Consider the following 55,499-nt stretch of genomic DNA (forward strand, 5'->3'; position numbering starts at 1 on the left):
AGCGTGTTCCTTCAAGACCTTGATGATCTGCTCTTCCGTGAACCTGCTTTTGCGCATCGTCCGTCTCCTCGGTGGAGAACAGAACCCTAACTCAAAACCGGGGGCGTTTCAGGGGAGCAGGTCAGCGGCTGTGGATGACGTCCCGGAAGGCTTGCTGCCAGGGTGGCTCCATCGACCTGTTATGCGAGTATCTAAGATTGCGAGCGTGACGTAGCGAGATGAACTATGCCAGACCTAGTGGATAAGCTAGCACACGAAGTTGCGTCTAGAATTCGGACGCTGGGTTTTAGTGAGCCTAATCAACAGGTGATCGGTAAGCTATTGGAGATGGCTTACTTGGCGACTTTGCGCCGCGAAGAGGGGCGATTTGTCAAAGGGAGCATCACCTTCGCAAATCCGAAGAAGCCTCACGCCGATCCCCCACCTCGGAGAAGAGCGGACTATCCAGTCTTCACAAAATTTGAAAAGCCTGTCGATCTGACAGTGCAATCCCTCGTCAAGCTCGCTTGTGCTATCGACCAATGGTCGGGGTCAATTGCGGTGTATCCCAGTCGGCGGAGCAAGATCGTCGCATGGGGTGTCGTCGATCAATTGGTTCAAGAAAACAAACGTATCAATCGAGAAGTCTCCGGCGGCTTCTCCAATCCGGGTCTCCTGACAGTCGTGATGGACGGCGTAGGCGACATCTCCGCTTATCACGGAAGTCTGTTCTTGGGGGGCCTAAAGGCGCAGAGCCTCGTAACTCGTGAAAGCGATGCGCTGGGTTCGATGTTAGTTGCGGAATACGTGGCCTATGCCTTCGAGCCGTTCGCGAAAGCGATCCATCGCGTCGTCGGCGGCAAGAGCGATGAGATGGAAATTTTGGATTTTCTAGTCAGGGCGTGCGAGGCTTCCATTGCCCGGCTTTGCATCGGTCTGAAGCAGCGTGGGACTGGGGGAGCATTTCTTTTAACGCCAACGCCCATGGACGCGCTTCTGGCAGTAAAGCACGCGTTCGAATATCCACGTCTCATGAACGCTACGATCCTTCGCGTACTAGATGAGGAGTCTTTGCGTAAGGTCTGGAGTGTTCAGAACGAGTTTATCGAGCGAGATCAGTCGGTCCCGGGAGACTTAGTTCGATTGCATTCCCGAGCAGAGACAGACGCGGACGATCGAGAGGACGAAGTGACGGGCGCAGTCAAACTAGTCGCCTCTCTGGCCGCCCTCGATGGCTTGGTTCTGCTTAGCCCAACGCTTGCAGTGAGAGGGTTCGGCGTGAAGATCGGCGCGGCGCCAAATGTATCTACGGTATACGACGGTGAAGGGTTTTCTCGCCGCGGTACAAAGGCGCGTAAGATCGATCTATCAAAATTCGGAACGAGACATGGATCGATGCTTCGCTACTGTGCACAAGATCGTAAGGCGCTTGGCGTTGTCGTGTCTCAGGATGGATATGTGCGCTTGATGATGACGGTCGGGAACAGCTTGTTGTTTTGGGATAACCTAAAGCTCTTGGGCCATGACGAATTTTCGCGAAAAGCAGCTATCGAGAGAAAAAAGCGGCGCGAGTCTCGCCGTACAGGCGCGAAACCGTTGTGGCTCGGCTACACTGAAATGCCAAAGACAGTCGAACGTCTACTGAAAGAAGGATCGTAAGGGAGGTTCGAAGTTGACATCTTCATCGCGAGACGCGTTGATTTGCGAGCTCGTAGGATGGGTTGAGCCCTTGCGAAACCCATCGCTTGTCTACCCGTTCACCGTAATTCCTCCGGGTCCCGAAGAATGCCGGGCAGCGCAAAGAGCGCGGGAGAAGTGTCGCTAATCTTTACCGTCGCGCTTAGAAATCGCATCACGCACAGATGGAGGCAGGTTGTTGAACATTTCTTCGATACGTTTCTGACTTGCTATGCGGCGTTCGACTACAAGATTCACGAGACTCAAGAGGGTCGTAGCTGTCGCTCTGTCGTCCTTGAGGTCCACCTGCCCCGGATGAACCGCGTTGTTGCCAATTACCCGAACAATGTCGAGCGCCTGCTGAATCTCCGTATCGAGCCCCTTTCGAACGAGAGCCTTGATATCATCATTTATGTTTTTTCCCTTCTCGCCGAGGTCAATCATTAGCTTTTGAATGGCGAGGCGCGCCAGTGCAGCGGCTCCTCGGGGCGAGTGGTCTACTATCGACGCAGCTTCGACAAAGTCTTCTTTCACGTCGGAAGGCATATCATCATGCGGCTGCACTCCCGCATTACTGGCAGGCCAAATGAGTGCATCCTTGATCCAGATAGAAAGACCTTCACATGAAAAGCATTTCGAAACATGGACATTTAGTAGAGCGTTGTCGGCTTCGAAGCCATGATCTTCAGCATCCAGCATCACGATAGAGTGCTTCTTCAGCTGCTTGATTGCTCTTAGCGCGCTAACGCTTGATGGAATCATATCGTTGGCGTTAGCGAGCGTGGGACGCTGGTCCTCGGTAACTTCGCTCAAGCCCACCTCGTGCCAGCTTTGTGCGGCGAACGCTCCGCATAACGGGCATGAGAAGGACGGCAGCCCCAACTGCGGCACTACTTCCTTAGCTGGCATTTCGTAACCTCCAGCAGTCCCGCACTGAACCGCAAGTACACTGCTTATCCTTCCGCCTCAACCTCTGCGACTTTGTCTAGGATCGTCTTAACAAAATAAAGATCATCCCGGTCACTGATGATCTTCTCTTTCGCCCTTGTGATGGTGCGAAAGTTCATCTCGAACACGGTCTCCCAATCGGCTACAAGATAGTTATGCAAACCCTGCTCCTTGTGCCGAAACAAGAGAGCATGCTGAGGAGATATGGGTAGCGTGATTTCACAGCCGGGAGACCCAAGCCCGGGAGGCATGACGCGAAAACGCTCCTCTACAGGAGGATGATACGTGACCGCGGGGCTATCACTCGTCAGAAACGGGTGCTCCGATTCGTTTACTATTAGGTCAATACCGAAGTTCTCAGCCAACACCTCGATGTTGACGGCTAGACGATCAATGAACCAAGTACCCATCGGATCGTCAGCATACCTTTGGGCCTCATCAAGACTAAGCGACGGCCCTTTCCTTAGCGATGGAATTGGCTTGACGTTAGGATCGATCTTTATCGTTCGCGCTTGTGCGACGATATCGCGCCACTGCCCCGCGAAGTGCTCGATGTGTTGAGGGGGCCGCGCCATCAGTGCCCCTGCGAACACGTACAGGTTTGCGATATCTTCCTCAGTAAGATCGGCGTCCACCTCGATCCTCTTGCGCACCTTCACGAAGGCATCCTCCCACTGACCAAACGTATGCTCGATCCTTAGGTCACGCGTGATCCCATCAAAGATGGTGTAGAGATCGGGCATATGTAGGTATTCGCAGGGCTCTTCTTCTTGTGCTCGTTTCCGGTGCGATCGAAGATATGCACATAAGGCTCGTAGTTATCCGGCGTCTCTGGATCAACCCAAGCCTCCAAGTATGATCTGGGCACCCAATGCTGATCTTTATGCTTGACCATCCATCCCACCCAAGGACGCGAGAGGCGCACGAATCGTCCCCCGCACGCTTACGGCGAAAATGAAATATTCCGTCATCGGCATCAACCGCTTAGCGATTTAGTTGACTACCTATACACGGGAAGGCGCATTTGGCCTGTGGGACCTGCCGACGCTCGCCAATTCAGCGACGAACATTGAAATCGACTTCAGGAAGCGGAGCTAACGCCGCCCTGGAACGACGGGGAGGGTAGGGCCGCCGTTTCCCCTTGAGCCCCCCGCCGATTCGTGCGACCTCCGCCCCCAGCAAAACCCCTCATTTCGAGCCTTCGATGCACATTCTCCTGCTTGGTTCCGGCGGCCGCGAACATGCCCTGGCGTGGAAAATCGCAGCCTCTCCCCTGGTGACCAAACTCTGGTGCGCGCCCGGCAATGCCGGCATCGCGCGCGAGGCGGAATGCGTGGCGCTGGATGTCGCCGACCATGCCGCCGTGATCGACTTCTGCAAGACCAATGCGGTCGAGCTGGTCGTGGTCGGCCCGGAGACGCCGCTGGCGGCCGGCATCGTCGATGACCTCACCGCCGCCGGCATCAAGGCGTTCGGGCCGAACAAGATCCCCGCCCAGCTCGAAAGCTCCAAGGGCTTTACCAAGGCGCTCTGCACCGAATTCGGCATTCCGACCGGCGCCTACAAGCGCTTCACCAACGCCAATGACGCGCGTGCCTATGTCCAGAGCCAGGGCGCGCCGATCGTGGTGAAGGCCGACGGGCTTGCCGCCGGCAAGGGCGTCGTCGTCGCCAAGACCGTGCGCGAGGCCGAGGACGCCATCGCCATGATGTTCGAGGGCGCGTTTGGCGAGGCCGGCGCCGAGGTGGTGATCGAGGAGTTTCTGCCGGGCCGCGAGATCAGCTTCTTCGCGCTGTGCGACGGCGAGACCGCCATTCCGCTGGCCTCCGCCCAGGACCACAAGCGCGTGTTCGACCACGACGTCGGGCCGAACACCGGCGGCATGGGCGCCTATTCGCCGACGCCTTTGGTGACATCAGCGATCCACGACGCGATCATGGCGAAAATCATTTTGCCGACGGTCGCCGGCATGAAGCAGCGCGGCACGCCGTTCCGCGGCATTCTCTATGCCGGCATCATGCTGACCACGCAGGGCCCAAAGCTGTTCGAGTTCAACGTCCGCTTCGGCGATCCCGAGTGCCAGGTGCTGATGCTGCGCATGATGTCCGACATCGTGCCGGCGTTCCTTGCGTCATGCGATGGCCAGCTGAAGCATTTCGATCTGCGCTGGTATCCGGAATCCGCGCTCACGGTGGTGATGGCGGCGAAAGGCTATCCCGGCGACTATCAGAAGGGCACGCGGATCGAGGGGCTCGATGATGCTGCAGGGGTCAACACCGTCGAGATCTTCCACGCCGGTACGGTCGAGAAGGACGGCGCCATCCTCGCCAATGGCGGCCGCGTGCTCAATGTCTGCGCGCTCGGGGCGACCGTGACCGAGGCGCAGGCGCTCGCCTATCAGGCCGTCGACCGCATCAACTGGCCGGACGGTTTTTGCCGCCGCGATATCGGCTGGCAGGCGGTGGAAGCGGAGAAGGCCAAGGGCTGACAAAGGGCTGACAGCGGTTTTCGCTGCTCGCGCGCAAGGTCCGGCCGCTGCCCGTCGGCACTCCAAAAATGTGCAGGCAGGTGTTGAACTTAGCTACTGTGCATGGGGTTGTTTTCGACGTTCTGGGAGGAACCGATGTCCGATCTCGCCGACCTCTATCCCGGCTTCGCCTCCGAATGGATCGACACCTCGTTCGGCCGCATCTTCGCCCGCGTCGGCGGCAAGGGGCCGCCGCTGCTGCTGCTGCACGGCTTCTCCGAGACGCATGTGATGTGGCATCGCGTCGCGCCGCAGCTGGCCGACCAGTTCACGCTGATCATCGCCGACCTGCCGGGCTATGGCTGGTCCGACATGCCCGAGAGCGACGCGCTGCACATGCCCTACAGCAAGCGCGCGATGGCCAAGGCCATGGTGGAGGCGATGGAGCGACTCGGCCATGTCCACTTCGCGCTCGCCGGCCATGATCGCGGCGGCCGCGTGTCGTATCGGCTGGCGCTCGATCATCCTGGCCGGCTGTCGAAACTCGCGGTGCTCGATATCCTGCCGACCTATAATTATTGGGAGCGGATGAACCGCGCCTACGCGCTGAAGATCTATCACTGGACCTTCCTCGCCCAGCCCGCGCCGCTGCCGGAGACGCTGATCTCGGGCCAGGGCGAGTTCTTCCTGCGCTTCAAGATGGCGAGCCAGACCAAGTCGAAGACGCTCGACGCGATCGACAAGCGCGCACTCGCGCACTACATCGCCCCGTTCCGCGATCCCGCCCGCGTGCACGCGATGTGCGAGGATTATCGCGCCGGCGCCTATATCGACTACGATCTCGACAAGGCCGATTTCGAAGCCGGCAAGAAGATCACGATCCCGATGCTGGCGCTGTGGGGCGGCGTCGGCATCGCCCAGGCCGCAGCGACCCCGCTCGACATCTGGAAGCAATGGGCGACCAATGTCGAAGGCCAGCCGGTGGACTCCGGCCACTTCCTCACCGAGGAGAATCCTGACGTCACCGCGAAGGCGCTGCGGGAGTTTTTCGCTAGTGGTTAACGCCGCTCCCGAAAGAACTCCTTGAGCAGCCGCGCCGCCTCGCTCTCGCCGACCCCGGAATAGACATCGGGAGCGTGGTGGCAGGTTGGCGACGCAAAGAACCGCACGCCGGACTCCACCGCGCCGCCCTTGGGGTCGGCCGCGCCGTAATAGAGCCGGCGGACCCTTGCAAAGGAGATCGCGCCCGCACACATGGTGCAGGGCTCCAGCGTCACGTAGAGGTCGCAGTCGACCAGGCGCTCGCTGCCGATCTTTTTGGCCGCCTCGCGCAGCGCAATGATCTCGGCGTGTCCCGTAGGGTCGTAATCGGTCAGTGTCCGGTTGGCGGCGGTGGCGATGACCTCGTAGTTGCGGACCACCACGCACCCGATCGGAACTTCGCCCGCCTTTCCGGCATTTTCGGCCGTTTTGAGCGCCAAATCCATGAAAGAGGGGGCTTTCAAGCCTCGTATCATCCGAAGAAACCTGCTAGTAGCTGCGCCTTCAGCAGAAGTGCTTACCGAATTTGCCTGAGCATGCGGCTCGAAACGAGCGCGCACAATGCTTTCTGGCCACCCCCTGAGTGAGATTATTCATGCCTCGCGACAGCGACAAAGACAACGATTCCCGCGGCCGGCGAGGCCCCCCCAAGGGACCATCCAAGGGACCATCGAAGGGCGGCCGCAGCGGCAAGCCGCGCGGTCCCGACAAGAAATTCGCCAAGCGCGGCTTCGAGCCCAAGGGCGACGGCGACACGCGTCCACCCCGCGGCGATCGCGATAGCCGTCCGCCGCGTGGCGACCGTGACAGCCGTCCGTCGTTCCGCCGCCGGGAAGAGGGCGATGCGCCGCGCCGCGATTTTTCCGACCGTCCCCGCTTCAAGCGCGACGAGCGCGGCGGTGAGGGCCGCGGCGAGCGCAGCTTCAAGCCACGCGGCGACCGTCCGTTTTCCGATCGTCCGTCACGCGATGGCGAGAAGCGGCCGTTCAAGCCGCGCGGTGATCGACCCTTCTCCGGGCGCGACGACCGTCCGCCGCGCAGCCGGGATCGCGACGATGCGCGTCCCGCCGGTCGCTTCGGCGACAAGAAGTTCGGCGACAAGCGGCCGTATGCGCCGCGTGGCGAGCGTCCGGAGCGCAAGTTCGACGGCGAGCGGAAGTTTTCGCGCGGTGCACCGGACCGCAGCGACCGCCCACGCGATCGCGGCGAGCGCAGCGATTCAAAACCTTGGCAGAAGCACGATGATCGTCCGCGTGGCGATCGTCCGCCGCGCAAGGACTTCAGCAAAGGCCCGCGCAAGGATTTCGGCGGGCGTGACCGCAGCGAAGACAAGCCCTGGCAGAAGCGCGAAGGCGGTGGTGAGGACCGTCCGCGCTTCTCGCGTTCGCGCGACGATCGCGCATCGGGTGATCGTCCGTTCCGCGATCGGCCCAAATTTGATCGCCCGAAGTTTGATCGGCCGCGCGAGGATCGTCCCAAATTCGATCGGCCCCGTCGTGACGGCGATGGTGACCGTGGTGGACGCGGCGGTGATCGCCCGAAATTCGATCGCCCGCGCGAGCGCTCTGAAGGGCGCTCCGACTGGCACGAGCATCCGCGCAGCGAAGGCCGCTTCGGCGATCGACCGCGCCGTGAAAACGAGGACGAGAGCCGGATCTTCGAGAAGCGTCCGGCCTTCGGCGGCCGTGGCGCCTATCGCGCGCGCGAGCGTGATTTCGAAGGACGCCCACGTCGCGAAGAGGCGCCGAAGCCGAAGAAGCCCGGCGAACGCATCGCCAAGGCGCTGGCGCGTGCGGGGCTTGCTTCGCGCCGCGATGCCGAGGAGATGGTCACGCAGGGCCGCGTCACCGTCAACGGCCGCGTGATCAACTCGCCGGCGCTCGACATCACGAAGAACGACGTTGTTTTGGTCGACGGCAAGCCGTTGCCGGAGCGCGAGCGCACGCGGTTGTTCCTCTATCACAAGCCGCGCGGGCTGATGACGACGCATGACGACCCGGAGGGGCGTCCGACCGTGTTCGACAATCTGCCCGAAGGCCTGCCGCGCCTGATCTCGATCGGCCGGCTCGACTTCAACACCGAAGGCCTGTTGCTGCTCACCAATGACGGCGGCCTCGCACGTACGCTGGAGCTGCCGGACACCGGCTGGCTGCGGCGCTACCGTGTTCGTGCTCATGGCGACGTCACGCAGGCTCAGCTTGATCAATTGAAGGAAGGCATCGAGGTCGAGGGCGTCAAATACGGTCCGATCGAGGCGACGCTGGAGCGCGACCAGGGTGCCAATGTCTGGCTGGTGTTCGCGATCCGCGAAGGCAAGAACCGCGAGGTGCGTAACGTCTGCGCCCATCTCGGGCTCGAGGTGAACCGGCTGATCCGCGTCTCCTACGGCCCGTTCCAGCTCGGCGAAGTCCCCGAGGGCCAGGTCGAGGAGGTCCGCGCGCGCGTGCTGCGCGATCAGCTCGGCGAGAAGATCATCGAGAAGTCGGGCGCGCAGTTCGACGTGCCGCAGAAGTCGTCGTCCGGCGATGACGACAGCGCACCGCGCGAGAAGAAGCCTGCCACCAAGCGCGATGTGATCAACGATCGCAAGGGCCGCCGCGTGCTGGTGCAGCGCACCGGCAGCGAGGAAGCGCGCGAGCGCAATGAGGCCGAAGCCAGCGGCTACGGCCCGCCGCGCCGTCCCAAGCGCGGCTATCACGGCAAGCGCGATCTGACGCCGAAGGAGGACTAGGGTTGCGCGTCGTCGGCGGTCGATTGAAGGGGCGCAATTTGGCCTCTCCGTCCTCGCGCGACATCCGTCCCACGGCGGATCGGCTGCGCGAGTCCGTGTTCAACATCCTCGTGCATGCCTATGACGATCCGATCCTGGACGCGCGCGTGCTTGATCTCTTTGCCGGCACGGGCGCGCTCGGCATCGAGGCGTCCTCGCGCGGTGCGAAGTTCACGCTGTTCGTGGACAACGGCGCGGAGGCGCGCGCGCTTCTGCGCAACAATGTCGAGACGCTAGGTCTCGGCGGCATCACGAAAGTCTATCGCCGCGATGCGACCGATCTCGGCCCTGCGCATCCCGTCGAGCCGTTCTCGCTGGTGTTCCTCGATCCGCCCTACAGCAAGGGCTTTGCGGAGAAGGCGCTGGCGTCCTTGCGCGATGGCGGCTGGCTGACGCCGGGCGCGTTGCTGGTGGTGGAAGAGGCCAAGGCCGCGCAGTTCGCGACGCCGGAGGGGTACGAGGAGCTGGAGCGGCGGGCGTATGACGACACGGAGTTCGTGTTTTTGCGTAGGGCGGATTAGCGCAGCGTAATCCGCCATCGCGCTTTCCGCGGATACAGAAGTGGCGGGTTACGCTACGCTAACCGGCCCTACGGCACCGTCACCGTCTTCCGAACAGCTTCTCCACATCGGCCAGCTTCAGCTCGACATAGGTCGGACGGCCGTGATTGCACTGGCCGGAGTTCGGCGTCTCCTCCATCTCGCGGAGCAGCGCGTTCATCTCCTCCGGTCGCAGCCTGCGGCCGGCGCGCACCGAGCCGTGGCAGGCCATGGTGGCGGCGACGTGCATCAGACGGCGCTCCAGCGGCAGCGCCTCGTCCCATTCGGCCATGTGCTCGGAGAGATCGCGGAGCAGTCCGCCCGCATTGGTCTTGCCCAGCAGCGACGGCATCTCGCGCACCGCGACCGCACCGGGGCCGAAGGATTCGATCGCAAGGCCAAACGAGCCGAGCTCTTCGCTGCGTTCGAGCAGTCGTTCCACCGTGGCCTCGTCCATCTCGACGATCTCGGGGATCAGGAGGATCTGCCGCTGCACGCCGTTTTCCGCGAGCGAGGCTTTCAACCGCTCGTAGACGATGCGCTCATGCGCGGCGTGCTGGTCGACGATGATGAGACCGTCGCGGGTCTGCGAGACGATATAGGTCTCGTGGAGCTGCGTGCGCGCAGCACCAAGCGGACGGTCGACAAGATCGGCAACGGGCTGCGTCTCGAACCGCACGTCGGCGCTCGGTGCGCCGACGTCGAACGCAGCCTGAGCACGCTCGGCGAAGGCGGGCGCGGCGGCGCCATCGAACGGCGGCATTGGTGCGACCGGCGCGGATGGCGAAGCTCGCCAGTCCCAGCTTGCGGGGCGCGGCGGCGTGAAGGCCGGGCGGAACGACGACAGCGCGCTCTCGCCGCTGTTGGCGGCGGTGCGGCGGCCCTCGCGTGCAAGACCTTCCTTCAGCCAGTGCACGATCAATGCACGTACAAGGCCGGCGTTGCGGAAGCGAACCTCGGTTTTGGCCGGATGCACGTTGGCGTCGACTTCGCGCGGATCGAGCGTGACGAACAGCGCCAGCACCGGATGCCGGTCGCGCGGCAGGTAGTCGGCATAAGCCCCGCGCACCGCCCCTAAGATCAGCTTGTCGCGCACCGGACGGCCGTTGACGAAGAGATATTGCCCGAGTGCGTTGGCCTTGGTCAGCGCGGGTGCGGCCGCATAGCCGGCGACGACGACGCCCTCGCGCTCGGCGTGGACCTCGAAGGCATGGCTGCGGAACTCCGCGCCCAGGATGTCGCCGAGGCGCGTCAGGCGCCCGGCCGCGCCGGGCAGGGCAGCCGCCCAGGTCACAGGCGCGCGCTCCTCGCCCGCGAGTGTGAAGGCGACATCGGGCCGCGCCATGGCGAGCCGCCTCACGATCTCGCGGATTGCCTCCGCCTCGGTGCGGTCGGTCTTCAGGAATTTCAGCCGCGCCGGCGTCGCGTAGAAGAGATCGTTGACCTCGACGCGCGTGCCGTGCGCGAGCGCCGCCGGCATGATCTCGGACTTCTCGCCGCCTTCGACAGTGAGCGCCCAGGCATGCGGCTCGCTGGCATGCCGCGTGGTGATGGAGAGCCGCGCGACCGAGCCGATCGAAGGCAGCGCCTCGCCGCGGAACCCGAGGGTGCGGATCTGGAGCAAATCCTCGTCGTCGAGCTTGGACGTGGCATGGCGCTCGACTGCGAGCGACAGGTCCCGCTGGGTCATGCCACTGCCGTCATCGGTGATGCCGATCCGCCGTCGCCCGCCGCCATCGGTGAAGATGTCGATCCGGCTCGCGCCGGCATCGATCGCGTTCTCGACGAGTTCCTTGACCACACTGGCCGGACGCTCGACTACCTCGCCGGCGGCGATTCGGTTGACGACCTGCTCTGGCAGCTGACGGACGGGCATGGACGTGATCTTGGGCTCGATCTGGGATTCGCTGGGTGCGCTATTCTATGCCGTGTTGCGTCAAAAGCATGCGCCAAGCAACAGGATCGTGGCCGTCTGGGGAGAAGTGTGGACTATCGTCTTGAAGCCATTGGACGTTCGAGCCAATCGCGCGTCGGCCGTGGTCCTCGCTCAGTCTTGATTGTGAGGTGCCGGGCCGCGGTGTAGCATCGTGAAAAAACGGCAACAGGACGGGAGGACGCCATGTGCCATCTCTTCGCGCACCAGCCCCAACGCGACTATGAATCCCAGACCCGTAGCTTGCGGATCGGCGGGCACTGCACCTCGATCCGGCTGGAAATGGCGTTCTGGGACACGCTGGAGGAGATCGCTGCCAAGGAGAGCATGAGCCTCGGCAAGTTCCTGACCACGCTCTACAACGAGGTGCTCGACCACCACGGCGAGGTCAACAATTTCGCATCGCTATTGCGGTGTTCATGCCTGATCTATCGCTCCAGGAGCGTGGCGCAGGTGCAGGAGTTCAAGGCCACGGTGGCGCCGATTCTCGACGCGGCCGAATAGCCCCGCCGTCATTGCGAGGAGCTCTTGCGACGAAGCAATCCAGATGCCTCTGCGGAAGGATTCTGGATTGCTTCGCTGCGCTCGCAATGACGGGGAGAGGGCGGTGTGCTCCGTGCCGAGCGGATGACGTCGGACCTCAGATCTCCTTCTTCTGCATCGCTCCCGCAATGTAATCCGCCTGCCGGATCGCGAGCGCGACGATGGTCAGCGTCGGGTTGCAGGCCGCGCCGCTGGTGAACTGGCTGCCGTCGGAGACGAACAAATTCTTCACGTCGTGGCTCTGGCCGAACTTGTTGACGACGCCGTCGCGCGGCTTCTCGCTCATCCGGTTGGAGCCGAGATTGTGCGTGCTTGGATAAGGCGGCGTCGGATAGGTTACGGTAGCGCCGACCGCGTCATACACTGCCGCTCCCTGCTTGTAGGCGTGAGCCCGCATCGCGAGGTCGTTGGGATGATCGTCATAATGCACGCTCGCCACCGGCTGGCCGAACTTGTCCTTCACGGTTGGATCGAGCGTGATGCGGTTGGTCTCCTGCGGCATGTCCTCGCCGACCAGCCACATGCCGGCCATCCGCGGATAGCCGTCGATCGCGGCGGTGAACGGCCGGCCCCATGAGCCGGGATTGAGGAACGCCGCCATGAAGGGCAGTCCGAGCGAGAGCGTTTCCATCTCATAGCCGCCGACGAAGCCGCGCTTCGGATTGTTGGGCGCCTCGTCGCGGATAATGCCGGCCATGGTGGTGCCGCGATACATGTGCACCGACTTCTCGAACACGGCGTAGACGCTGCCGGTCATGTGACGCATGTAGTTGCGGCCGACCTGGCCGCTTGAGTTGCCGAGGCCGTCGGGGAACATGCTGGAAGCGCTGTTGAGCAGCAGCCGCGGGCTCTCGATCGAATTGCCTGCGACCGCGACGATCCGCGCTTTCTGACTCTGCATTGCCCCGGTGTCGTCGGCATAGACCACGCCGGTGACTTTGCCGCTCGCATCGTGCTCGATCTTGACCACCATGCTGCCGGGGCGGACCTCCAGATTGCCGGTCGACTCGCCCTTGGGGATCTCGGTGTAGAGCGTCGACCATTTCGCGCCGGATTTGCAGCCCTGGAAGCAGAAGCCGATCTGCTGGCAGGATCCGCGTCCGTCGCGCGGCTGGCTGTTGATCGCCATGTTGCCGGTGTGCACGGTCTTGTAGCCGAGCTTTTTTGCGCCGGCCTCCAGCACCCGGAAATTATTGTTGCCGGGAAGTCCGGGAATGCCGTTGGTGCGGGTCACGCCCATTTTGTTCTCGGCCTTGGCGTACCACGGCTCCATTTCGGCGAGCGTCACCGGCCAGTCCAAAAGATTCGCACCGGGAATGTTGCCGTAGGTGCTCTTGATCCTGAACTCGTGCTCGTCGAAGCGCAACGAGGCGCCGGCCCAGTGGATGGTGGAGCCACCCACCGCCTTGACGATCCAGGCCGGCAGACCCGAGAAATCCTTGGCGACGCGCCATGTTCCCGACGTGGTGCGGGCATCGGTCCAGGCGAGCTGGGTGAAGCTGTCCCATTCGTCGTTGATGAAGTCCTGATTCTCGATGCGCGGACCGGCCTCGAGGATGACGACTTTGACGCCCTTCTGCGCGAGCTCGTTGCCCAGCGTGCCGCCGCCGGCGCCAGAGCCGACGATCACCACAACGCTGTTATCGTTCAGATCGAATTTTGCCATATGCGTTCTCCTGAACCGTTGGGTGGCCTTAAGCTTTCGGCAGCCAGTCGATGTCGGCGAAGCCGCGGTTGATGTAGCCGCCGTGCTCGGCGGAGGAACCCTCGTAGCCGAACCGCGGCCAGACCTCTTTCTGGTTGTAGAGGGAGACGACAAGGTCGCCGCGCACCTTCTGGAAGAAGTCGCTTTGCTCGATCTCCTTCAGCAGCACCACGCGATCGGCTTCCCAGGGCACCTCGGCATAGGGCGCCTTGTGGCGATCCCTCGCGTTCTGATCGAGCCTGGCAATGCCGTCGCTGATGAGCGCCTTGACGGAGGCGTCCTTCGCCGCCTTGTCGTCCCACGGCTTGATCGCGGTGATGTAGTAGCTGTCGCCGAGAACGTCGTGCGGATAGATGTCGCGCGCGACCTTCAGCAGCGTCTTCATCGTCGCGGGCGAAAGTGTGCCGGCCTCATCAGCCCAGGCGTCCTCGATACTGACACTGAGGCTGGTCGCGACAGCCACGACCGGCACGGCGGTTGCCGCGCCCTTGAGAAAGATACGACGGCTGTGCTTGCTTCGACGATCGACTTCTCTCATGGCATTCCTCCGTAGATTTTTGGATTTTATGTTTTGGTTAGTTGAAGCGTCCGCCTCGCTGGATCACCTCGATCTTGTAGCCATCGGGATCGCTGACGAAGAAGAAGCGCGCCAGCGTCTTGCCGTCGTGCTTGAAGTCGCGCAGCGGCCCCGGTGCGAGCTGCTCGCGCGCGAAGCGGGCATGTTCGGCATCGAGATCCTCGACCACCACGGCGAGATGGCCGTAGCCGTCGCCGAGCTGATACGGTTCCTTGCGATCGAAATTCACCGTCAGCTCGACCTCGAAAGGTGAGGAGGGGTGACGCAGATAGATCAGGGCAAAGTCTGGAAACTTCAGATGGTCGGCGACCTCTAAGCCGAAGGCGCGCCGGTAGAAGTCGAGCGAACGCGCTTCATCGAGCACGCGGATCATGGAATGGACAGGCTTGGCCATTCAGTTCAGCTCCTTGAGATAGCCGATGATGGCGGCGCGCGTCTCCGGCTTGCCCTGCCGATAGGCCATGATCACGCCGGGAATGACGGCTTGCGGATTCGTCAGCCAGGCGTCGAGCCTGGCCTCGTCCCAAATGAAATCCGCTTTGGCGAGGCCGTCAGAATAATGAAAGCCGTCGATCTTGCCGGCCGTCCGCCCCACGATCTTCACCAGCGGCGGACCCTGCCGCATCGGTTCCGACAAATTGGTGGTGTGACACACCGCGCATTGCTGCTTGAACAGCGTCGCACCATCCGGCGGCTTCGCGGCCGGCAATGGCATCTTCGCGTCAGCAACACGCGCCATCAGCACCATCGCGGTGCACAATCCCAGCATGACTGCGCGCATCGCCAAGATTCGCCCATCCACTTCACATTCGGCGTGCGCAAACTCTAGGCGGCGCCAAACATGCGGTGGTAGTAGCGGGCTGTTTCGCTGCAAGCGAAGCTGCTCGTGATGTGCGTTGTTCCGCGTTGCCGCATATGCGGAGCACAATTCCGCGAAACCGCCTCGAAATCCCTAAACGATGACCACACGAGGCGGATTGCATCGCGAACGCGCCGTTCGAACCTTCTACGCGATGAACTGGTCCGGCTCAGGCGGACGGCGCATCAAGCCGCCGAACCGATCATCGCGAAGATCCAGGAGAAATGGATGAAGTTGGTGAAGACCTCTGCAATCGCATGCGCCCTCTCGGCCCTCATTGTGACACCCGTTCTCGCGCAAGGTACGTCGTCTGGCGCCAGGCCTGGCGGCACCGTGCAAAGCAAACCCATGCAAGGCAGCACGATGGGCAGCGGCGACGAGGGGATGAGCGCCCAGCCGGGCGCGGCGGGCGAGACGACGGGCATGAAGTCGACGAAGGGCACCAGGGGTACGGTTGGCACCACAGGCAGTGCTGCGCACAAAGGGGCCGCCGACGATTCCGCGACGGGCGGCGCTGCCACGGGCAAGCGCTATTAGCCAATGGAGTGAAACGGCAGAACTCCGGTCGCCCTGCGGCCGGAGTTCTTTTGCTGTGCCTGCTAGTCGTCGAAACCGCGCCCGCGCTTGGACTTGACGTCGCTGCGGCGCTTCTTGCCGTCGAGCCGGCGTTGCTTGGAGGCAAAGGTCGGCCGCGTCGCGCGGCGCGGCGTTGGCCGGATCATCGCTTCGCTCAGGATCTCGACGAGTCGGTCGATGGCGTCCTGCCGGTTGCGTTCCTGGGTGCGGAAGCGCTGGGCGTGGATCACGATCACGCCGTCCTTGGTCATGCGCTGGCCGGCGATGCGGGCAAGCCGGATCGCCGCATCCTCCGGGATGGTCAGCTTGCGCGTGTCGAAGCGCAGCTGGGCCGAGGTCGACACCTTGTTGACGTTCTGCCCGCCCGGGCCGGAGGCGCGGACAAAGGCGATCTCGATGTCGTCCTCGTCGATGACGAGATCGCGGGATATCCGCAGCATGATGGCACCATTCGTGATGTCCGGACATATCGCGGACGCCCATTTTCGGCAATGGTGCATCTGGAAACGCAAATGGCCGGGCGAGCCCGGCCATTTCAGGAAACGTCAGGTGACGTCAGTTCGACTTGGTCGCCGGTGCGGCGGCCGGCTGCGCGGCGGCCTGCGGGGCGCGGCCGACGATGACAGTCAAAAGCCCCTGGCCCCACAGCCGCTTGGCGGCGGCCTTGGCGTCGTCCAGCGTCACCGCGTCGACAATGCCGTTGCGCTTCTCGATATAGTCGATCGGCAGCTTGTCCTGCTGATATTGCAGCAGCGCCTGCGCGAGCTTCGAGGAGGTGTCGAGCGCCAGCATCTGCGAGCCCTTGAGGTACGACTTGGCCTCGTCGAGCTCCTTCTGCGTCGGGCCCTCGTCGGCGATCCGGCGCACTTCCTTCTCGATGGCATCCATGGTGTCGCCGGCGCGATCGGCGCGGGTGCCGGTGTTGCCGATGAAGACCGCCGAATGCTCCATCCAGAGCAGCGATTCGAACACCGAATAAGCCAGCCCGCGCTTCTCGCGGACCTCGCGATAAAGCCGCGAGGACAATCCACCGCCGCCGAGGATATGGTTGACGACGTAGGCCGCCATGAAGTTCGGATCGCTGCGCTTCACGCCGGGACCGCCGAAGGTGATCACGGTCTGCGGCACGTCGAGCGGCACGAACGCGCGCTGCGGCGGCTTTGCGGCCTCGACGTCGGGGACCGGCGTCAGAGTGGCTTTGGCAGGCAGGCTGCCAAACGTGTGGTCGAGCAACTTGCCGAGGGTGGCCGGATCGACGTCGCCGACCACTGCGATCTTGAGTGTGTCCTTGGCAAGGTTGCGCCCGACGTAATCCTTCATGTCGGCAACCGTAATGGTCGGAACGCTCTCCAGCGTGCCGGTGGTCTGCTGCCCGTAAGGGTGATCGCCGAACGCCATCTCCAGGAATTTGCGGCTCGCGAGCGAGCTCGGGTTGGTGGTGTCGCGGCGCAGGCCCGAGATGACCTGCGAGCGGATGCGCTCGACGTCGGCGATGTCGAAATGCGGGGAGGTCAGCGATGAGCGCAACAGGTCGAAAGCCTCGTCCTTGTTGTCGCGGAGCATGCGCAGGCTGCCGCGGAAAGTATCGCGGGTCGCGCTGAAGGAAAGCTCGATGGCGCGGCGGTCGAGCCGCTCATGGAACGTCTTGGAATCGAGATCGCCGGAGCCCTCGTCGAGGAGGTCGCCGACCAGATTGGCGACGCCGGACTTGTCCTTGGGATCCTGCGCCGAGCCGCCGGCAAAGGAATATTCCATAGCGATCAGCGGCACGGTCGCGTCCTGGACGAACCAGGCCTCGATGCCGCCCGGCGAGACCAGGTGCTGGATCTTTGCCGCCGCCTGCGAGGGCGAGACTGAGGCAAGCGCGAGTGCCGCGCCGGTGGCGACGGACAGTGCGAACTGACGTGCACGAAGGAAGGGATGGGTCACGAACGCTTCTCCTCGCGCTTGGCAGCGGTGCTGGTGTCCTTAATCAGATAGCCGGTCACCGAGCGCTTCTTCTCGAGCCATTTTTGCGCGGCTTCACGGACCTGCTCGGCGGTGACGGCGCGGATGCGGTCCGGCCAGCTTCGGATGTCTTCGATCGACAGGCCTGTGGTCAGTGCGCCGCCATACCAGCGCGCCAGCACGGCCTGATTGTCCTGGGCGTAGATCGCCTCCGCGATGAGCTGGGTCTTGACCCGCTCGAGATCCTCGGCGCGGATCGGGTTCGCAATGACGTCCGCGATGACGCCGTCGATGACCTGCTCGATGTCTGCGAAGGTGACACCGGATTTCGGCGAAGCCGAGATCATGAATTGGGTCGGGTCAAGCGAGGTGCTCGAATAGCTGGCGCTGGCGGAGACCGCGAGCGGCTTGTCGACCACGAGCGCGCGGTAGAGATAGGAGTTGCTGCCGCTGCCCATCAACTGCGCCAGCACGTCGAGCGCGGCGCTCTCGCCGGCCGCGGCCGTCGTCGCCGAGGGCACCAGGTAAAAGCGGCGAAGGCTCGGCTGTTCGACGCGCGGGTCGGACAGCGTGACGGTGCGCGGTGCCGCCGGCTCCGGCTCCTGCGGGCGGATGCGCTGCGCGGGGATCGCGGGCTGGGCCGGGATCGGGCCGAAATTGCGTTCGACCAGCGGGCGCACGTCGGCGGCCTCGACGTCGCCGGCGATCACCAGGATCGCGTTGTTCGGCGCGTAGAAGCGGCGATAGAAGGCGAGTGCGTCCTCGCGATTGAGCTTCTCGATCTCCTGGTGCCAGCCGATCACCGGCCGGCCATAGGGATGGTTGAGGTAGAGCGCGGCCATGACCTGCTCGTTGAGGCGCGCGTCCGGGCTGTTGGCGACGCGCATGTTGTACTCTTCGAGCACGACGTCGCGCTCGGGCAACACATTCTCGTCCTTGAGGATCAGGCCGGTCATGCGGTCGGCCTCGAACTCCATCATGCTCGGCAATTGCTCGCGCGGCACGCGCTGGTAGTAGTTGGTGTAGTCGACCGAGGTCGAGGCGTTCTCGTTGCCGCCGACGCGGAGCACGGTCTGCGAGAACTCGCCGACCGGATGCTTCTCCGTACCCTTGAACATCAGATGCTCGAGGAAATGGGCGAGGCCGGATTTGCCCGGCGTCTCGTCGGCCGAACCGACCTTGTACCAGATCATCTCCGTGACCACGGGTGTGCGGTGGTCAGGGATCACCACGACCTGGAGGCCATTGCTGAGCGTGAAGCTGGCGGGCGGCGCAGACGTGACCGTCGTCTGGGCGAGTGCGCTGCCGACGGATAAAGCAGATGTCGAGAGCAGCGCGGCGAAGAGGCAGGCAACCGATCGGTGTGAGGACATCACGATCCTTGTGAAAGCCCGGACGTTGATGTCCGGGCGTGAAAGCACGGCATGCTACACCGCGCGGCTTTGAGCTTCGGGTCACGAAGCAGAGAACGCGGTCAAGTTGTACTTAAAAATAGGTCATCTGCCGCGTCCCGCCTACACCGGACGATTGCGGCGGGTCCACGCCTGCGTGCGATGGGCAAGGAGCCTATTGCTCCTTTTCCTTACCCGACCTGACGTCGAAATAGGTCCGCCGCGACTTATCCTCGCCGGTACCATAGGCATAGTTCGACGAAGGCGTCTGATATCCCGGCGGCGGCTCGGTCAGAGACTGACGCGGCGGCTCGGCCGTGAATTGCTTGGCTTCGTCCTTGTTGTTCGAAAACATCTTGAACAGGCCGCCGGTATAACCGAGCTCGGCCGGGCTCATCGTCGGGTGGTTGGTGTTGGAGCCAGGCTGGATCGGATCATTGATGGTCTTATCGGGGCCGGCCGTCCTGTGGGCGTCCAATTCGGCGGGCGACAGCGGGCGGGCGTTTTGCAAGTATTCCGCTTGCTTGTTGCCTGCCTTCTTCCGCGCAGCGATGGCCTCCTTGCGGCGCTTCTCGTCGGGATCCTTCGGCCAGTTCGGGGCATCCTTGGCCTCAGCGCCGGCGGGCGGCGGCAGGTCGAGCTTGGGCGGCACCACCAGCGGCGAGCGCTCGCGGTACTCGATGCCCTTCTTTTCCATGCTCTTGCCGCCGATGCCGGACATCAGATTGTCGATGAGCTTCTCTTCGAAGGTCATGTCGTCGTCATCGTCGCCATCGTCACCGGCGCGGACCGGGCCTGCCGACATGACGAGGCCGATGCCGAGGGCTGCGGCTGACAATTTCAGCGCCAACCAAAATCCCCGCCGGGCGTCTCGGCCGATCGAACCGCTGGTCTCGGAGCTGCGCATGCCTGTACCTGTTCCATAATGTGGCAGTCTTGATGATGCCGGTCTTGCCGCGGCTCGCGCGACCACCCCTCGCCAAGCAAGGTTCCGCCTCCGGTCCGTATCGGCCGGGATCAGGGCGCTTTTGCGGCGGGTACCCCCAGGAAGGAATCATACAATAGGGCCGCGACCCCAGCAACGATGGCCACGTCTGCCAGATTGAAGACGTACCAATTATAGGTATTTCCGCCGATTTCGATGTGGAACAGGGCGAAATCGACCACCGCGCCATAGGCCAGGCGGTCGATGCCGTTGCCGATGGCGCCGCCGATGATCAGTCCCAGGGCCATCGTGGCGAGCCGGGTCTGCGACCGCGCCATCCAGATCGCGAGCGCAATCACTGCGATGACCTTCACCGCCATCAGCGCGAGCTGCGCGGCCTGACCGTCGTTCTGGAGCCAGCCGAAGCTGATCCCGATGTTCCAGGCCAGCACCAGGTCGAAGAACGGCGTCACCTTCACCACGCCGCGGCGGGCAAGGTCGAACCCGTTCAGCAGCCAGAGCTTTGAGACCTGGTCGGTCACGAGCGTGACCAATGCCGCGAGGATGCCGGCGCGGAGCGGGGTCATGGGCTGGGATCAGACGCTCACACCCAACGCCTTCCATTCGCGCAGCGCCTTGGCGTCGCGCGGGGTGACGTCGGGATATTCTGGGTCTTCCCCCACGGTCGGCGAGATCTTCCAGGAGCGGGCGCATTTGGTGCCGACGGCCTTCTCCACCACGACCGCGACGCCGGGCACGGCATCAAGACGGAAAGCCGCGGCCGGCGCTTCGCCCTCGCGCACCTCGTAGTTCGAGGTGATGCAGATCTCGGCGAGATCGGTGTCGAACAAGGTCGCCAGCATGTCGCGCGCGGCGACATAGATCACCGGCGAGGCCTCGAGCGAGGAGCCGATGTTCTTGGCGGCACGTTCGAGCTCCAGCGCGCCCGTGACGACGCGGCGGACATTGCGGATGGTCTCCCACTTCGCGGCGAGCTTGTCGTCGTGGAATTGCTCGAGGCCTTCCGGGAACAGCGTCAGATGCACCGATGCTTCGGCATCCGGCTTGTACATGCGCCAGCCTTCCTCGGCGGTGAAGCTCAGCACTGGCGCCAGCCATTTCAGGATTGAATTGCACAGCAGGTCGATCGTGGTCAGCGCCGCCTTGCGTGTCAGGGAGGACGGCGGATCGCAATAGAGCGTGTCCTTGCGGATATCGAAATAGAACGCCGACAGCTCGCTGTTCAGGAACGCCGACAGCGTCGCCACCACGTTCTTGAAGTCGAACGTCTCATAGGCCTTGCGGACCAATTCGGCACGGAGCGCAAGCTCGTGCAGCATCAGCCGCTCGAGCTCGGGCATCTCGGCAGGAGCGACCGCGTCGGCCGGCTTGTAATGATGCAGCGTGCCGAGCATCCAGCGCACGGTGTTGCGCAGCTTGCGGTAGGTCTCGACCGTGTTCTTCAGGATCTCGGGGCCGATGCGCTGATCGTCGGTGTAGTCGCAGGACGCGACCCAGAGTCGCAGGATGTCGGCGCCGGATTCCTTGATGACGGCCTGCGGCTCGATGGTATTGCCGAGCGACTTCGACATCTTGCGGCCGTCCTCGGCCTGGGTGAAGCCGTGCGTCAGCACGATGTCGTAGGGCGCGCGACCGCGGGTGCCGCAGCTCTCCAGCAGCGAGGAGTGGAACCAGCCGCGATGCTGGTCCGAGCCTTCGAGATACATGACGGTGTCGGTCCCGCCGTCGACCTTGCGCTTGATGCCGGCAAGGCCGGGGAATTGCACGGGGTCTTCGAGCACGAAGGCGTGCGTCGAGCCGGAATCGAACCAGACGTCGAGAATGTCGTCGACCTTCTGCCAATCCTCGTTCGCGCGTGAGCCCAGGAAGCGCTCGCGCGCGCCTGTCGCGTACCAGGCATCCGCTCCTTCCTTTTCGAAGGCATCGCCGATGCGGGTGTTGACGGCCTCGTCCTGGAGGATATCGGCCGAGCCGTCGCCCTTCTCGCGGACGAACACGGCGATCGGCACGCCCCAGGCGCGCTGACGCGAGATCACCCAGTCGGGACGGGCCTCGATCATGCCGTTGATGCGGTTCTCGCCCGAAGGCGGCACCCATTGCGTCACCGAGATCGCGTGCAGTGCGCGGGCGCGCAGCGTGTCGCCGGACTTGGTCTTGCCGTCGGTCGCAATGTCCTTGTCCATCGCGATGAACCATTGCGGCGTATTGCGGAAGATCACCGGCTTCTTCGAGCGCCAGGAATGCGGATATTGATGCTTGAGCCGGCCGCGCGCGAGCAGCATGCCCCTCTCGACGAGCGCCTTGATCACGGCCTCGTTGGCATCGCCCTTTTCACCCTTGTCGTTGATGACGCGCTTGCCGGCGAAGCCGGGCGCGTGGTCGGTATAGGCGCCGTTCTCGTCGACGGTGTAGGGGATCGCGCTGCTGATGCCGCGGGCATCGAGCTCGCGGGTATTCACCGTCCAGACGTCGAAGTCTTCGCGGCCATGGCTGGGCGCGGTGTGCACGAAGCCGGTGCCGGTGTCGTCGGTGACATGGTCGCCGGACAGCAGCGGCACGATGAAGTCATAGCCGCCGGCAAGGCCCTTCAGCGGATGGGCGCATTCGATTGCGTCCATGGTGTCGCCGGGGATGTCGCGCACCTTCTCAAAGGCAGTGACACGCGCTTGCTTGAAAACCTCTGCGGCGAGCGCATCGGCGAGGATCAGGAGATCGCCGGTCTTGGCCCAATTGTCGGCCGGGGCGTCGGTCACCTTGTAGAGGCCATAGGCGATCTTCGGCGAGAACGAGATCGCGCGGTTGCCCGGCAGCGTCCAGGGCGTGGTGGTCCAGATCACGACGCTGGCCGAGGCCAGCGCGCCATGCGCGGGCGAGGTGACCGGGAATTTCACCCAGACCATGTCGGACGTGTAGTCCTCGTATTCGACCTCGGCTTCGGCGAGCGCGGTCTTCTCGACCACGCTCCACATCACGGGCTTGGAGCCGCGATACAGTGTGCCGTTAGCGGCGAACTTCATCAGCTCGCGCGCGATCTGGGCTTCGGCCGGATAGTTCATGGTGGCGTAGGGATGAGCCCAGTCGCCGATCACGCCGAGACGCTTGAACTCCTCGCGCTGCACGTTGAGCCAGTGCGTGGCGTAGGCGCGGCACTCCTTGCGGAAGTCGATCATCGCGGTGCTGTCGCGGAAGTCGGGCTTCTGCTTGCCCTTCTTGCGATAGTGCTCTTCCTCGACCTTCCATTCGATCGGCAGGCCGTGGCAGTCCCAGCCCGGCACGTAGTTGGAATCGAAGCCGAGCATCTGCTGGCTCTTGGTGACGAGATCCTTGAGGATCTTGTTCAGCGCCGTGCCGATGTGGATGTTGCCGTTGGCATAGGGCGGGCCATCATGCAGCACGAACTTGGCGCGGCCCTTCGCGCTCTCGCGCAGCTTCTCGTAGAGGCCGATCTCATACCAGCGCTTGAGGATCTCCGGCTCGCGCTGCGGCAGCCCGGCGCGCATCGGGAATTCGGTCTGCGGCAGGAACAGGGTCTTTGAATAGTCTTTGGCGTCGGAATTTTGGGACTTCTGCGGCTTTTCGGACATGAGGCTGACTGGCTCGGAATGGCGCGGGAACGGATGGCGATGCGGAATCGCGGGGTGAAACGACAAAATCCCGGTCTTGCGCCGAGCCTCTAGGCTCAGGCGGAAGCCGGGCCGCTAATCCCTATGATGCGCCGCGAAAACATGGGCTCTCCATAGCAGGGGGCCAAGGGAAGCGCAAAAGGTAGAAGCGCAAAGGTCCGGCGGGCCGGCCTTGAGCCCTCAATCGACGGTCCCGAGCCGCGGAAACGCGTCCGGGGCGGCGGCCAGCATGGCGCGGGCGCGGGCGGAATCGTCGTCCATCTGGCGGACCAGGGCATCGATATCGTTGAATTTCAGCTCCTCGCGGATGAAGCCGACAAAGGCGCAGTCCAGCGCCTGCCCGTAGAGGTCGCCCTTGAAGTCGAACAGGAAGATCTCGAGCAGCGGCGCGCCATTATCAAAGGTCGGCCGACGGCCGAAGCTCGCCACCCCGTTCAGACGCTCAGGCCCGCGGCCGACCCGCACGGCATAGATGCCGTGCTTCAGGCCGCAATTGGCATCGAGCCGGATGTTGGCGGTGGGATAGCCGAGGTCGCGGCCGCGCTTCTCGCCATGAATGACCTCACCGGTGATGAACCAGGGCGCGCCCAGCATGGTGGTGGCCTCGTCGAGCTGTCCCTCGGCGAGCGCGATCCGGATCGCGCTGGAGGAGACCGGCCGCTCATCGATATCGACATGCGGCTGCACGTCGACCTCGATGCCCAGCCGGGGGGCCTCGTTGACCAAAAGGCCGGGTGAGCCGACGCGTCCTTTGCCGAAATGAAAGTCGTAGCCGACCGCAATCCCGCTGACGCCGAGGCGCCCGATCAGCTCATGGTGAATGAAGTCTTGCGCGGTGGTCCCGGCGCGGGCCTTGTCGAAGGTCATGACCACGGCACCGGCAAGCCCGGTCCCGGCCAGAAGCCGCAGCTTGGCGCGTTCGTCCGTTAGGCGAAATTGCGGGGTGTTGGGGCTGAAAAACCGGCGCGGATGCGGCTCGAAGGTCAGCGCCAGCGCAGGGCGGCCATGCAGTCGGCCCATTTCCAGGGCTGCGGCGATGACGGCCCGGTGGCCAAGATGGACCCCGTCGAAATTGCCCATGGCGACCACCGCCCCCTTCAGGATCGCAGAATCCGGCGTGGTATCGCGGATAACGGTAAATTGCGGGGCCATCAGGGGAATTCTCGAGCCGGCGGGACCGGCCGGGACCGTGGCGTGACCCGGCCGATGAAGTCAAGCGGGAGGGTGCGACCGCATTGAACATGATTCAATCTTTCGAAGGCCGCCCCAGTTAACGCGCTGTTTAACGCCTTGGTGCTAGTCCTTGAAATGTGGAACCGCGGGCTACGGCCCGGCAGGTGCGATTGTAATATTTCCTGGGTTTGCGTTGGGGGAGTCGAGATGGCGGTTGATTTGTCGATGTCGGTTCTGGTGGTGGACGACTACAGCACCATGATCCGTATCATCAGGAATCTCCTGAAGCAGCTTGGCTTCGAGAATATCGATGATGCCAGCGACGGTTCGGCAGCGCTGAACAAGATGCGCGGCAAGAAGTACGGCCTCGTGATTTCCGATTGGAACATGGAGCCGATGACGGGCTACGACCTGCTGCGCGAAGTGCGGGCAGATCCCAATCTCGCCACCACGCCCTTCATCATGATCACGGCGGAATCGAAGACCGAGAACGTGATCGCGGCCAAGAAGGCCGGTGTGAACAATTACATCGTCAAGCCGTTCAATGCGGCGACGCTGAAGACCAAGATCGAGGCGGTCTTCCCGGACATGGCGAGCGCGTAAGCGCGCGATCAAGCCATCCTGAATTTGGAAAGCCCGGGCGCGTGTCCCGGGCTTTCTGCGTTGCTCACCACTTCAATTCGCGCATCAGCGCCTTCGGCGGGTGGCCGAACAATTCCGTCACTGACTTGGGATCGAGCTGGTCGAGGCCCTCGAACTCCTCGGCATGGATGCCGCGGGTGACGAACAGGCAGTCGATGCCGAATTCGCGCGCGCCGGTCAGGTCGGTGCGGACGGAATCGCCGATCGCCAGCACCTTTTTCCGGTCGATCGGGTGGCCCTGGCGTTCGCCGGCCAGCCGCATCGCGCGCTCGTAGATCGGCCGGTGCGGCTTGCCGTAGAAGATCACCTCGCCGCCGAGCTCGCGGTACAGCTCGGCAATCGCACCGGCGCAATAGATCAGCCGATCGCCGCGCTCGACCACGATATCGGGGTTGGCGCAGACCAGCGTCAGCTTGCGCTCGCGCGCCTTCAGCATCATGCCGCGATAGTCTTCCGCCGTCTCGGTCTCGTCGTCGTAGAGGCCGGTGCAGACGATGTAGTCGGCCTCTTCCAGCGGCGCGGTCTTCGCATCGAGGCCGCGATAGATCGAGTTGTCGCGCTCCGGGCCGAGCCAGAACATTTTTCGTCCGGGGTGCTCGGCGACATAGAGCCGCGTCAGATCGCCCGAGGAGACGATCGCGTCATAGGTCTCGTCGGCGACGCCAAGCTTGCGCAATTGCCGCTGCACGGAGTCGGCCGGGCGGGGCGCGTTGGTGATCAGGATCACCGTACCGCCATGGCTGCGATAGGTGTGCAGCGCCTCGCAGGCCTCGGGGAAGGATTCCAGTCCGTTATGGACGACGCCCCAGATGTCGCTGAGCACGACGTCGACCCCGCCCACGAGCTCGCGCAGGCTTTGGGCGAAATGCAGCGTGGTCATGATGCGTGCGGCCGATCAGATCCGGCGCGCCAGCGCCGCGTTGCCGGTGATGCGCGATGACGGGGCGGCAGGCGCCGCAGCTGACGTTGCGCTTGGGCTGGGTGTTCCGGAGCCATTGGATCCCTGAATGTCCTGCGCCGGGTTCGGCGCGGCCCCGCCGGTAGCAGATGCCCCCTCGGGCCGCAATGGCCGGGGCGGCGCGAACAGAAAGCCCTGGCCGAACCGCACGTCATAGTCGAGCAGGTCGACCACCGCGCGCTCGCCCTCGATCCGCTCCGCGATCAAATCGATGCCGAAGCGGCCGAGCAGGTCGGACAGGTCGGAGGGATGAATGTCCGAGGTCGACGCCTGCTTCGGGTCGAGCAGGAGCGAGGCCGGGACCTTGATGAAGCGCACGCCACGGTCGGCAAGCTCGCGCGGCTCGATCCGCAAGTCGGTGACATGGTCGATCGAGAAACGGAAGCCGCGCTGCGCGAGTGCCGCGAGATTCTCGGTCTCTGCGGGGCCGAGGCCGCGGAAGGTCGACTGCTTGAACTCCAGCACCAGCGATGGCGCGAGCGCCCGGTTGGCCTCGAGGAAGTCGAGGCATTGCGCGAAGGTCGTGGAATTGCCGAGCGTCGAGGCCGCGACGTTGCAGAACACGCCGACATCCTTGTTGCGCACCATCAGCCGGCGCAACACCTGGACGCAGCGCAGCAACACCATGTTGTCGATGCGTCCGATCAGCCCGGAGGCCTCGGCGATGCTGATGAACTCTTCCGCAGCAATCAGCTGCTCGCGCTCGTCGCGCACCCGGGTCACGGCCTCGTAGAAGCGGACCTTGCGCTGCGGCAGCGTCACCATCGGCTGGAGGAAGATGTCGATGCGGTTCTCGTCGATGGCGTTGCGCAACGTCGTCAGCATCTGGGTCTGGTTGCGGCTGTTGACCGTCGAAACGGCATTGGCGGTCTGGGTCGGGGCGACCGGAGGCTTTGGCCGCGGCGGCGGTGCGGGAAGCGGCGGCGGAGCGGCCGGCCGATCCTCGAAGGATGCGATCAGGTCAAGCGGCGCTTCCGGCTCCAGCCTGGCGATTGGAGCGGCGGGCGGCGCGTGACCGGCCAGCAGGTCCTCATGGGTCGACACCGTGGCGGCAAGCTGCCTGACCAGCCCACCGAGCTCGTTGATCTCGCCGACCACCGACTGGACACGATCGGAATTGGTCGAATTGGACGAGGCGATTCGGCCCTCGATCGCGGCGAGCCGGCGGCCGAACTCGGCCACCTGGCGGGCGAGGTCGGCGGTGCCGCGCGACAGGTCGGCGATCTGGCCGCCGACGTCACTGCGGTCGCGCAGCCGCATCGAGACCGCGTTGTAGAGGATCAGGAAGGTCAACGCGGTCAGCGCGACGATCGCGGATTCGGTTCCGCTGATGCCGGCGACCGCGTAGAGCACGAGCCCGAGCGAGGCCGCGACCAGAACCATGCAGATGGCGATGAAGATCGTCGAAATGCGAATCATGCCGCGCGTTACGCCTCAAGAGCTGGCTGCCTCACCCGGGAAAACACGGGGCGCAATTCGCACCCGGCGCGCCTCGTGCTCCCCAAGCATGCATGACCCTAACATCATTGTTGATTCGAGGGGATAGCGGCTTGTTCGGGTCTCAAGTCAGGCCAGCCCGGCGAAAGCCTTCGAGGTAGTGCTCGCGGTCGGGGGCGAACTCGATCGGCATGAACTCGGCGATCCAGGCAAGCGAGACGTTCGGCTGGGCGCGCCGGAGTTCCTTCAATGCAACGCTGGCGATCTCGGCGTGACCCGCCATGCCGGCGGCTGCGGTCAGCACTCGATACGCGCCGACGAAGTCGCTGCGCTTGCGCAAGGCCTCCTGGGCGAGCCGGATCGCCTCCTCGTAATCGCCGCCGAGGAAGCGGGCATAGGCGGCGATGCCGAAATAGACGGGGCATAGGGGTCGCGCGGGCTGAGCCGGATCGCCCGGCGCGCGGCCTCGTCGGCGTCCTGCCAGCGGCCGCAATAGCCGAGTGCCAGCCCATAATAGCCCTGTGCCAGTGCAAAGTTCGGATTGAGCCGTAGCGCCGTCTCGAACTCGGCGAGCGAGTCCTCGAAGCGCCGTGCGAACAAATGGACATGGCCGAGCGCATTATGCGCCCAGGCATCTTCGTCGTCGGCGCGGATCGCGGCCCGCGCCGCGCGTTCGGCGACGGATATTGCGGCGGCCATCTCCATCCAGCCCATATGCGCCGTGAACATGTAGCTGGTACCGAGCAGGCCGAGCGCCTTGCCGTAGTTCGGGTCGAGAGCGATGGCCTTTTCGAGCAGGGCTTGCGCCACGACATGATCCTGCCGCGTCACTCGCCAATAGTGCGACAGCGCGCGCATCAGCAGATCCCAGGCCCGTCCATGCTGTCAGGCGGCTTGCGCTGGGCGCGAAAATTCTCCGCGGCATAGAGCTGCGGCTCGATCGCGGCAACGATTGCTTCCGTGATCTCGTCCTGCACGGCGAAGACGTCGGCGAGTTCGCGGTCGTAGCGCTCGGCCCAGAGATGGCTGCCGGTGGCGACGTCGTTGAGCTGTGCGGTGATGCGGACACGGTCGCCCTCCTTGCGGACGCTGCCCTCGACGACATAGCGAACGCCGAGCTCATCGGCGACCTGGCGCAAATGAACCGTGTGGCCCTTGTAGATGAAGGACGAGTTGCGCGCGATGACGAAGAACCAGCGCAGCTTCGACAACGCGGTGATGATGTCCTCGCTGATGCCATCGGAGAAATAATCCTGCTCGGCCTCGCCGCTCATATTGGTGAAGGGCAGCACGGCGATTGCGGGACGGTCGGGCAGCGGCAATCCTGCGCTCGTCGCGTCGGACGGCTTGCCGGACGCAGACGATGGGCCTGCGGAGGAGAGTTCTGTGACTTCGCCGACGAAGCGCACGCCCTTGCGCGCGACGGTGCGGATCAGCCGCTGCTCCTCGCCGGAATCGCTGACTGAGCGCCGTGCGGCGTTGATCCGGCTGGTCAACGTCGATTCGGAGACGACGCGGCCGTTCCAGATCGCATCGAGCAGGTTGTCCCGCGTCACCACGCGTTCGCGATTGCGGACCAGATAGAGCAGGAGATCGAACACCTGAGGCTCGAGCGCGACCAGCGTGTCCGCCCGCCGCAATTCGCGGCGCTCGGGATCGAGCACGAAATCCTCAAAATGAATCGCCACGCTGCGCCTCGGCTCCCGCTCGGAAATCAAGGTGCTCTCAGCGTAAAATAACGCCGCTCTCAAGGCCAGCGAACCGCATGCGCCCTATCGTCCCGGCAGTTCCAACCACAGGAGATTGCCATGTCGACATCAGCAGCACTCAGCGCGCAGGCCACAGCCCAACCCGATCTCGCCGCCGTCAAGCAGCGCCAGCACGGCGCGTGGTCGTCCGGCGACTATGCCGTCGTCGGCACCACCTTGCAGATCGTCGGCGAGCAGCTCTGCGAGGCGCTGGATTTGCGCGCCGGCAGCAAGGTGCTGGACGTTGCCGCCGGTAACGGCAATGCGACATTGGCGGCGGCGCGGCGCTGGTGCGACGTCACATCCACCGATTATGTGCCGGCGCTGCTCAAGCGTGGCCGCGAGCGGGCAGCAGCCGAGTGTCTGACGATCGAGTTCCGCGAGGCGGATGCCGAGGCGCTGCCGTTCCCGGATGCGAGCTACGATGTCGTTGTCTCGACCTTCGGCGTGATGTTCACGCCGGATCAGGACAAGGCGGCGTCAGAACTTGCGCGAGTCTGCAAGGCGGGCGGCAAGATCGGCCTTGCCAACTGGACGCCTCAGGGTTTTATCGGCCAGCTGTTCAAGACCATCGGCAAGCATCTCGCTCCCCCGGCTGGCGTGAAGTCGCCGGCCCTGTGGGGCACCTCGACCCGGCTTCAGGAGATGTTCGGAAGCCAGGCCTCGGAGATCGCTGCCGAGCCACGCATGTTCGTGTTTCGCTATCGCTCGCCGGAGCACTGGCTCGAGGTCTTCAAGTCATTCTACGGGCCGATGCTGAAAGCCTTCGCGGCGCTCGACGAGACCGGCCAGGCTGCGCTGAAGCGCGATCTCATGACCTTGCTTGGCGAGTTCAATCATGCCGATGACGGCACGGTGGTGGTGCACAGCGAATATCTCGAAGCCGTCATCACCAAGCGCTGAGGCGGAGTGCGGTCAGGCCGGTGCTCGGCCTGACCATCGGCTCTCTGGACGGCGCGGCGGCGCCGACCGTGTCGGCCGAAACGGCGTCGCGGCTGCCGAGCGGCTTGGGCCGCCCGGTGGTCGTATCCCGCAGGGTCTGCCGTTCCACCTCCGAATTGAGCTCCGCGCCGAACATGATGACGATGGCCGACATCCACATCCACATCATCAGGCCGATTGCCGCGCCGAGCGAGCCGTAGGTCGCGTTGTAATCGGCAAACTTCGAGAGATACCAGGATAACAGCGCCGAGCCGGCGATCCAGAGGACGGCAGCGGTCACCGCGCCCACACTCAGCCACTGCCAGCGTGGGGCGTCGCGGCTCGGCCCGAGCCGGTAAAGCAGTGCGAGCGCAACAAGCAGGAACAAGAGCAGGACGGGCCAGCGCGCAATGGCAATGATCAGCTTGCTTTCCGGCGCGAGCCGAAGGTGATCCAGGGCGAGCGGGAAGGCGACCACGGCGCCAACCATCAAGAGCAGCGCCGCGATGCCGCCGACCGTGAACGCGAGCGACACCATGTTGAGCCGGATGAAGCCGCGCTTCTCGCGTTCCTCGTAGGCCACGTTAAGGGCGTCGATGATGGCCTTGACGCCGGCATTCGCGCTCCAGATTGCGAGCACAAGGCCAAACACGAAGGTTGTGCCCAGCTCGGCATTGCCCTTGGAGACGACGCGCGCGACCTGGTCGCCGATAATCTGGTAGGTGCCCTCCGGCAGCATGACGGCGAGCGTCTGGAGATTGTCGCCAATGGTCTTGGGATCGGCGAATAGGCCATAGAACGAGACCAGCGCGGTGACCGCCGGAAAGATCGCGAGCAGGCCGAAGAAGACGACACCGGCCGCCGTGGCGAGCAGGCGATCGTCATCGATACGGGGATAGGTGCGCCAGAGGATGTCCTTCCAGCCGGCCCAGGGAATCGTGAGAGGGTTCTGCGAAAGACGGCCACGGCCTGGCTGCGCGGCCGCATGCGCTGGATTCGTCTCGGGGGAACTGGCCTCGGTATTGCGGTGGTCCTGAACGGGGCCCGACTGACCTGAGCCCTGGAAATACCTTTCCGCGGTGAGCACAAAGACGGTCGTGGCGGCGACCAGAAGCCAACTGTCGAACTGTCCTGATCGCGGCGTGGACATCAGGTGTCCAAACGATGGCTACGGGGCTTCCGCCGCGCCACTGTCACGCCCAACAGTCCGGCGGCCGCGACCATCAAGCCGAGCTGAAGTGAGCGATTGCTGCGAAGTGGCTTCGCCATGCTGCCCCTACCTCTTGCACCCGGTTTTTCGTCTGGCCCGAGCGGCACCAAAGGGATCGCCGTCGCGACTTCTTTCACCGCCTGCTTGACCGTTCCGCGCGGAATGCGCGGGGTGACGATCGCCACGCGCAGGCGACTGGCGAGCGGCACGATCGGCCTTGTGCGGCGGTTCATTTGCGCCGTCGCCACCCCGGCGCAGGCTGCGGCCAGCACCAGCAGCACGGCTGCGACGGCGCCAAAGCCCCAGAATTGTCCGTAGGTGATGGCGATCCAGCGGTAGAGCGCGATCAGGCCGACAAAGAAGGCCGCAATCAGGAACAGCCCGGCCACTGCGAACAGTCCCGCCGCGACCGCGTAGGACGTTACGCGTCCCGTGGTCTGGTTGGTGCGATCACGCAGATACGACTGCGCCGCGCGCTTGAGATGGTTGAGTTTCAGCGCCATGCCGGCGCGCAGCAATTCGCCCGATGGCGCGAGCATGCGGACATCCTCCGAGAGCGAGAAAATTCGTCGGGGGATGAACGTGGCGGAATTTGACTTGTTCCGCCGCGCGTGGCGGATCAGCCGAGATCGGCGGCCGCGATCCAGAACACCTCGCCCTCGGACTCCTCGGTGTCAAGCCAGAGCAGCGGCAGTTCCGGAAAGGCCTCGTCGACCAGCTCGCGGCCACGGCCGATCTCGCAAAGGAGGCCGCCATCGGGCGTGAGATGGTTGGGCGCTTCGTGCAGGATACGGCGAACCACGTCGAGGCCGTCCAGGCCGCCGTCGAAGGCGAGCCTTGGCTCGGCCCGGCACTCCGGCGGAAGCGCGGCCATGCCTTCCGCGTCGACGTAAGGCGGGTTGGTGATGATCAGATCGTATTTGTTGGCGCCGAGCGGCGCGAACAGATCGCCGCGATGGAGCGTGATCCGCTCATCCAGCTCATGTTCCCCGACATTGCGCGCGGCGACTTCGAGCGCGCCCTTGGAGATGTCGACGGCATCGACCATGGTATTCGGGAAATGATGCGCGGCGAGGATCGCGAGGCATCCCGATCCCGTGCAGAGATCGAGCACGCGCTCGACGGCCGTGGGATCGTCGATCAGCGAACCCACCTCGCCGTCGCCGCCGAAATGCGACTCCAGGAGCTCGCCGATGAAGGAACGCGGAACGATGACCCGCTCGTCGACATAGAAGGGCAGGCCGCGCATGTAGATCTTGTTGACGAGATAGGCGGTCGGTTTGCGCGTCGTCACGCGCTTGTGGATGAGGTCGAGCAGGGTCTTGCCTTCCGCAGCGGTGACGCAGGCATGGCCAAAGATCTCGAACTGGTCCGGAAGCAGGTGCAGGGCCTCGCAGACCAGGAAGACGGCTTCCGCGACCGGATCGGTCGTGCCGTGGGCAAAGGCAAGTTTCGCCTCGACGAAGCGGCTGACCGCATAGCGGACGAAATCGATCAGCGTGAGCAGCTCGCCGCGGCCGACCTTCGCGAGTTTTGGCACGGCGCGGCCGCGCGTGGTCTTTCTCACAGCTCGTGCCATCAGGATCGGGTCCAGCGTGCGGCGGCCTCGTCGTCACGGGCGTGGGCCTCGACCCAGCCGGTGCCGGTGGCGCTCTCTTCCTTCTTCCAGAACGGTGCGCTGGTCTTGAGATAATCCATCAGGAACTCGGCCGCCTCGAATGCCGCCTTGCGGTGTTGCGACGCCGTGAGCACCAGCACGATGTTCTGGCCGGGCATGAACCGCCCGACGCGATGGATGACCGTGACGCCGTTGAGCGGCCAGCGCGAAATGGCCTCGTCGACATGGCGCTTGATTTCTTCCTCGGCCATATCAGGATAATGCTCGAGCGTGAGCGCCGCGATCTTCGAACTGTCCTCGTCGGCGCGACAGATGCCGGAGAAGCTGACGACCGCGCCGATATCGGTGCGGTTCTCGGTCAGGAGCGCGATCTCGCGTGCGATGTCGAAATCGTCTTCCTGGATGCGGATGGCGACGGGGCAGCTGGTGACGGTAGAGGTCATGGGCTAGCCGCCGGTCATCGGCGGAAAGAACGCGATCTCGCGGGCGCCCGCGATCGTAGCGTCTGCCTTGACGTGGGCGTGGTCGATCGCGGTGCGGATCACCTTAGGCTTCTCGAACGCATAGGCATAAGCTTCACTCTGGCCGGACAGCCAGGCGATCAGCTCCTCGACGGTCCGCACCGTCGCGGGCGGCTCGATCGTCTCTTCGGCCTTGCCGACGCGCTCGCGCACCCAGGCGAAGTACTTCACCTTCATCCCTCATCCTCCTTGATGAGGTGATGGATGCCGGCGCGGAAATAATCGTAGCCGGTATACATGGTCAGGATCGCCGAGGCCCACAGCAGGACGAGGCCGATCAGCGAGACCATGGGAATGACCTCGTCGCCGGCGGGACCGGCGAGCAGGAAGCCGATCGCCACGAGCTGAACCGTGGTCTTCCACTTGGCGAGCTTGGTCACGGGCACGCTGACACGGAGCGCGGCGAGGTATTCGCGCAGGCCCGAAACCAGGATCTCGCGGCACAGGATCACGATGGCGGCCCATAGCGACCAGCCATGGATGATACCGTCGGCGGCCAGCATCAGGAGGCAGGAGGCAACCAGCAGCTTGTCTGCGATCGGGTCGAGCATCCGGCCGAACGCCGATTGCTGATTCCAGATCCGCGCGTAATAGCCGTCGAGATAGTCCGTCACCGCGGCGCCGATGAAGATCGCGACCGCGACCCAGCGCAGCCACAGCGGGTAGTCCATGATCGACTGCGCGTAGATGCATCCGACCACGACCGGGATCGCGGCGATCCGGCCATAGGTCAGGATGTTCGGGAGGGACATCGCGCGGCTAGTGGTCCCTCGTGTCGTGGCGATGTTCATCCGTCCTACCAATACCGCTCAAGCCTGAAGGTCAACCGTCCGTCCCTTATTGGGGGGCGGGATGCGACGACCATATGACTACAGCCCCTTTAGTTCACCCCGGCTGGGGATGGAAATAGTCGAATATCCTGCGGGCGCTCTCGGCGCTCACCCCAGGAACCTTGCCGAGATCGGCGATCGAGGCGCGTTCGATCTCCTTCAGGGTTCCGAAATGATGCAGCAAGGCACGTTTGCGTGACGGGCCAATGCCCGGAATCTCCTGCAAACCGGCCTCGCGGATATCCTTCTTGCGCAGCTTGCGGTGCGAGCCGATGACGAAGCGGTGGGCCTCGTCCCGCAGGCGCTGGATGAAATAGAGCACGGGGTCGCGCGGCTCCAGCTTGATCGCCTCGCGCTCCGGCATGAACAGGGTCTCGCGGCCGGCGTCCCGGTCAGGTCCCTTGGCGACCGACATCAGCGACACCTGGGTCAGGCCGAGATTGGTGAAGATCTCCCGGACGGCATTGAGCTGACCGCGGCCGCCGTCGATGATGACGAGGTCGGGCCATTGCGGGAAGTCGTCGTCCTTGGCCTTGGTGGCACTCTCTTCCGGCGGATTGATAAGACGCTTGAAGCGACGCTCCAGCACCTCGCGCATCATGGCGAAGTCGTCACCCGGCGTGATCCCTTCCGACTTGATGTTGAACTTGCGATACTGGTTTTTGACGAAGCCATCGGGGCCGGCGACGATCATGGCGCCGACGGCATTGGTGCCCTGGATATGGCTGTTGTCGTAGACCTCGATGCGCTTGGGCGCATGCGGCAGGCTCAGCGTCGTGGCTATGGCGTCGAGCAGGCGGCTTTGGGTCGCGGTATCCGCGAGCTTGCGGCCGAGCGCCTCGCGCGCATTGGTCAGCGCGTGGGTGACGAGCTCCTTCTTCTCGCCGCGCTTAGGCGTGATGACCTCGACCTTGTGGCCGGCCTTGATTGAGAGCGCATTGGCGAGCAGCTCGCTCTCCTCGATCTCGTGCGAGAGCAGGATGGTCTTCGGCGGCGGCTTGTCGTCGTAGAACTGGGCGAGGAAGGACCCCAGCACTTCCTCCGGCGTGTACGTTTTCTCCGCGCGCGGGAAATAGGCGCGGTTGCCCCAATTCTGGCCGGTGCGGAAGAAGAACACTTCAACGCAGGAGAAGCCGCCGTCCTGGTGGATGGCGAACACGTCGGCTTCTTCCACCGTGCGCGGATTGATGCCCTGCTGCGACTGGATCGCCGATAGCGCGGCGAGGCGATCTCGATAGAGCGCCGCGCTCTCGAATTCGAGCTCGCCGGAAGCCTTCTCCATCTCGCCTGCGAGCTCCTGCTTCACCGCTTGGCTCTTGCCGGACAGGAAGTCGGTCGCCTCGCGCACCAGCGTCGTATAACCGGGGAAGTCGATCTCGCGGGTGCAGGGGCCGGCGCAGCGGCGGATCTGGTAGAGCAGGCAGGGCCGCGAGCGACTCTCGAAGAAGGAGTCCGTGCAGGAGCGGATCAGGAAGGCGCGCTGCAAGGCCGTGATGGTGCGGTTGACGGCACCGGCGGAGGCGAACGGGCCGAAATAGCGCCCGGGCCGGGTCTGCGCGCCGCGGTGCTTCAGGATCTGCGGCGCCCAATGGTCGCCGGTGATTAGGATGTAGGGAAACGATTTATCGTCGCGCAGCTGCACGTTGAAGCGCGGCCGCAGCTGCTTGATGAGGTTGGCTTCCAGCAGCAGCGCCTCGGTCTCGGTGGTGGTCGAGACGATCTCCACGGTCACCGTGGCCGCGATCATGCGCAGGATGCGCGCCGGCAGCGGCGCACTCTGGCGCGCGTAGTTGGACAGGCGCTTTTTGACGTTCTTGGCCTTGCCGACATAGAGCACGTCGGCATTGGCGCTGAGCATGCGATAGACGCCGGGGGAGGTGGGCGCGAGCCGGACCGCGCGCTCGATCGCCTCGTGACCGGTCGCCAGCGGCTCTTCGCCGATCGCGCCGCTCTCTTCCAGAATATCCGGCAACCGCGCATCGTCCTCGTCATCGCCACCCGTGGTGGCGCGATCGAGGTCGGGCGGCGACGTCTCGCCCGACGTCTCCTGGGGCGGGGCGTCGGCGGTCGCGACACGCTGCGGTTTGCGCGCGCGTGCGTCGTCCGGATTGTCGGTGGAATCGTGAACCATGGTGCGAATTTAAGCGCTGGGGGAGCCGATTTGAAGTTCCGGCCGTGCCGCACGCACAGGATGGCGGCGCAGTTCCCGGTAACGCTTCCTTAAGTCTGTTAACAGCGCGGTAACGGGTCTTAACAGCCCTTTAACTTAAAACTCTCGATAAATCTTACGCGAAAAAGTGGTGGTTCCGTAACCATGCGTTTTGGTCTTGCGCTGCGACGCAGGCCTCGCACCCGGTTGCGGCAAGTTGCGTTGGAGTGTGTGATGAAGGGGCTCGTTGTGGGCGCAGCCGCGTTGGTTGCAGCCGGCTGGGCGGCTTCGGCAGAGGCCGCCGATCTCAGTTACGGGCAGCGTGCGCCCTATACGGTCAATCAGCCGCTCAATGGCTATAGCTGGGCCGGCCCGTATCTCGGCGCCAATCTCGGCTATGAATGGGGCTCGGTGAGCAACAATCCCGCAAAGCCCTCTGGCTTCGTCGGCGGCGTGCAGGCCGGCTACAATTTCCAGAACGGCCCGTGGGTGTTCGGTGTCGAGGGCGACATCCAGGCGGCCGGCGCCGACGACACTTTCGCGCCGTGGAAGTTCTCCAATCCCTGGTTCGGCACGCTGCGCGGCCGCGCCGGCTACGCCTTCAACAACATCCTGTTCTACGGCACCGCCGGCCTCGCCTTCGGCGAGCTGCGCGCGCAGACCTTCGGCTGGACGGAATCGCACACCACCGCCGGCTGGACCGCCGGGGTCGGCGCGGAAGTCGGCTTCGCGCCGAACTGGAGCGCGAAGCTCGAATATCTCTACATCGATCTGTCGTCGAGCCAGTTCGCAATTACAGGCGTGTCAAACGGCTATAGCGCCAGCGTTGTTCGCGCAGGCGTGAACTATCACTTCTGATAGCCAAAAAAGAAAATACCGGACAACAGCCTCCCGGCCGCTCGCGGCCGGGACTTTTTTTGCGCCGAATTTTTTGAGTCAGGTCCGCTAGGAAAGGATCACTAAATTGACCGCCTTCGGCCCCTTCCCTTTCTTGTCCGGTTCGACTTCGAATGTAATACGCTGTCCTTCGGCAAGGTCCTTCAGTCCCGCCCGCTCCACCGCGGTGATGTGAACGAAGACATCGCGACCGCCGTCGTCCGGCTTGATAAAGCCGTAGCCGCGCTCGCCGTTGAAGAACTTAACCGTTCCCGTATTGGCCATCGGGAAACTCCCCCTCATTGCTCCTCCGTCGCAACGCAGACGCGCGTCGCGACATGACCGGGCATCACGAAGCCCGGGAGAGCTGGCCATCCTTGGGCAGACCCTTCGGTCCGACTGGATCTTTCTTAGGCCTTCACTCCGCCGCAACCATTCGCGGAAGCGGAACGTAAAGCCAGTCACGCAAACAGCATAATACGGTTCTTTGCAGATTGACTACCGCTACTGCATATTTTTCCCAAGAATGCCGGAGTGTTACGGCCTCGGCACCTCTAATCGGAATCTGGCAGGACCACCCTGGCCGAGCGGCATTTCCAGCTCGTGCAGGATCGTCTTGAGTTCGCTTTGCAACGTGTAGGGTGGGTTGACGATCAGGAGCCCGGCTGAGGTGAGCGCCGCGCCGTCAAGCTGTGGTGCGGCGCTGAATTCGAGCCGCAGACATTTTCCCGGGGTCTTTGCTGCGGCCGCGGTCCGCGCCACGAGTTGCGCCAGTGTGTCGGTGGCGCGCCGGCTCTTGGCGGGGTACCAGATTACATAGATACCGGTTGGCCATTTCGCGAACGCGGTGGAGAAAGCCTCGCCGAGTCTTTCGAACTCGTCCTTCGCCTCGAACGGCGGGTCGATCAGCACGAGTCCGCGCCGCTCCTTCGGCGGCACGAACGCCGGCAGCGCCACCCAGCCGTCGAGATCGACCACACGGGCCTGTTCGTCGCGTCGCAACACGTCGATCAACGCCTTGCGCGCCTTCGGCTCGAGCTCACACGCCACGAGCCGGTCCTGCGGCCGCATCAGGCCGCGCGCGATCAAGGGCGAACCCGGATAGACCTTGAGCTCGCCCTTCGGATTGAAGGCGCGAACGATGTCCATGTACGGCTTGGTCAGTGCGACTGTCTCGTTCGTGAGGCGCGCTTGCATCAGCCGCGCAATCCCCGTCAGCCACTCGCCGCTGCGGCGCGCCTCATCGCTGTCGAGATCATAGAGGCCGGCACCCGCATGGGTGTCGATGACGCGGAAGGCGGCCGGCTTGTCCTGCAAATAGATCAGGATGCGCGCCAGCACGATGTGCTTGATGACATCCGCGAAGTTGCCGGCGTGAAAGGCGTGGCGATAGTTCATGCAAGAGCACTACGCCACACGATGGCCTGAGCAAAGAGGCACGAGAGCCTGAATTACCCACCCCTGATCGGCGGCATCGTCACCTGGTCGCGGCGACAGGCGCGGCGGTCGAGTTCTTCGCAGGCGCGGAATTGCAAGTCCTTGCTGAGGCAGATGCGGACTTCGGAGAGCCGGGTGCGGTTGCAGGTGACCGAGACGGCGGCGTTGCTCAGGCCCGGATTGGCCTTGATGAAGGCTTCTTCCACCTCGCCCGGCGCCACCGTCTTGGCCTGTGACAGGTCGAGATATTCGGCCGGGATCTTGATCGCGGCGCGCGCCTTGCGGATCGTCTCGAAATAGTTGCGGTCGGTCAGCCCGGAGCAGGTGCCGTGCTTGTCCCATTCGTTGAAGATCAGGCCCGGCGCCGGCATCAAATCGAGCATCGAGGAGACGATGTTGCGGTTCAGCCGCGGCGATGGCCGCTGGCAATATTCAGGGAAGCCGTTCTCGTATTGCGGCCACAGCCCGTGCACCACGAAGGAATAGGGCCGCCCCTCGCACTGGATGTTTGAGCGCCCGCCGCCACGACCGCGCTCGGCCGCCTCTTCGCAGAAGGACGGCGACCAGGACAGCGACAGCACATAGAAATCGAATTCGCCGGGCGCGTTCTGCCGTTTGTCCTGCGCCTTCGCGCCGCCGGCCAGCGAGATCAGCCCGGCGGCAAGGGTCAGTGAGATCACAAGGCGGGAGAACGAATGCAATCTGGAATGAAACATGGCGACGCCCCTCAACTAGACTGTGCAATCAGCCTAGCAGGCAGCAAGAACATTTCAAGAACAAAATTCGAGCGATCGTCTATTGGCCCGAATCAGGGCCCTTCGACTTACGGCTTGGCGGCGCGGCAGGCCGGATTGTAGGCCCAGTTGCGATCGAGCCCGACCACGCACCATTCGACGCCCTGGCCGTAACCGGCAAAGCCGCCGTCCTCGACGATCGAGAAGTGCACCCTGCGCATCTTGCCGTCATTGAGCATGGCCTCGCCGGTGCAGTAGCGGCGCGGAATGTTGTCGGACGCCCAGGGCCGGAAGGCGGTCTCATGGACGGCCGCGAAGCCCTCGATCTTCAAAGGCGAATTCCAGAACGAGCTTTCCTTCTCGGAGAACTGGCTCGCGATCGTCGGCAGCGCCTTGTCGCAATCGGCGACATTGCCGTCATAACGCGGCCCGCTCAGCCAGAAATTCAACTCCAGTGGATTGGCGGCCCTGGCCTCACTGAGCGACAGCGCTCCGAACATGAGGCCGAGAACGGCGGCAAAACGAAGCGATTTCAGGGAGGTCGAGGCGCGCATGGGCAATCCAGACAGCATGATCTGCGAAGGTCGGACGGTGCCGCGAAGGGCGGGGGAGGTCAAGTGCAGCGCGGCAACACTTGGCCAGGACTTGATCACAACGTCGCAGTCTACAGGCCTTCCGTTCTTTCCACCGCAGCGCAGGCACCGTAAACTACCCTCCATCAATCGGAGTGACGGGAATGCGAATCATTGCGGCCGCGGGCCTTCTTGCCAGCCTGGCTATCTCGGGGATCATGGCGAGCCAGTCGGCGCGCGCCGACATCTTTCCGGTTCCGCCCTTCAAGGGCAACGACACCGGCGGCATCATCGCCTATTCCATGGCGACCCAGACCGATGCGCGCCAGGTCGCGGTCGATCACTGCGCGCGCTACGGCAAGGTGGCGAAATTCCTCGCGATGCAGGCCTATGAGGGCGGCTACATCTCGTTCTCGTGCCGCTGGGTGCCCTATGGCGCGGCCGACCGGCCGATCCGCACGCTCTACTGAGGCGTTTTCGGAACGCCGCGGTCACGCCAAAGAAAAGCTACGCCATCTCAGCCGGGAGTCTTTCGCATGACGCGCAAGCTTGCTTTGCTCGGATCAGCCGTTTGCCTCGTGTTGTCGGCAGGAAGCGTCTTCGCCGACGACCTGCCGGTGCGCAAGGCCGGTCTCTGGGAATTGAAGATGGTCAGGACCGGCTCCGCGATGCCGGAAATGACCATGCAGCACTGCACCGACGAGGCCGTCGACAAGGAGATGAACAACAACATCTCGCCGATGGCCAAGCAGGTCTGCTCCAAGCAGGACATCAAGAAGACCGCGACCGGCTATGTCAGTGATTCCGAGTGCAGCGTCGCCGGCATGTCCACGACCTCGCATGCCGAGATCACCGGCGATTTCAATTCGGCCTACACGGTGAAGACCTCGTCGCATGCGCAAGGTGGCGCGGTCGGTGCCGCGGGGCGCGACTCCACCATGACGCTCGAAGCGAAATGGCTCGGCGCATGCAAGCCCGACCAGAAGCCCGGCGACATCGTGATGCCGGGCGGCTTCAAGATGAACGTGCGCGACGTTGACAAGCTGAAGGCGCTGCTGCCGAAGTAAGCGGGGGCGGCGCCGCGAAATCGGTGCGCTCCCTCGCCCCGTTCTTACGGGGAGATGGTTGGGGTGAGGGGCTTCTCTCCACGCTTGAGATCGTCGAGGGACCTGTACCCCCTCACCCGGATCGCAAGAGCGATCCGACCTCCCCCCGCAAGCGGGGCGAGGTAAGAAAGAGCTACACCGGAATCCGCACACTCGCCCTTAATCCGCCCATCGGGCTGTCGCCGAGCGTGATGTCGCCGCCGTGCGAGCGGGCGATGTCGCGGGCGATCGCAAGCCCCAGGCCCGTGCCGCCTTCGTCCTGGTTGCGGGCGTTGTCCAGCCGCAGGAACGGCTTGAACACCTCCTCGCGCAAATGCACGGGAATGCCGGGGCCGTCGTCGTCGACCGTGACGGTGAGATAGCGGTGATCGCGCTGGCCGGAGATCGCGATGGCCTTGCCGTAGCGCGCGGCATTGGTGACGAGGTTGGCGAGGCAGCGCTTGAACGAGGCCGGCTTTACCGTGACCACGGGCAGGCCGCTGAATGTCACGGTCGCGGTGTGGCCGTGGCGTTCGGCGTCGCTGCGCAGCTCCTCGAGCGCCTGCGCCATGTCGGTCGGCTGCGACTGCTCGCCGGAATCGCCGCGGGCGAACGCAAGGTAGTCCTCCAGCATCATCGACATCTCGTCGACGTCCTTGCGCATGCCCTCGAGCTCGGGACTGTCGCCGATCAGCTCCAGCTCGAGCTTGAAGCGGGTCAGGATGGTGCGCAGATCGTGGCTGACGCCGGCGAGCATCGCGGTGCGCTGCTCCATCGCGCGTTCGATGCGCGACTTCATCTCGAGGAAGGCGCCCGCCGCGCGCCGCACCTCGCGCGCGCCGCGGGGCCTGAAGTTCGGCGCCTCGCGGCCCTTGCCGAAACTTTCCGCGGCGTCCGCAAGCCGCAGGATCGGCTTGATCTGGTTGCGCAGGAACAGCACCGACACGATCAGCAGGATCGAGGATGTGCCGACCATCCAGAACAGGAAGATTTCCGAGTTCGAGGCGTAGGCGGCGCTGCGCTGCGCGAACACGCGCATCACGGCATCGTCGAGCTGGATGCGGATCTCGACGAGGTTGGAGCGGCCGACCGTGTCGATCCAGAACGAGCGTCCGATCTGGCGGCCGAGCTGCACCGACAGCGTCTGGTCGAGCAGCGAGAAAAACGGTTTTGGTCCCGGCGGCGGCATGTCGCCGACGGGAAGAAAATCGACCACCAGCTGCATGCGCTCGGCGATGCGGCGCAGCTGCGCGCGGTCCTTGTCCTGCGGATAGCCTTTGTAGACGTCAATGAGGCTGGCGACGTCCTGCACCACGGCCTGCGACAGGCGCCGCGTCACCGTATTCCAGTGGCGCTCCATGAACACGAAGGCGACCACGGTCTGCAGGATCACCATCGGCACGATCATGATCAGCAGCGCGCGCGCATAGAGGCCGGTCGGCATCCAGCCCTTGAACGCGTTGCCCATCCAGCCATTGGCGGCAGAGACGCGCCCGGCGGCGCTTCGTAGCAGCGTCAGGCTGGTATCGATCGTGCTCATCGGTCGCGCTTCACTTGATTTATGGCGAGGCTACCAGCCGGTAGCCGATTCCGCGCACCGCCTGCAGAAACAGCGGATTGGCGGGATCGGTCTCGATCTTGCGCCGCAGGCGGTTGATCTGCACGTCGACCGCGCGCTCGTTGACGCTGCCATTGCCGGTCAGCGCACTGCGCGGAATGGTCTCGCCCGGCGTCTCCGAAAGAATCCGCAGCATCTCGCGTTCGCGGTCGGTGAGGTGGATGACCTCTTCGCCCTGGCGCAATTCGCCGCGCTCCAGATGGTAGACGTAGGGACCGAAGACAATCTTCTCCACCGCCACGGCCTGGACCGGCGGTGCCGCGCGCTTGAGGATGTTGTTGATGCGCAGCGCCAGCTCGCGCGGCTCGAACGGCTTTGCCACGTAATCGTCGGCGCCGATCTGAAGGCCCTCGATGCGGGCCTCGGCTTCATGGCGCGCCGTCAGCATCACGATCGGCACCGAGGAGGATGTGCGGATGAAGCGGGCAAGATCGAACCCGGTCTCGCCGGGCATCATGACGTCGAGGATGAGCAAGTCGAAATGCAGGCCCAGAAGCTTTGACCGCGCATCACCCGCGCTCGAAGCGGTGGTGACGCGATAGCCTTCAGCAGCGAGAAAGCGCGACAAGAGATCGCGGATGCGGCGATCGTCGTCGACCAGCAGCAGATGCGGGGCGTCGTCAGCCGGTTGCACCGGCGGGCGGGCGAGCGTGGCAGCGAGCGGCACGGTCACTCCTTTGAGTCTTGATTGGTGGCGAAGATCGTCTCCAGCACCTTGTCCGGATCGTCGCGGTCGATCATCGCGCGCAGGAAGCGCTTGACGGTCTCGGCATCCTGCGGCGCCAGCTCGGCGAGCGCCTTGGTGATCCGCGTGGTCTGGAGGCCGGCGAGCTTCTGCACCAGCGCCTCGCCCTTGGGCGTCGCGTAGAGCAGGCGCTGGCGGCGGTCATTGTCGCCGGTCTTCTGCACGATATAGTCCTCGTCCAGGAGCTGTTTGAGCACCCGGCCGAGCGACTGCTTTGTAATGCGCAGAACGTCGAGCAGGTCGGCGACCTTCAGGCCCGGATAGCGGTAGACGAAGTGCATGACCCGGTGATGGGCCCGGCCGAAGCCGAAAGCCTCCAGCTCCTGGTCGGGGTCGCCGACGAAATCACGATAGGCGAAGAACAGCAGCTCGATGATATCCCAGCGCAAATTGCCTCCAACGCCTGCCGCCGGCCGTGGCTCGGCAGCGTCTTGAGGGGGAGTCGCGAAATTTATGTCAGGCATATTGACGTATCTTGGGTTCAATGTTACAAAACGATCAGCCGGCACGAAATTTTAGATCGTTTCGCGTCGGGTGGCATTTCTGAGAGCGGCCCGAGTGAGCCGGACAGGCGGCGACGGCCGACGCAGATCTACCGTGCGATTGTCGAGCGGCATTTCGGCAAAACATACTGGACTTCCGCCTTCCGCAAAAGCATGTCCTCGACGGACATGCTGGCCACGGAAACCGGCCGTAACAAGGCTGGCGGTGGTTCGGCCAGAAACCACATCAAGCCAGCTGGGTCCGAAAACGGGCAGGCGGGCGCCAGAACAGCGCCGCTACCGGCAGCGGGAGGCAAGGACATGAGCATGAAATTCGACATCCAGCCCGCATCCAATCCGACTCCTGAGAAGGACCGGGTCGCCAAGCTGGTGGACCCCGGCTTCGGACGCGTCTTCACCGACCACATGGCGGTGGTCCGCTACAACCAGGCCAAGGGCGGCTGGTACGAGGCACGCATCGAGGCGCGCGCCAATTTCCAGATCGATCCGGCCGGCGCCGTCCTGCACTACGCCCAGGAAATCTTTGAGGGCCTGAAGGCCTACAAGCGCGACGACGGCGGCGTGAACCTGTTCCGCCCCGACGCCAATGCGCGGCGCTTCAAGGACTCCGCGGATCGCATGGCGATGGCGCAGATCCCCGAGGACGTCTTCATCGAGGCGGTCGAGCAGGTCGTGCGCATCGATCGGGCCTGGATGCCGGGCGGCGAGGGCAGCCTCTATCTGCGACCCTTCATGATCGCGAGCGAGACCTTCCTCGGTGTCAAGCCGTCGTCGGAATACATCTTTGCGGTGATCGCTTCGCCGGTTGGCTCCTACTTCAAGGGCGGACCTGCCCCGGTGTCGATCTGGGTTTCCGAGAATTACACGCGCGCGGCGATCGGCGGCACCGGCGCCGTCAAATGTGGTGGCAATTACGCCGCGAGCCTGCGCGCGCAGGCCGAAGCGATCCAGCACGGTTGCGACCAGGTCGTGTTCCTCGACGCGGTCGAGCGCCGCTACGTCGAGGAGCTCGGCGGCATGAACGTGTTCTTCGTGTTCGACGACGGCTCGCTGTCGACGCCGCCGCTCGGCACCATCCTGCCCGGCATCACCCGCGACTCCATCATTGCGCTCGCCCGCGATGCCGGAAAGACCGTGCGCGAGGAGCCGTACTCGCTCGACCAGTGGCGCAAGGATGCGGCCAGCGGCAGGCTGAAGGAGGCCTTCGCCTGCGGCACCGCCGCCGTGATCTCGCCGATCGGCAAGGTGCGTTCGGTCAGCGGCGATTTCGAGATCAGCGGCGGCGCTGCCGGCCCCGTCGCCATGGTCCTGCGCAAGCAGCTCGTCGACATCCAGTACGGCCGCACCAACGATCCGCACAGCTGGATCCGCAAGGTGTTTTGAGGCTCGATCTCTTCCCTTCTCCCCGCCTGCGGGGAGAGGGGCTGAGACTGCGGTTGCCGCATCGCGCGTCGGCTGGTAAACGCCCGCATGGCCGAAAAACCCAAAAAACCCCAGAAACTGAAGGCGCGCCTGCCGCGCGGGCTCGAGGATCGCGATCCCGCCGCGATCCGGGCGACGCGCGAGATGGTCGAGAAGATCCGCGCCATCTACGAGCTCTACGGGTTCGAGCCGGTGGAGACGCCGGCGATGGAATACACCGATGCGCTCGGCAAATTCCTGCCCGACCAGGACCGCCCCAACGAGGGCGTGTTCTCGTTCCAGGACGACGACGAGCAGTGGATCTCGCTGCGCTACGATCTGACTGCGCCGCTGGCGCGCTATGTCGGCGAGCGCTACGGCACCGACGGCCTGGTCCTGCCCTATCGCAGCTACCGCGTCGGCTACGTCTTCCGCAACGAGAAGCCCGGCCCCGGCCGCTTCCGCCAGTTCATGCAGTTCGATGCCGATACGGTCGGCTCGGCCACGCCGGCAGCGGATGCCGAGATCTGCATGATGGCAGCCGACACGATGGAAGCGCTTGGCGTCGCGCGCGGCCAGTACGTGGTGAAGGTGAACAACCGCAAGGTGCTCGACGGCGTTCTGGAAGCCATCGGGCTTGCGGGTGAGGAGAACGCGGGCCGCAGGCTGACCGTGCTGCGCGCCATCGACAAGCTCGACAAGTTTTCCGCCGACGAAGTGCGCAAATTGCTTGGCGCCGGACGATGGGATGGCGGCGAAGAAGGCAAGGGCGACTTCACGAAAGGCGCCAATCTGAGTGCGGCGGAGGCTGACGCCGTTCTCGCCATCACCAAGCCGCGCGATGATTGGAAAGAGGCCATTGCCGCGGCAGAAACCTACCTCGCCAAGAGCGAAATTGGTCAAGCCGGCGTGAGTGAGCTGGAAGAGATTGCCAAGCTGGTCACCGCGTCGGGTTACGGCGTCGACCGCATCAAGATCGATCCGTCCGTCGTGCGCGGCCTCGAATATTACACCGGCCCCGTCTACGAGGTCGAACTGCTGCTCGACACCAAGGACGAGAAGGGCCGCCCGGTGCGCTTCGGCTCCGTCGGCGGCGGCGGACGTTACGACGGCCTGGTCTCTCGCTTCCGCGGCGAGCCGGTGCCGGCGACCGGTTTCTCGATCGGCGTGTCGCGGCTGCAAGCTGCGTTGACCTTGCTCGGCAAGCTCGACACGCGCCCCGAGGTCGGCCCCGTCGTGGTCACGGTGTTCGACCGCGACCGCGTCGCCGACTATCAGAAGATGGTGGCGAGCTTGCGCACCGCCGGAATCCGCGCCGAGCTCTATCTCGGCAATCCCAAGAACATGGGCAACCAGCTCAAATATGCCGACCGCCGCAACTCACCCTGCGTGATCATCCAGGGTTCGGATGAAAAGGCGCGCGGCGAGCTGCAGATCAAGGACCTGGTCGAAGGCGCCAAGGCGGCTGCCGCGATCGCCTCCAACCAGGAATGGCGCGAGACGCGCCCCGCGCAGTTCTCGTGCAGCGAGGCCGACCTCGTCACGAAAGTGCGCGAGGTCCTGGCGCGCCATGACGTAAAGTGGGGATAGCCATTCCAGCAGGCCGTCCTGCCCGGGCTTGTCCCGGGCATCCACGTCCTGTTTGATGCGCACCTTCATGAACGATCGGGGTGTGCCCGGTCATCGCGACAGCAGTAGGGAGACGACAATGCCTGAGATCACCGTCAGCATGGCCGAAGGCCGCACCGACGAGCAGAAGGCCGGCATGATGCGCGACATCACGCAGGCACTGGTGAAGAATCTCGGCGTCGACGCCGATGCCGTCGTCATCCAGATCAACGAAGCGCCCCTCCGCCACAAGATGAAGGGCGGCAAGACTTTTGTGGAGCGTGCGGCGGCTGCGAAGAAGTAGGCAGCGCTGGTTCGGCATTCACCGTCGTCGTCCCGGCCTAGTGCGCAATTGCGCACGGGGGTCCGGGACGACACTGAGCAAAGCCCCATGGACGCACGCGACTTCATCACAATCGGCATGAACGCCGAGCGCACGCTGGTGGTGCCGGCCGAGCGCACGGTCGGGCATTTCGTGCCCGGCATGCCTTTTGTTTATGCGACCCCGATGATGATCCTCGAGATGGAGATGACGTCGGGCGATGCGATCCGTTCCGTGCTCCAGCCGGGCTGGGTCACCGTCGGCACCGAGGTCGACATTCGTCATCTCGCAGCAGCGCTCGTTGGCGCGACGGTACGGACCACCGCGAAAGTGATCGCGGTTGAGCGCCGCGTCATCCGCTTCGAGGTCGAGGCCTTCGAGGGCACGCGCAAGCTCGGCGAAGGCCGTCATGCGCGCGGGCTCGTGAATGTCGAGATGTTCAACAAGCGGTTGGGCGCGTAGCGGGCTACTTCGCCAATTCCTTCGACCGCTTCGTCGCCGCCGCAATCGCGCGGATCATCAGGTCGCGCAGGCCGGGCTCGCCCATCAGCACGCCGAGGGCTGCGGCCGTGGTGCCGCCGGGTGAGGTGACGTTCTGGCGCAGCGTGCTGGAGGGAAGTTCCGACTGGTGCAGCAGCTCGCCGGAGCCCGCGACCGTTTCACGCGCGAGCTTTGTCGCGAGTGCCTCGGGCAGTCCCGCTTCGACGCCGGCGCGCGCGAGTTCTTCGGCGAGCAGGAACACATAGGCGGGGCCCGAGCCAGAGACGGCGGTCACCGCATCCATCAGGCCTTCATCCTCGACCCATTCGACCGAGCCGGTGGCGCGCAGCAATGCGTCGGCCACCGCACGCTGGCCAGCGCTGACGTTCTTCGCAGCAACAGCCACCGTGATGCCGCGGCCGATCGCGGCCGGCGTGTTCGGCATCGCGCGCACCACGGCGCCGCCGCAGACCTCCTCGAGCGAGAGAATCGTGGTTCCCGCCATGATCGAGACCACGGAGGTCTTTTCCGAGACGAATGATTTCAGCTTGGCGCCGGCCTCGCGGAACAACTGCGGCTTCACCGCGACGACCATCGTCTCGACCTGGCCTGCCGCCTTCACGTCCGGATTGAGCGCGACGCCCTTGGCGGCCAGCGCGGTGATCTCGGGCGAAAGATGCGGATCGACCACCGCGACGCGTCGCGGATCGAGCCCTCCAGCCAGCCACCCGGTCAGCATCGCGCCGCCCATCTTGCCGGCGCCGGCGAGCAGGATGGTGCCGGTGATGTTTTGGAGAGTGTTGTTGTTTGCCACTGCGATCACCCAAGCAAAAGGTGTCGTCCCTGCGAACGCAGGGACCCATAACCACAGGGGGTTCTAGTAGATGGAGGTGTCGGCAACAAGCCGCGTGCCACAAGCGAAATCACGCGGTATGGGTCCCGGATCTGCGCTTCGCTTGTCCGGGACGACGTGAGGAGAGGGCGTTGGCTCCCTCACTTCTTGAATCCTACGCTTCGCCCACCGTATCAAACATCGCGGCGTCCATCGCCTGCGCGGTGGTCTTGCCAGCCCACACCACGAACTGGAACGCCGGAAAATAACGTTCGCAGGCGTGGATGGCGCCGGCGAGCATGGCTTCGCATTGCGCGGTCGAGGCGGTCAGCCCGCCCGGCAGCACCAGCGCCTGGCGGTGCATGATCATGCCGGTGTTGCTCCACAGGTCGAAATGGCCGATCCACAATTGCTCGTTGATCGCGGCGACGAGCCGCTGCACCTCGCCGCGGCGCGCGACCGGAATCTTCATGTCGAATGCGCAGGCGAGATGCAGCGCTTCGATCTCGCCCATCCAGGTGAACGAGATCTGGTAGTCGGTCCATTGTCCCTTCGAGACAATGGTCAGTTCGTCTTCGCCGGAGCGTTCGAACGGCCAGTTGTTGCTGGCAGCGATATCCTCGACCACCGCGAGCGGATGGCTTTTGGAATCGATAGCGCCTTCGAGCAGGGACATGCCGTCTCGACCTCTTGCCTTTTTGTTGTCTTTGATACGCACGCGGTTGGTCCGGCGCGCGCTCCCTTAGATATCGCTAAGGAGATCCCCTCGGAGTCGCTGTTGCGATCCCGTGATCAGCGCGGGCTTGTCGCGGATCAACTGATGTGATTTGCGGAATCTGCGCAACCGGGTCCCGAGTCCGTCCACAAGCCAGGACTCGTTCGTCCACAGCTCATCTCGGCCACAATTATTAACGAAAGGAACAAATCGGAATCGGACTCCCGGACCGCGCACCAATCGTTAATTCCGCCCCGCGAGGGCCAGCCAGCCATAGCGGCATGGGACCATGCAATTTTTTGCTGCGGAACACGCTTGCTGCGGCCCCGGACCGGCGTCATATTTCCGTTCAGGCCGTTCATCCCGGACGGCCGATGTTCTCAGGGCGGGGTGAAAGTCCCCACCGGCGGTAAGGGCCGAAAGGTCTAAGCCCGCGAGCGCCTTCCCCAAGGGGTTTCCTGAAAAGGATTTTCTCCAAAGGAAAGGGTCAGCAGATTCGGTGCAACTCCGAAGCCGACGGTTAAAGTCCGGATGAAAGAGAACGGTCGGTGGCAGACGCATCGCAGGATGCGGCTGTTTGTCGTTCCGTGTGCCCTGATTCTGGTCCTTTGAAGGAAAGCCATGAATCAGATGTTGCAAGATCCCCAAACCGAAACGTCCCAGACAACCCAGCCGCCGGTTCCAGTTGATCCGCCGGCGACCGAGCATCCGCGTTTTGCAAAGCCGCAGCGGGTGGCCTTCGTGCAGGCCTGCTGGCACCGCGACGTGGTCGAGGAAGCCCACATCGCCTTCATCAAGGAGGCCGAGGCGCGCCATCTCACCCATGTCGACGTGTTCGAGGTGCCGGGCTCGTTCGAGATCCCGCTGCATGCGCAGGTCCTCGCCAAGACGCGGCGCTACACCGCGATCGTCGCGGCCGGCCTTGTCGTTGACGGTGGCATCTATCGCCACGAATTCGTCGCCGACACCGTGATCAAGGCGCTGATGGACGTGCAGCTGCGCACCGAGGTGCCGGTGTTCTCGGCCGTGCTGACGCCGCAGCAATTCCACGAGACCGAAGTGCACTACGATTTCTTCCGCAGGCACTTTGCGATCAAGGGCGTCGAGGTCGCGGCCGCCTGTGCGGAGACGCTGCTCGGCCTGGAGCGCCTGCGCGGCCAGGTCGCGGCGGGGATTGTGTGAGGGGGCGCGGGCATGCTCGCTCCTCATCCTGACGAGCGCGCTCTCGCGCGCGTCTCGAAGGATGAAAGGCCCCGCTGCTTCAGCTGGGCCTGCATGGTTCGAGACGGCGCTTGCGCGCCTCCTCACCATGAGGGTCTGGCACTGTGCCAAGTCACACGCCGCTGATTGTCAATCCCGCCGCCGTCCCTATACAGTCGGCGGCGGGAGGAGGCCGTGCCGTGGAGACGGGCGGCCGACAAGATCATGTTCGAAGGACACGATCCCTATCTCGTCGCGCTCTCTGTGGCGATCGCGAGTCTGGGTGGCTATACCGGCTTTGCGCTTGCTGCTCGCATCCGCAACACGCCCGGCGTCAGCAACCGCGTTCTGCTTGCGGGGGCGGCTGTGTTTCTTGCCGTCGGCATCTGGACCATGCATTTCGTCGGCATGCTGGCCGCGCCGCTGCCGCCGGACACGGTCTATCTCGTTCTTCCCACCATCATCTCGTTCCTGATCTGCGCGCTGGTGGTCGGCATCTCGCTTTTCTTTGTCTCGATCGGCGAGCCGAGCTTGAAGCGCGTGGCGTCGTCGGCGGTGCTGCTCGGCGCGGGCATTGCGAGCATGCATTATGTCGGGATCCACGGGCTGGCTGGCCCGTTCGGCATCGTGCACGACCCGATCATGGTCCTTCTGTCGGTCGTCGTGGCCATCGTCACGGCCTATGGCGGCCTGCGCGCTTTCCTGGCGCAGCAGGAGGGCGTTCGGCTGATCGTCAGCTCGATTGTTTTTGGTATGGCCGTCTCCGGCATGCATTACACCGCGATGCTGGGCATGCATTTCGAGCCGCTGACCGGCGCGGCGCATCACCATGCCGGCGGCGGCCTTGCCGCGTCGCAACAAATCCTGTCGATCATCGTCGCGGTGCTGTGCTTCGTCATTGCTGCCGGCTTCTTGCTGTCGCTCGTGCCCGATCAACGCCGACAGGCTTCGGCTCCTGTTGCCGTTGATCCGGTTGCTCCGTCGGTCGCGCCGGCCGTGGTCGAACCGGTTGCCGTATCCGCCGCCCCTCCGCGGCCAATGGCGCCGCTCGGCGGCCTCGGTCAGCCGCCGCGCGCGCCGGTTCCCCGGCTGCCGGTCGAAAGCTCCGACGGGACGCATTTCATTGAAACGGCGAACGTCCGCAGCGTGCGCGCCGATGCGCATTACACCCGCGTCCATGACGGCACGCGGGAGCGGATGTGCCCCTGGTCGATCTCGGAGGCCGAGGCCCAGCTCGATCCCTCGCTGTTCCTGCGGGTGCACCGCAGCCACATCGTCGCCATTCCCCATGTCGCGCTGGTCCGCAAAGAGGGCGACGGCGCCGTGCTCGAGCTCGACGGCCCCTCGCCGCACCGGGTGCCGGTGAGTCGGGCCAAGATCGCCGAGGTGAAGGCGAGGTTGGGGCTGGTGAACCGGCGGCAGGCGTAGGGGTCTAGCCGCGCGGGAAGTGCGCGCCCTCTCCCGCTTGCGGGAGAGGGTTGGGGAGAGGTATCTCCGCAGAGAGACTCCCGGAGAGGAGAGAGCCCCCACCCGGCGCTTCGCCATAGCCGAGGCTTCGCCCCGGCGTCTCTTAAGAGCCGGCCGCTGTGGGCGGCCTATGCCTCCCCCGCAAGCGGGGGAGGTTGCACCGAGATCGCGGCTCATACGTCGCCACACCTGACGCAATTCGTGCGCTTCCACCCGCAACTCGTGCGAAATCCGCTGTTCCGTGCCCCAGCGATTGCGGCTTGCCCGGTGCGGAGTGACCGTCCCCTCCAACGTCCGCGCCGTCACGCGCAAGGACGACGAGGAGGAGATGATGATCCCGGGCTCATTCAACTATCACCGGCCGGCGAGTGTCGCCGATGCCGTCAAACTCTTGGTGGACCTCGGCGAGGATGCGCGGCCACTGGCCGGCGGGCACAGCCTGGTGCCGATGATGAAGCTTCGGCTCGCCACCCCCGCCCATCTGATCGATCTGCATGGCATCGCCGCCCTGAAGGGCATCAGCCGTAACGGCAACAACCTCGTTATCGGCGCGATGACCACCCAGCACGAGCTGCTGGCCTCCGACGAGGTCGCAAAGTCGATGCCGATCCTGCACGAGGCGGCGCTGCTGATCGCCGATCCGCAGGTGCGCTACCGCGGCACGATCGGCGGCAATGTCGCCAATGGCGATCCCGGCAACGACATGCCGGCGCTGATGATGACGCTGGGCGCGAGCTACCGCCTCGAAGGTGCGGGCGGAGCCCGTGACATCGCCGCCGCCGACTTCTACCAGGGCGCCTATTTCACCGCGCTCGAGCCCGGCGAGATCCTGACCTCGATCTCGGTCCCCGTGCCGGCGGCCGGTCACGGCTACGCCTACGAAAAGCTCAAGCGCAAGGTTGGCGACTACGCCACCGCGGCTGCGGCCGTCGTGCTCACCATGTCCGGCGGCAAAGTCGCGACCTGCGCGATTGGCCTCACCAATGTTCACGAGACGCCGCTGCTCGCCGCTGACGCGGCCAAGGCCGTGATCGGAACCAGCCTCGATGCGGCCACGCTGAAGAAGGCGGCCGCCGCGGCCTCGGCGATCATGGCGCCGGCTGCGGATGCGCGCGGTCCGGTCGAATACCGAAAACATGTCGGCGGCATCATGGTGACGCGGGCGCTGCAACGCGCAGCTAGCCGAGCGAAGTAAGGGGAGGGGACCAATGGCCAAAACACACGTGACCATGAAGGTGAACGGCGCGGAGGTCGAAGGCCTCGTCGAGCCGCGCACGCTGCTGGTGCACTTCATCCGCGAAAATCTGCAGCTGACCGGTACCCATATCGGCTGCGAGACCACCCATTGCGGCGCCTGCACCGTCGATATCGACGGCATGTCGGTAAAGTCCTGCACCATGTTCGCAGTGCAGGCCCAGGGAAGCGACATCACCACGATCGAAGGCATGGCCAATGCCGACGGCACGCTGTCGGCGCTGCAGGAAGGTTTTCGCATGATGCACGGCCTGCAATGCGGCTTCTGCACGCCCGGCATGATTGTCCGCGCGCATCGCCTCTTGAAGGAAAATCCCTCGCCGAGCGAACCGGAAATCCGGATGGGCATCTCCGGCAACATCTGCCGCTGCACCGGCTACCAGAACATCGTCAAGGCCATTCAATACGCGAGCGCCAAGATCAACGGCGTGGAATTCCAGGAGGCTGCGGAATGAACGACCTCACTCCCACGCGGGAACAACGCACCGCCGCACTCGAAGGCATGGGCTGCAAGCGCAAGCGCGTCGAGGACATCCGCTTCACCCAAGGCAGGGGAAATTACGTCGACGACGTCAAGCTGCCCGGCATGCTGCATGGCGACTTCGTCCGCTCGCCGCATCCGCATGCGCGCGTCAAGAAGATCGACGACAGCGCAGCGCTGAAGGTCCCCGGCGTGCTCGCAGTCATCACCGCCGAGACGCTGAAGACCGTCAACCTCGCCTGGATGCCGACCTTGGCCGGCGACGTGCAAATGGTTCTGGCCGACGGCAAGGTTCTGTTCCAGAACCAGGAGGTCGCCTTCGTCGTCGCCACCGACCGCTATGCGGCCGATGACGGCATCAACGCTGTGATCGTCGAATACGAGCCGCTGCCGCCATTGGTCGATCCTTTCAAAGCGATGAATGCGGATTCGCCGGTGCTGCGCGAGGACCTCGTCGGCAAGATGTCCGGCGCGCATGGTCCGCGCAAGCACGACAACCACATTTTTGAGTGGACCGTCGGCGACAAGGAGCTGACCGACGCGGCCTTCAACAAGGCCGAGGTCAAGATCAAGGAGCTGATCTCCTATCACCGCACCCATCCGTCGCCGCTGGAGACCTGCCAGTGCGTCTGCTCTTTCGACAAGATCAAGGGCGAGCTGACCATCTATGGCACGTTCCAGGCCCCGCACGTGATCCGCACGGTCGTCGCGCTGATCGCAAAGCTGCCGGAGCACAAGATCCATGTGATCGCCCCCGACATCGGCGGCGGTTTCGGCAACAAGGTCGGCGCCTATCCCGGCTATATCTGTGCGGCCGTGGCCTCCATCGTCACCGGCAAGCCGGTGAAATGGGTCGAGGACCGCATCGAGAATCTGACCGCGACCTCGTTTGCGCGCGACTATCACATGACCACCGAGATCGCCGCGACGAAAGAAGGCAAGGTCACGGGTCTGCGCGTGCACGTGCTCGCCGATCACGGCGCATTCGATGCCTGCGCCGATCCGTCGAAATGGCCGGCCGGCTTCTTCAACATCGTCACCGGCTCCTATGACTTCCCGACCGCGCATCTGGCTGTCGACGGCGTCTACACCAACAAGGCGCCCGGTGGCGTCGCCTACCGTTGCTCGTTCCGCGTCACGGAGGCGGCCTACTGCATCGAGCGCGCCATGGATATTTTGGCGCAGAAGCTCAACATGGATCCGGCTGAGCTGCGGCTGAAGAACTTCATCAAGCCGGAGCAGTTTCCGTATCACTCGGCGCTGGGCTGGGAATACGATTCCGGCGACTACCACACCGCCATGCGCAAGATGATGGAGGCCACAGGTTACGCTGCACTCCGCAAGGAGCAGGCGGAGAAGCGGGCCGCGTTCGCCCGTGGCGAGACCCGCGACATCATGGGCCTCGGCATCTCCTTCTTCACCGAGATCGTCGGCGCCGGCC

General features: G+C 64.2%; 53 protein-coding genes, 2 pseudogenes and 1 riboswitch (1 of these 56 running past the window's edge). Of the genes and pseudogenes, 21 read left to right on the forward strand and 34 right to left on the reverse strand.

Annotation, left to right across the window (positions count from 1 at the left end):
- The first annotated feature begins 225 nt into the window (after positions 1-225).
- Positions 226-1,638, forward strand: a complete 1,413-nt coding sequence (locus FXB40_RS39170; protein ID WP_347339801.1) for a putative sensor domain DACNV-containing protein — start codon at positions 226-228, stop codon at positions 1,636-1,638.
- Between the two features lie 162 nt (positions 1,639-1,800).
- Here the strand turns inward: FXB40_RS39170 and FXB40_RS39175 are convergent, their stop codons facing one another.
- Both FXB40_RS39175 and FXB40_RS39180 read right to left on the reverse strand, forming a co-directional pair.
- Complete coding sequence (locus tag FXB40_RS39175; protein ID WP_210352225.1) at positions 1,801-2,565, reverse strand: DUF4145 domain-containing protein; 765 nt, start codon at positions 2,563-2,565, stop codon at positions 1,801-1,803.
- Between the two features lie 44 nt (positions 2,566-2,609).
- A pseudogene (locus tag FXB40_RS39180) lies at positions 2,610-3,392 on the reverse strand (DUF4238 domain-containing protein); the annotation flags it as partial.
- Positions 3,393-3,808: 416 nt separating this feature from the next.
- Here FXB40_RS39180 and purD point away from each other — a divergent pair.
- Positions 3,809-5,092: a phosphoribosylamine--glycine ligase gene (gene purD / locus FXB40_RS39185; RefSeq protein WP_148777617.1), complete on the forward strand. Its 1,284-nt coding sequence runs from the start codon at positions 3,809-3,811 to the stop codon at positions 5,090-5,092.
- Positions 5,093-5,227: 135 nt separating this feature from the next.
- Positions 5,228-6,133, forward strand: coding sequence for an alpha/beta fold hydrolase (locus tag FXB40_RS39190; RefSeq protein WP_148777618.1), 906 nt, complete (start codon positions 5,228-5,230; stop codon positions 6,131-6,133).
- Here FXB40_RS39190 and FXB40_RS39195 read toward each other — a convergent pair.
- Complete coding sequence (locus FXB40_RS39195; RefSeq protein ID WP_092230031.1) at positions 6,130-6,588, reverse strand: nucleoside deaminase; 459 nt, start codon at positions 6,586-6,588, stop codon at positions 6,130-6,132. The two genes, FXB40_RS39190 and FXB40_RS39195, sit on opposite strands and share 4 nt — an antisense overlap.
- A gap of 119 nt (positions 6,589-6,707) precedes the next feature.
- Here FXB40_RS39195 and FXB40_RS39200 point away from each other — a divergent pair, with 119 nt between their 5' ends.
- Positions 6,708-8,843: a pseudouridine synthase gene (locus FXB40_RS39200; protein ID WP_187437462.1), complete on the forward strand. Its 2,136-nt coding sequence runs from the start codon at positions 6,708-6,710 to the stop codon at positions 8,841-8,843.
- A gap of 2 nt (positions 8,844-8,845) precedes the next feature.
- Positions 8,846-9,403: a 16S rRNA (guanine(966)-N(2))-methyltransferase RsmD gene (gene rsmD, locus FXB40_RS39205; RefSeq protein ID WP_148777620.1), complete on the forward strand. Its 558-nt coding sequence runs from the start codon at positions 8,846-8,848 to the stop codon at positions 9,401-9,403.
- 79 nt (positions 9,404-9,482) lie between these two features.
- On the opposite strand, the gene mutL is transcribed toward rsmD, so the two are convergent.
- Positions 9,483-11,297, reverse strand: a complete 1,815-nt coding sequence (gene mutL / locus FXB40_RS39210) for a DNA mismatch repair endonuclease MutL (RefSeq protein ID WP_148777621.1) — start codon at positions 11,295-11,297, stop codon at positions 9,483-9,485.
- Between the two features lie 243 nt (positions 11,298-11,540).
- On the opposite strand from mutL, the gene FXB40_RS39215 reads away from it, so the two are divergent.
- Complete coding sequence (locus FXB40_RS39215; RefSeq protein WP_148777622.1) at positions 11,541-11,858, forward strand: ribbon-helix-helix domain-containing protein; 318 nt, start codon at positions 11,541-11,543, stop codon at positions 11,856-11,858.
- 136 nt (positions 11,859-11,994) lie between these two features.
- Here FXB40_RS39215 and FXB40_RS39220 read toward each other — a convergent pair whose 3' ends face one another.
- The 4 genes from FXB40_RS39220 to FXB40_RS39235 are packed head-to-tail and all read right to left on the reverse strand — an operon-like array spanning position 11,995 to position 14,960.
- Positions 11,995-13,563 (reverse strand): GMC family oxidoreductase, encoded by a 1,569-nt coding sequence (locus FXB40_RS39220; RefSeq protein ID WP_148777623.1) that lies wholly within the window; start codon positions 13,561-13,563, stop codon positions 11,995-11,997.
- A 28-nt stretch (positions 13,564-13,591) separates the two neighbouring features.
- Positions 13,592-14,140 carry a gluconate 2-dehydrogenase subunit 3 family protein gene (locus FXB40_RS39225; protein WP_148777624.1) on the reverse strand — a complete coding sequence of 183 codons (549 nt, stop codon included), beginning with the start codon at positions 14,138-14,140 and terminating at the stop codon, positions 13,592-13,594.
- A 37-nt stretch (positions 14,141-14,177) separates the two neighbouring features.
- Complete coding sequence (locus FXB40_RS39230) at positions 14,178-14,573, reverse strand: VOC family protein (RefSeq protein WP_148777625.1); 396 nt, start codon at positions 14,571-14,573, stop codon at positions 14,178-14,180.
- Positions 14,574-14,960, reverse strand: a complete 387-nt coding sequence (locus FXB40_RS39235; protein ID WP_148777695.1) for a c-type cytochrome — start codon at positions 14,958-14,960, stop codon at positions 14,574-14,576.
- A 306-nt stretch (positions 14,961-15,266) separates the two neighbouring features.
- Here FXB40_RS39235 and FXB40_RS39240 point away from each other — a divergent pair, with 306 nt between their 5' ends.
- Positions 15,267-15,575 (forward strand): hypothetical protein, encoded by a 309-nt coding sequence (locus FXB40_RS39240; RefSeq protein WP_148777626.1) that lies wholly within the window; start codon positions 15,267-15,269, stop codon positions 15,573-15,575.
- 62 nt (positions 15,576-15,637) lie between these two features.
- Here FXB40_RS39240 and arfB read toward each other — a convergent pair whose 3' ends face one another.
- From arfB to FXB40_RS39275, 7 genes are all read right to left on the reverse strand, one after another.
- The gene (gene arfB / locus FXB40_RS39245; protein WP_148777627.1) at positions 15,638-16,054 is read right to left on the reverse strand and encodes an alternative ribosome rescue aminoacyl-tRNA hydrolase ArfB; all 417 of its coding nucleotides are present in this window, start codon (positions 16,052-16,054) and stop codon (positions 15,638-15,640) included.
- A gap of 115 nt (positions 16,055-16,169) precedes the next feature.
- Positions 16,170-17,543, reverse strand: coding sequence for a M16 family metallopeptidase (locus tag FXB40_RS39250; protein ID WP_148777628.1), 1,374 nt, complete (start codon positions 17,541-17,543; stop codon positions 16,170-16,172).
- Positions 17,540-18,934, reverse strand: coding sequence for a M16 family metallopeptidase (locus FXB40_RS39255; protein WP_148777629.1), 1,395 nt, complete (start codon positions 18,932-18,934; stop codon positions 17,540-17,542). The genes FXB40_RS39250 and FXB40_RS39255 overlap by 4 nt, the downstream gene beginning before the upstream one ends.
- 193 nt (positions 18,935-19,127) lie before the next feature.
- Positions 19,128-19,859, reverse strand: a complete 732-nt coding sequence (locus FXB40_RS39260; RefSeq protein WP_148777630.1) for a hypothetical protein — start codon at positions 19,857-19,859, stop codon at positions 19,128-19,130.
- Positions 19,860-19,969: 110 nt separating this feature from the next.
- The gene (gene lspA, locus FXB40_RS39265) at positions 19,970-20,464 is read right to left on the reverse strand and encodes a signal peptidase II (protein ID WP_148777631.1); all 495 of its coding nucleotides are present in this window, start codon (positions 20,462-20,464) and stop codon (positions 19,970-19,972) included.
- A 9-nt stretch (positions 20,465-20,473) separates the two neighbouring features.
- Entirely contained in the window at positions 20,474-23,482 is a 3,009-nt protein-coding gene (gene ileS, locus FXB40_RS39270) for an isoleucine--tRNA ligase (RefSeq protein WP_148777632.1), read from the reverse strand.
- 219 nt (positions 23,483-23,701) lie between these two features.
- Positions 23,702-24,673, reverse strand: coding sequence for a bifunctional riboflavin kinase/FAD synthetase (locus tag FXB40_RS39275; protein ID WP_148777633.1), 972 nt, complete (start codon positions 24,671-24,673; stop codon positions 23,702-23,704).
- A gap of 228 nt (positions 24,674-24,901) precedes the next feature.
- Here FXB40_RS39275 and FXB40_RS39280 point away from each other — a divergent pair, with 228 nt between their 5' ends.
- Positions 24,902-25,297, forward strand: a complete 396-nt coding sequence (locus tag FXB40_RS39280) for a response regulator (RefSeq protein ID WP_007596883.1) — start codon at positions 24,902-24,904, stop codon at positions 25,295-25,297.
- A 64-nt stretch (positions 25,298-25,361) separates the two neighbouring features.
- Here the strand turns inward: FXB40_RS39280 and FXB40_RS39285 are convergent, their stop codons facing one another.
- From FXB40_RS39285 to FXB40_RS39295, 3 genes and pseudogenes are all read right to left on the reverse strand, one after another.
- Positions 25,362-26,216: a TIGR01459 family HAD-type hydrolase gene (locus FXB40_RS39285; protein ID WP_148777634.1), complete on the reverse strand. Its 855-nt coding sequence runs from the start codon at positions 26,214-26,216 to the stop codon at positions 25,362-25,364.
- Positions 26,217-26,231: 15 nt separating this feature from the next.
- A complete protein-coding gene (locus FXB40_RS39290; RefSeq protein WP_148777635.1) occupies positions 26,232-27,713 on the reverse strand; it encodes an EAL domain-containing protein in 1,482 nt (493 codons plus the stop codon).
- Between the two features lie 142 nt (positions 27,714-27,855).
- A pseudogene (locus tag FXB40_RS39295) lies at positions 27,856-29,419 on the reverse strand (winged helix-turn-helix domain-containing tetratricopeptide repeat protein).
- 120 nt (positions 29,420-29,539) lie between these two features.
- On the opposite strand from FXB40_RS39295, the gene FXB40_RS39300 reads away from it, so the two are divergent.
- Positions 29,540-30,382 (forward strand): class I SAM-dependent methyltransferase, encoded by an 843-nt coding sequence (locus FXB40_RS39300; RefSeq protein WP_148777636.1) that lies wholly within the window; start codon positions 29,540-29,542, stop codon positions 30,380-30,382.
- On the opposite strand, the gene FXB40_RS39305 is transcribed toward FXB40_RS39300, so the two are convergent.
- From FXB40_RS39305 to uvrC, 7 genes are all read right to left on the reverse strand, one after another.
- The gene (locus FXB40_RS39305) at positions 30,369-31,550 is read right to left on the reverse strand and encodes a YihY/virulence factor BrkB family protein (RefSeq protein WP_148777637.1); all 1,182 of its coding nucleotides are present in this window, start codon (positions 31,548-31,550) and stop codon (positions 30,369-30,371) included. The genes FXB40_RS39300 and FXB40_RS39305 overlap by 14 nt on opposite strands.
- Positions 31,550-32,149: a phage holin family protein gene (locus tag FXB40_RS39310; protein ID WP_148777638.1), complete on the reverse strand. Its 600-nt coding sequence runs from the start codon at positions 32,147-32,149 to the stop codon at positions 31,550-31,552. Before FXB40_RS39310 ends, FXB40_RS39305 begins: the two co-directional genes overlap by 1 nt.
- Before the next feature lie 80 nt (positions 32,150-32,229).
- Positions 32,230-33,189, reverse strand: a complete 960-nt coding sequence (gene prmB / locus FXB40_RS39315; RefSeq protein ID WP_148777639.1) for a 50S ribosomal protein L3 N(5)-glutamine methyltransferase — start codon at positions 33,187-33,189, stop codon at positions 32,230-32,232.
- Entirely contained in the window at positions 33,189-33,671 is a 483-nt protein-coding gene (locus FXB40_RS39320) for a molybdenum cofactor biosynthesis protein MoaE (protein ID WP_148777640.1), read from the reverse strand. The genes prmB and FXB40_RS39320 overlap by 1 nt, the downstream gene beginning before the upstream one ends.
- Before the next feature lie 3 nt (positions 33,672-33,674).
- Entirely contained in the window at positions 33,675-33,926 is a 252-nt protein-coding gene (moaD, locus tag FXB40_RS39325; RefSeq protein ID WP_148777641.1) for a molybdopterin converting factor subunit 1, read from the reverse strand.
- On the reverse strand, positions 33,923-34,540 hold the full coding sequence (gene pgsA / locus FXB40_RS39330; RefSeq protein ID WP_148777642.1) for a CDP-diacylglycerol--glycerol-3-phosphate 3-phosphatidyltransferase: 618 nt from the start codon (positions 34,538-34,540) through the stop codon (positions 33,923-33,925). Before pgsA ends, moaD begins: the two co-directional genes overlap by 4 nt.
- Before the next feature lie 94 nt (positions 34,541-34,634).
- A complete protein-coding gene (gene uvrC / locus FXB40_RS39335; RefSeq protein WP_148777643.1) occupies positions 34,635-36,710 on the reverse strand; it encodes an excinuclease ABC subunit UvrC in 2,076 nt (691 codons plus the stop codon).
- 252 nt (positions 36,711-36,962) lie between these two features.
- Here uvrC and FXB40_RS39340 point away from each other — a divergent pair, with 252 nt between their 5' ends.
- On the forward strand, positions 36,963-37,586 hold the full coding sequence (locus FXB40_RS39340; protein WP_187437463.1) for an outer membrane protein: 624 nt from the start codon (positions 36,963-36,965) through the stop codon (positions 37,584-37,586).
- Between the two features lie 87 nt (positions 37,587-37,673).
- On the opposite strand, the gene FXB40_RS39345 is transcribed toward FXB40_RS39340, so the two are convergent.
- From FXB40_RS39345 to FXB40_RS39360, 4 genes are all read right to left on the reverse strand, one after another.
- Positions 37,674-37,889, reverse strand: coding sequence for a cold-shock protein (locus FXB40_RS39345; RefSeq protein ID WP_027534220.1), 216 nt, complete (start codon positions 37,887-37,889; stop codon positions 37,674-37,676).
- 252 nt (positions 37,890-38,141) lie between these two features.
- Positions 38,142-39,002, reverse strand: coding sequence for a 23S rRNA (adenine(2030)-N(6))-methyltransferase RlmJ (locus FXB40_RS39350; RefSeq protein ID WP_148777645.1), 861 nt, complete (start codon positions 39,000-39,002; stop codon positions 38,142-38,144).
- 53 nt (positions 39,003-39,055) lie between these two features.
- Entirely contained in the window at positions 39,056-39,757 is a 702-nt protein-coding gene (locus FXB40_RS39355) for a ribonuclease T2 family protein (RefSeq protein ID WP_148777646.1), read from the reverse strand.
- A gap of 107 nt (positions 39,758-39,864) precedes the next feature.
- Positions 39,865-40,329, reverse strand: coding sequence for a hypothetical protein (locus FXB40_RS39360; protein WP_148777647.1), 465 nt, complete (start codon positions 40,327-40,329; stop codon positions 39,865-39,867).
- Between the two features lie 182 nt (positions 40,330-40,511).
- On the opposite strand from FXB40_RS39360, the gene FXB40_RS39365 reads away from it, so the two are divergent.
- Positions 40,512-40,817 carry a hypothetical protein gene (locus tag FXB40_RS39365; protein WP_148777648.1) on the forward strand — a complete coding sequence of 102 codons (306 nt, stop codon included), beginning with the start codon at positions 40,512-40,514 and terminating at the stop codon, positions 40,815-40,817.
- Positions 40,818-40,883: 66 nt separating this feature from the next.
- Positions 40,884-41,414, forward strand: a complete 531-nt coding sequence (locus FXB40_RS39370; RefSeq protein ID WP_148777649.1) for a DUF3617 domain-containing protein — start codon at positions 40,884-40,886, stop codon at positions 41,412-41,414.
- Positions 41,415-41,586: 172 nt separating this feature from the next.
- Here FXB40_RS39370 and FXB40_RS39375 read toward each other — a convergent pair whose 3' ends face one another.
- Genes FXB40_RS39375 through FXB40_RS39385 form a run of 3 tightly spaced genes read right to left on the reverse strand, consistent with a single transcriptional unit; the run spans position 41,587 to position 44,259 of the window.
- Positions 41,587-42,972: an ATP-binding protein gene (locus FXB40_RS39375; protein WP_148777650.1), complete on the reverse strand. Its 1,386-nt coding sequence runs from the start codon at positions 42,970-42,972 to the stop codon at positions 41,587-41,589.
- Between the two features lie 19 nt (positions 42,973-42,991).
- Positions 42,992-43,723: a response regulator gene (locus FXB40_RS39380; RefSeq protein WP_148777651.1), complete on the reverse strand. Its 732-nt coding sequence runs from the start codon at positions 43,721-43,723 to the stop codon at positions 42,992-42,994.
- Positions 43,720-44,259: a MarR family winged helix-turn-helix transcriptional regulator gene (locus FXB40_RS39385; RefSeq protein ID WP_187437464.1), complete on the reverse strand. Its 540-nt coding sequence runs from the start codon at positions 44,257-44,259 to the stop codon at positions 43,720-43,722. The genes FXB40_RS39380 and FXB40_RS39385 overlap by 4 nt, the downstream gene beginning before the upstream one ends.
- Before the next feature lie 339 nt (positions 44,260-44,598).
- On the opposite strand from FXB40_RS39385, the gene FXB40_RS39390 reads away from it, so the two are divergent.
- From FXB40_RS39390 to FXB40_RS39405, 4 genes are all read left to right on the forward strand, one after another.
- Positions 44,599-45,681, forward strand: coding sequence for a branched-chain amino acid aminotransferase (locus FXB40_RS39390; protein WP_148777653.1), 1,083 nt, complete (start codon positions 44,599-44,601; stop codon positions 45,679-45,681).
- Positions 45,682-45,768: 87 nt separating this feature from the next.
- The gene (hisS, locus tag FXB40_RS39395) at positions 45,769-47,289 is read left to right on the forward strand and encodes a histidine--tRNA ligase (protein WP_148777654.1); all 1,521 of its coding nucleotides are present in this window, start codon (positions 45,769-45,771) and stop codon (positions 47,287-47,289) included.
- Between the two features lie 67 nt (positions 47,290-47,356).
- Positions 47,357-47,611 carry a tautomerase family protein gene (locus FXB40_RS39400; RefSeq protein ID WP_283813012.1) on the forward strand — a complete coding sequence of 85 codons (255 nt, stop codon included), beginning with the start codon at positions 47,357-47,359 and terminating at the stop codon, positions 47,609-47,611.
- Positions 47,612-47,698: 87 nt separating this feature from the next.
- Positions 47,699-48,091, forward strand: coding sequence for a thioesterase family protein (locus FXB40_RS39405; RefSeq protein ID WP_148777655.1), 393 nt, complete (start codon positions 47,699-47,701; stop codon positions 48,089-48,091).
- 4 nt (positions 48,092-48,095) lie between these two features.
- Here FXB40_RS39405 and proC read toward each other — a convergent pair whose 3' ends face one another.
- Both proC and FXB40_RS39415 read right to left on the reverse strand, forming a co-directional pair.
- Positions 48,096-48,923, reverse strand: a complete 828-nt coding sequence (proC, locus tag FXB40_RS39410) for a pyrroline-5-carboxylate reductase (RefSeq protein WP_246208244.1) — start codon at positions 48,921-48,923, stop codon at positions 48,096-48,098.
- Between the two features lie 193 nt (positions 48,924-49,116).
- Positions 49,117-49,617 (reverse strand): type III secretion system chaperone family protein, encoded by a 501-nt coding sequence (locus FXB40_RS39415; RefSeq protein ID WP_148777657.1) that lies wholly within the window; start codon positions 49,615-49,617, stop codon positions 49,117-49,119.
- Positions 49,618-50,028: 411 nt separating this feature from the next.
- Positions 50,029-50,203: riboswitch (FMN riboswitch) on the forward strand.
- Positions 50,204-50,277: 74 nt separating this feature from the next.
- Here FXB40_RS39415 and FXB40_RS39420 point away from each other — a divergent pair.
- The 5 genes from FXB40_RS39420 to FXB40_RS39440 form a co-directional block, all read left to right on the forward strand.
- Positions 50,278-50,838, forward strand: coding sequence for a 6,7-dimethyl-8-ribityllumazine synthase (locus FXB40_RS39420; RefSeq protein WP_148777658.1), 561 nt, complete (start codon positions 50,278-50,280; stop codon positions 50,836-50,838).
- 243 nt (positions 50,839-51,081) lie between these two features.
- Positions 51,082-52,284, forward strand: coding sequence for an MHYT domain-containing protein (locus FXB40_RS39425; RefSeq protein ID WP_148777696.1), 1,203 nt, complete (start codon positions 51,082-51,084; stop codon positions 52,282-52,284).
- A 370-nt stretch (positions 52,285-52,654) separates the two neighbouring features.
- On the forward strand, positions 52,655-53,518 hold the full coding sequence (locus tag FXB40_RS39430) for an FAD binding domain-containing protein (protein WP_148777697.1): 864 nt from the start codon (positions 52,655-52,657) through the stop codon (positions 53,516-53,518).
- Positions 53,519-53,531: 13 nt separating this feature from the next.
- The gene (locus FXB40_RS39435) at positions 53,532-54,032 is read left to right on the forward strand and encodes a (2Fe-2S)-binding protein (protein WP_148777659.1); all 501 of its coding nucleotides are present in this window, start codon (positions 53,532-53,534) and stop codon (positions 54,030-54,032) included.
- Positions 54,029-55,499, forward strand: partial view of an aerobic carbon-monoxide dehydrogenase large subunit gene (locus tag FXB40_RS39440; RefSeq protein WP_148777660.1) — the 5' portion only. Its footprint extends 950 nt past the window's final position; the window shows 1,471 of its 2,421 coding nt (coding positions 1-1,471); the start codon lies at positions 54,029-54,031; its stop codon lies off the right edge, out of view. The genes FXB40_RS39435 and FXB40_RS39440 overlap by 4 nt, the downstream gene beginning before the upstream one ends.

The organism is Bradyrhizobium rifense (genome assembly GCF_008123425.1).
Taxonomy (GTDB): domain Bacteria; phylum Pseudomonadota; class Alphaproteobacteria; order Rhizobiales; family Xanthobacteraceae; genus Bradyrhizobium; species Bradyrhizobium rifense.

Excerpts from the sequence above, each read along its gene's own strand:
- FXB40_RS39170 (WP_347339801.1), top strand. The coding sequence starts at position 226 with ATGCCAGACCTAGTGGATAAGCTAGCACACGAAGTTGCGTCTAGAATT.
- FXB40_RS39175 (WP_210352225.1), bottom strand. The coding sequence starts at position 2,565 with ATGCCAGCTAAGGAAGTAGTGCCGCAGTTGGGGCTGCCGTCCTTCTCA.
- purD (WP_148777617.1), top strand. The coding sequence starts at position 3,809 with ATGCACATTCTCCTGCTTGGTTCCGGCGGCCGCGAACATGCCCTGGCG.
- FXB40_RS39190 (WP_148777618.1), top strand. The coding sequence starts at position 5,228 with ATGTCCGATCTCGCCGACCTCTATCCCGGCTTCGCCTCCGAATGGATC.
- FXB40_RS39195 (WP_092230031.1), bottom strand. The coding sequence starts at position 6,588 with ATGATACGAGGCTTGAAAGCCCCCTCTTTCATGGATTTGGCGCTCAAA.
- FXB40_RS39200 (WP_187437462.1), top strand. The coding sequence starts at position 6,708 with ATGCCTCGCGACAGCGACAAAGACAACGATTCCCGCGGCCGGCGAGGC.
- mutL (WP_148777621.1), bottom strand. The coding sequence starts at position 11,297 with ATGCCCGTCCGTCAGCTGCCAGAGCAGGTCGTCAACCGAATCGCCGCC.
- FXB40_RS39215 (WP_148777622.1), top strand. The coding sequence starts at position 11,541 with ATGTGCCATCTCTTCGCGCACCAGCCCCAACGCGACTATGAATCCCAG.
- FXB40_RS39220 (WP_148777623.1), bottom strand. The coding sequence starts at position 13,563 with ATGGCAAAATTCGATCTGAACGATAACAGCGTTGTGGTGATCGTCGGC.
- FXB40_RS39225 (WP_148777624.1), bottom strand. The coding sequence starts at position 14,140 with ATGAGAGAAGTCGATCGTCGAAGCAAGCACAGCCGTCGTATCTTTCTC.
- FXB40_RS39230 (WP_148777625.1), bottom strand. The coding sequence starts at position 14,573 with ATGGCCAAGCCTGTCCATTCCATGATCCGCGTGCTCGATGAAGCGCGT.
- FXB40_RS39235 (WP_148777695.1), bottom strand. The coding sequence starts at position 14,960 with ATGCGCGCAGTCATGCTGGGATTGTGCACCGCGATGGTGCTGATGGCG.
- FXB40_RS39240 (WP_148777626.1), top strand. The coding sequence starts at position 15,267 with ATGAAGTTGGTGAAGACCTCTGCAATCGCATGCGCCCTCTCGGCCCTC.
- arfB (WP_148777627.1), bottom strand. The coding sequence starts at position 16,054 with ATGCTGCGGATATCCCGCGATCTCGTCATCGACGAGGACGACATCGAG.
- FXB40_RS39255 (WP_148777629.1), bottom strand. The coding sequence starts at position 18,934 with ATGTCCTCACACCGATCGGTTGCCTGCCTCTTCGCCGCGCTGCTCTCG.
- FXB40_RS39260 (WP_148777630.1), bottom strand. The coding sequence starts at position 19,859 with ATGCGCAGCTCCGAGACCAGCGGTTCGATCGGCCGAGACGCCCGGCGG.
- lspA (WP_148777631.1), bottom strand. The coding sequence starts at position 20,464 with ATGACCCCGCTCCGCGCCGGCATCCTCGCGGCATTGGTCACGCTCGTG.
- ileS (WP_148777632.1), bottom strand. The coding sequence starts at position 23,482 with ATGTCCGAAAAGCCGCAGAAGTCCCAAAATTCCGACGCCAAAGACTAT.
- FXB40_RS39275 (WP_148777633.1), bottom strand. The coding sequence starts at position 24,673 with ATGGCCCCGCAATTTACCGTTATCCGCGATACCACGCCGGATTCTGCG.
- FXB40_RS39280 (WP_007596883.1), top strand. The coding sequence starts at position 24,902 with ATGGCGGTTGATTTGTCGATGTCGGTTCTGGTGGTGGACGACTACAGC.
- FXB40_RS39285 (WP_148777634.1), bottom strand. The coding sequence starts at position 26,216 with ATGACCACGCTGCATTTCGCCCAAAGCCTGCGCGAGCTCGTGGGCGGG.
- FXB40_RS39290 (WP_148777635.1), bottom strand. The coding sequence starts at position 27,713 with ATGATTCGCATTTCGACGATCTTCATCGCCATCTGCATGGTTCTGGTC.
- FXB40_RS39300 (WP_148777636.1), top strand. The coding sequence starts at position 29,540 with ATGTCGACATCAGCAGCACTCAGCGCGCAGGCCACAGCCCAACCCGAT.
- FXB40_RS39305 (WP_148777637.1), bottom strand. The coding sequence starts at position 31,550 with ATGTCCACGCCGCGATCAGGACAGTTCGACAGTTGGCTTCTGGTCGCC.
- FXB40_RS39310 (WP_148777638.1), bottom strand. The coding sequence starts at position 32,149 with ATGCTCGCGCCATCGGGCGAATTGCTGCGCGCCGGCATGGCGCTGAAA.
- prmB (WP_148777639.1), bottom strand. The coding sequence starts at position 33,189 with ATGGCACGAGCTGTGAGAAAGACCACGCGCGGCCGCGCCGTGCCAAAA.
- FXB40_RS39320 (WP_148777640.1), bottom strand. The coding sequence starts at position 33,671 with ATGACCTCTACCGTCACCAGCTGCCCCGTCGCCATCCGCATCCAGGAA.
- moaD (WP_148777641.1), bottom strand. The coding sequence starts at position 33,926 with ATGAAGGTGAAGTACTTCGCCTGGGTGCGCGAGCGCGTCGGCAAGGCC.
- pgsA (WP_148777642.1), bottom strand. The coding sequence starts at position 34,540 with ATGAACATCGCCACGACACGAGGGACCACTAGCCGCGCGATGTCCCTC.
- uvrC (WP_148777643.1), bottom strand. The coding sequence starts at position 36,710 with ATGGTTCACGATTCCACCGACAATCCGGACGACGCACGCGCGCGCAAA.
- FXB40_RS39340 (WP_187437463.1), top strand. The coding sequence starts at position 36,963 with ATGAAGGGGCTCGTTGTGGGCGCAGCCGCGTTGGTTGCAGCCGGCTGG.
- FXB40_RS39345 (WP_027534220.1), bottom strand. The coding sequence starts at position 37,889 with ATGGCCAATACGGGAACGGTTAAGTTCTTCAACGGCGAGCGCGGCTAC.
- FXB40_RS39350 (WP_148777645.1), bottom strand. The coding sequence starts at position 39,002 with ATGAACTATCGCCACGCCTTTCACGCCGGCAACTTCGCGGATGTCATC.
- FXB40_RS39355 (WP_148777646.1), bottom strand. The coding sequence starts at position 39,757 with ATGTTTCATTCCAGATTGCATTCGTTCTCCCGCCTTGTGATCTCACTG.
- FXB40_RS39360 (WP_148777647.1), bottom strand. The coding sequence starts at position 40,329 with ATGCGCGCCTCGACCTCCCTGAAATCGCTTCGTTTTGCCGCCGTTCTC.
- FXB40_RS39365 (WP_148777648.1), top strand. The coding sequence starts at position 40,512 with ATGCGAATCATTGCGGCCGCGGGCCTTCTTGCCAGCCTGGCTATCTCG.
- FXB40_RS39370 (WP_148777649.1), top strand. The coding sequence starts at position 40,884 with ATGACGCGCAAGCTTGCTTTGCTCGGATCAGCCGTTTGCCTCGTGTTG.
- FXB40_RS39375 (WP_148777650.1), bottom strand. The coding sequence starts at position 42,972 with ATGAGCACGATCGATACCAGCCTGACGCTGCTACGAAGCGCCGCCGGG.
- FXB40_RS39385 (WP_187437464.1), bottom strand. The coding sequence starts at position 44,259 with ATGCCTGACATAAATTTCGCGACTCCCCCTCAAGACGCTGCCGAGCCA.
- FXB40_RS39390 (WP_148777653.1), top strand. The coding sequence starts at position 44,599 with ATGAGCATGAAATTCGACATCCAGCCCGCATCCAATCCGACTCCTGAG.
- hisS (WP_148777654.1), top strand. The coding sequence starts at position 45,769 with ATGGCCGAAAAACCCAAAAAACCCCAGAAACTGAAGGCGCGCCTGCCG.
- FXB40_RS39400 (WP_283813012.1), top strand. The coding sequence starts at position 47,357 with ATGAACGATCGGGGTGTGCCCGGTCATCGCGACAGCAGTAGGGAGACG.
- FXB40_RS39405 (WP_148777655.1), top strand. The coding sequence starts at position 47,699 with ATGGACGCACGCGACTTCATCACAATCGGCATGAACGCCGAGCGCACG.
- FXB40_RS39415 (WP_148777657.1), bottom strand. The coding sequence starts at position 49,617 with ATGTCCCTGCTCGAAGGCGCTATCGATTCCAAAAGCCATCCGCTCGCG.
- FXB40_RS39420 (WP_148777658.1), top strand. The coding sequence starts at position 50,278 with ATGAATCAGATGTTGCAAGATCCCCAAACCGAAACGTCCCAGACAACC.
- FXB40_RS39425 (WP_148777696.1), top strand. The coding sequence starts at position 51,082 with ATGTTCGAAGGACACGATCCCTATCTCGTCGCGCTCTCTGTGGCGATC.
- FXB40_RS39430 (WP_148777697.1), top strand. The coding sequence starts at position 52,655 with ATGATCCCGGGCTCATTCAACTATCACCGGCCGGCGAGTGTCGCCGAT.
- FXB40_RS39435 (WP_148777659.1), top strand. The coding sequence starts at position 53,532 with ATGGCCAAAACACACGTGACCATGAAGGTGAACGGCGCGGAGGTCGAA.